Origin of the sequence: Actinobacillus lignieresii, assembly GCF_900444945.1 — a bacterium.
In the GTDB taxonomy this organism is placed as follows: Bacteria; Pseudomonadota; Gammaproteobacteria; order Enterobacterales; family Pasteurellaceae; genus Actinobacillus; species Actinobacillus lignieresii.
Map to the genome: position 1 here is coordinate 72,501 of NZ_UFRM01000001.1, position 57,671 is coordinate 130,171.

Sequence of the window (57,671 nt, forward strand, 5' to 3'; positions counted from 1 at the left end):
GCCAATCAAACCGGGAGATAGCTGGTTCTCCCCGAAATCTATTTAGGTAGAGCCTTGAGCGGACACCTTCGGGGGTAGAGCACTGTTTCGGCTAGGGGTCCATCCCGGATTACCAACCCGATGCAAACTGCGAATACCGAAGAGTGATACTCAGGAGACACACGGCGGGTGCTAACGTCCGTCGTGGAGAGGGAAACAACCCAGACCGCCAGCTAAGGTCCCAAAGTACTAGTTAAGTGGGAAACGAAGTGGGAAGGCTTAGACAGCTAGGATGTTGGCTTAGAAGCAGCCATCATTTAAAGAAAGCGTAATAGCTCACTAGTCGAGTCGGCCTGCGCGGAAGATGTAACGGGGCTAAAACTAGTCACCGAAGCTGCGGCATCAATGGAAACATTGTTGGGTAGGGGAGCGTTCTGTAAGCGGATGAAGGTGAATCGAGAGGTTTGCTGGACGTATCAGAAGTGCGAATGCTGACATAAGTAACGATAAAACGAGTGAAAAACTCGTTCGCCGGAAGACCAAGGGTTCCTGTCCAACGTTAATCGGGGCAGGGTGAGTCGGCCCCTAAGGCGAGGCTGAAAAGCGTAGTCGATGGGAAACGGGTTAATATTCCCGTACTTGGTATAACTGCGATGTGGGGACGGAGAAGGTTAGGTTATCGCACTGTTGGATGTGCGTTTAAGCCGGTAGGTGGGTGTTTTAGGCAAATCCGGAACACCATTCAACACCGAGAAGTGATGACGAGGTTCTACGGAACTGAAGTAACCGATACCACGCTTCCAGGAAAAGCCACTAAGCTTCAGGTTATACTAAACCGTACTATAAACCGACACAGGTGGTCAGGTAGAGAATACTCAGGCGCTTGAGAGAACTCGGGTGAAGGAACTAGGCAAAATAGCACCGTAACTTCGGGAGAAGGTGCGCCGGCGTAGATTGTAGTGATTTACTCACGAAGGTTGAACCGGTCGAAGATACCAGCTGGCTGCAACTGTTTATTAAAAACACAGCACTCTGCAAACACGAAAGTGGACGTATAGGGTGTGATGCCTGCCCGGTGCTGGAAGGTTAATTGATGGTGTTATCGCAAGAGAAGCTCCTGATCGAAGCCCCAGTAAACGGCGGCCGTAACTATAACGGTCCTAAGGTAGCGAAATTCCTTGTCGGGTAAGTTCCGACCTGCACGAATGGCATAATGATGGCCAGGCTGTCTCCACCCGAGACTCAGTGAAATTGAAATCGCCGTGAAGATGCGGTGTACCCGCGGCTAGACGGAAAGACCCCGTGAACCTTTACTATAGCTTGACACTGAACATTGAATTTTGATGTGTAGGATAGGTGGGAGCCTTTGAAGATGACACGCCAGTGTTGTTGGAGGCGTCCTTGAAATACCACCCTTTAACGTTTGATGTTCTAACGAAGTATCCGGAACGGGTACTCGGACAGTGTCTGGTGGGTAGTTTGACTGGGGCGGTCTCCTCCCAAAGCGTAACGGAGGAGCACGAAGGTTTGCTAATCACGGTCGGACATCGTGAGGTTAGTGCAATGGTATAAGCAAGCTTAACTGCGAGACGGACAAGTCGAGCAGGTGCGAAAGCAGGTCATAGTGATCCGGTGGTTCTGAATGGAAGGGCCATCGCTCAACGGATAAAAGGTACTCCGGGGATAACAGGCTGATACCGCCCAAGAGTTCATATCGACGGCGGTGTTTGGCACCTCGATGTCGGCTCATCACATCCTGGGGCTGAAGTAGGTCCCAAGGGTATGGCTGTTCGCCATTTAAAGTGGTACGCGAGCTGGGTTTAGAACGTCGTGAGACAGTTCGGTCCCTATCTGCCGTGGGCGTTGGAGAATTGAGAGGGGCTGCTCCTAGTACGAGAGGACCGGAGTGGACGCATCACTGGTGTGCCAGTTGTCTCGCCAGAGGCACTGCTGGGTAGCTACATGCGGAAGAGATAAGTGCTGAAAGCATCTAAGCACGAAACTTGCCTCAAGATGAGTTCTCCCAGTCTATAAGACTGTAAGGGTTGTTGGAGACTACGACGTAGATAGGTGTGGTGTGTAAGCGTAGTGATACGTTGAGCTAACACATACTAATTGCCCGAGAGGCTTAACTATACAACGCTCAAGTGTTTTTGAGCGCTACACTCAGTAGCAGCTTGTTTCGAATTTAAGAAGAAAGAACAAAGACAAAGAAGACAAAAGACATCAACAGAATATTCTGGCGACCAGAGTGCTGTGGCTCTACCTGAATCCATTCCGAACTCAGAAGTAAAACGCAGTAACGCCGATGGTAGTGTGGGGTTTCCCCATGTGAGAGTAGGGCATCGCCGGATTGAATTTAGCGCGAAAGCGAAAACGAAGCAAGAAACCCTGTGGTTGGCGATAACTACGGGGTTTTGGCTTTTTTACAACAGACAATAGTGTTGTTTTATCCTCAGCCTTATTCTCATCCTCAAGCTCAGTCTCAACCTCACTTTTATCTTTATTCAGCTTCTCCTTTCTTTTTTCCTTTTCGCTGATTCAAACAGCCCCAACTAGGGTATTTGTAAAACAACAAGGGAATTTGACCGCTTGTTCGGGAAATATTAAAAAATTTATCTCGGATAAGAATATAGAAGGTTTTAGCGTTTTTTATAATTACCTTACGATTGAACGTTGCAATATGAAATAGGGCTGATAATATGTAAATTATTCAAAAAATAATTTATAGCACAACATCAGGGTATTTCATGCAAAAATTTTTCTCTTTATCAGCGTTTACGTTGTTACTTTTCTCTAATTCGGCACTCGCTGCACCTAAAACATTTACTTATTGTATTGAATCTTCGCCTACTTTTTTAAATCCACAAATCGGTACAGACGGGGCGACTTTAGATCTGGCGCAAGCGTTATATAACCGTTTGGTTGACTTTGAACCAGGGACGACGAATCTGGTTCCTTCATTAGCTGAAAAATGGGATATTTCTGTGGATGGTAAAACCTATACCTTTTATTTACGTAAAGGGGTTAAGTTTCATAAGAATAAAGAATTTACTCCTTCTCGTCATTTCAATGCTGATGATGTGTTGTTTGTCTTTAATCGCCAATTAAATAAATATAATTATTTCCATAATGTTTCAGGTGGAAACTATGAGTTTTTCTTAGGTATGGATATGCCTAATATCATAGAAAAAGTCGAAAAAGTGGATACTTATGTAGTCAAATTCCACTTAAAAGTGCCGAATTCGCCGTTTTTAGCTAATCTTGCGATGGATTTTGCCTCGATTTCCTCTTCGGAATATGCCGACCAAATGTTAAAAGCCGGTACGCCGGAGAAAGTGGATACCGCACCGATTGGTACCGGGCCGTTTGAGTTTGCCGGTTTACAGAAAGATGCTTATGTGCGTTTTAAAGCATTTGATGATTATTGGCAGGGTAGAGCAAAATTAGACCGCTTAGTCTTTAGCGTTACGCCGGATGCTACGGTTCGTTATGCCAAATTGCAGAAAAATGAATGTCAGGCAATGCCTTATCCGAATCCAGCGGATATTGCTCAGATGAAAGCAGATACTAATTTACAGGTATTGGAAAAATCAGGGCTGAATATCGGCTATATTACCTTTAATTTAGATAAGAAGCCGTTGGATAATCAAAAAGTTCGTCAAGCTCTAAATTATGCGGTAAACAAACAGGCGATTTTAGAATCGGTGTACCAAGGTACTGGTTCTATTGCTAAAAATCCGATGCCACCGACAATTTGGGGCTATAACGATGAGGTTCAGGATTATGAATATAATCCGGAGAAAGCGAAAGCATTATTAAAAGAAGCTGGCTTGGAAAACGGTTTTGAAACGGAATTATGGGCAATGCCAGTTTCTCGCCCGTATAATCCGAATGCACGTCGTATGGCTGAAATGGTTCAAGAGGATTGGAAGCAAATCGGGGTGAATGCCAAAATTGTTAGTTTTGAATGGGGAGAATACCTCAAGCGAATGGAACAAGGCGAACATTCAACCGGTATGATGGGCTGGACTGGCGATAACGGTGATCCGGATAATTTCTTAAATACTTTATTAAGTTGTAATGCGGTCAAACAAGGCTCAAATTATGCACATTTCTGTGATAAATCTTACAATGATTTAGTTACGCAAGCAGCGCAAGAGCCAGATAAGGTAAAGCGAGAAGCACTTTATAAACAGGCTCAAGTAATTTTTAAACAGCAAGCGCCTTGGTTGCCGATTGCACATTCAACAACTTATTTCCCGATGCGTAAAGAAGTAACAGGCTATACGGTTAGTCCTTTCTTATCGCATAACTTCTATCGAGTGGAGTTAGGAAATAATTAATAGATTGTAGTAAATGTGATAAGCGGTCTAAATTTTGCGGAAATTTGCAAATTTTCGTTGAATTTAGACCGCTTTTTACTGAAAAAGTATTGAACTTCATCGAAAAACTTGTATATTCGATTAATTCATAAAAATAAAAAACAAACACAACATTGGAGCATTCGATGAAAAAACTCACCAAACTCTCTTTATTGCCATTGGCAATTGCCGCCTCGAGTTCGGCCTTTGCGGCACCTAAAACATTCGTTTATTGTTTAGAAGCCTCACCTACTTACTTAAATCCTCAATTCGCAACAGATGGTGGTACGCTTGATGCGACCAGCCAAACGATTTTTAACCGCTTAGTAGATTTCGCTAAGGGAGAAACTTCAGTTGTGCCTTCTTTAGCGGAAAAATGGGATGTGTCAGAAGACGGTAAAAGTTATACCTTTTATTTACGTAAAGGGGTGAAATTCCATTCAACTAAAGATTTTAAACCAAGCCGTGATTTTAATGCGGACGATGTAGTGTTCTCATTCAATCGTCAATTAGATCCGAATCACCCTTTCCATAAGGTATCCGGTGGTAACTATGAATATTTTATCGGTATGGATATGGGCAACATTATTCAAAATGTTGAGAAAGTGGATGATTATACGGTTAAAATTAATCTAAAAGTACCGAATGCACCATTCTTAGCGAATATTGCAATGGACTTTGCTTCGATTTTCTCTGCGGAATATGCGGATAAATTATTAAAAGCGGGTACGCCTGAAAAATTAGATCAAAATCCGGTCGGTACAGGCCCATTCCAATTTGTTGATTACCAAAAAGATTCTCAGATTCGTTACAAAGGCTTTGATCAATATTGGGAAGGTAAACCGGCGATTGACCGTTTAGTTTTTGCGATTACGCCGGATGCATCGGTGCGTATGGCGAAATTACAAAAAGGTGAATGTCATGCAGCACCTTACCCGAATCCGGCTGATCTGGAGGCATTGAAAAAAGATCCGAATATCAATTTAATGACCAAACCGGGTTTAAATATCGGCTATTTACATTTCAATACGCAGAAAAAACCGTTTGATGATGTGAAAGTGCGTCAAGCGTTAAACTATGCGATTAATAAAGATGCGATTATTCAGTCTGTTTATCAAGGTTCCGGCGAAAAAGCGAAAAATCCGATTCCACCGACAATGTGGAGTTATAACGATGAAGTGAAGGATTATGACTATGATCCGGAAAAAGCCAAAGCCTTGTTAAAAGAAGCCGGATTGGAAAAAGGTTTTGATACCGAAGTGTGGGCAATGCCGGTTTCTCGTCCGTATAACCCGAATGCACGCCGTATGGCGGAGCTTATCCAAGAAGATTGGAAAAAAGTGGGTGTGAATGCCAAAATTGTGAGTTACGAATGGGGTGAGTATCTCAATCGTATGCGTGATGGCGAACATACCACCGGTATGATGGGCTGGAACGGCGATAACGGTGATCCGGATAATTTCCTGAATACTTTATTAAGTTGTGCGGCAGTAAAACAAGGTTCTAACTATGCAAAATTCTGTCATAAAGATTTTGATAAGTTAATGACCGATGCGGTTCAAACAACTGATAAAGCAAAACGTACCGAGCTTTATAAACAAGCGCAAGTACTTTTCAAAGAACAAGCACCATGGGTAACCATTGCTCACTCAACCACTTATTTCCCGGTTCGTAAGGAAGTAAAAGGTTATGTGATCAGCCCATTTAGCTTACATAATTTCTACGGTGTTGATTTAGAGGCAAAATAAGTTCTCTTATTAACCATTGAAAAGCACGGCAGAGAGTTATCGGCTATTTGTAAAAAATTCGCTGAATTTTACCGCTTAATGCCGTGTTTTTCATATTTTCCGTGGTTCAAATAACGAGTATACCTAATGTTTTCATTTATTCTTAAACGTCTTTTGATGGTTATCCCAACCTTTTTGGCGATAACGTTAATTACTTTTGCCTTAGTGCATTTAATTCCGGGCGATCCGATTGAAATTCGGATGGGGGAACGAGGTCTAGATCCGGCAGTTCACGCTCAGATGATGGCTCAGCTCGGCTTAGATTTACCCTTACCTGAACAATATTTTAATTATATTAAGGGAATCTTTCAGGGCGATCTCGGCAATTCATTCCGTAATAATGAACCGGTGTTAAAAGAGTTTTTCACACTGTTTCCGGCAACGGTTGAATTAGCCTTCTTTGCGTTGTTATGGTCGCTGATATTTGGGATTTTCCTTGGTGTAATTGCTGCGGTGAAGAAAGATTCGTGGATTTCACATACAGTAACCACTTTATCTTTAACCGGTTATTCGATGCCGATTTTCTGGTGGGGCTTAATCTTAATTCTCTATTTTTCCACACCGTTAGGCTTACCGGCTTCCGGACGTTTACCTTCCGAATATTGGATTGAAGCGGAAACCGGCTTTATGTTGTATGACACTTGGGTTTCAGATGAGCCGGGAGCATTTATTGCCGCAATTAAATCGCTAATTTTACCTTCGATCGTGTTAGGTACTATTCCGTTGGCGGTGGTAACTCGTATGACTCGTTCTTCAATGCTGGAAGTGTTAGGCGAAGATTATATTCGTACCGCAAAAGCGAAAGGTTTGAATACCACTCGCATTGTGATTGTCCATGCGTTACGTAATGCCTTGATTCCGGTGGTTACTGTAGTGGGACTGATTGTGGGGCAGTTACTTTCTGGGGCGGTACTTACAGAAAATATTTTCTCGTGGCCGGGTATTGGTAAATGGATTATCGATGCGATTAATGCTCGTGACTATCCGGTTTTACAAGGTTCAGTACTAATTATTGCGACGATTATTATTTTAGTGAACTTAACCGTTGATTTAATTTATGGTGTTGTTAACCCAAGAATTCGCCATAACTAAGTTTATTTTCCGGCTTTTACAAGCGGTTAAATTTACGCAAAATTTTGCAAAATGATTTGAATGGAGTGAGATACATAATGTCTTCAACAACCCTTTCGGCACCGGCTCCGAAGACACCCTTACAAGAGTTTTGGTATTACTTTTGCCAAAATCGTGGTGCGGTTATCGGGCTTGCCTTTATTGCTTTTGTCTTTTTTGCTGCAGTATTTGCAGGTTGGGTCGCACCTTTTGACCCGATTGAGTAAAACCGTAGTGCCTTATTACTGCCTCCGGCGTGGATGGAGGGCGGTAATTCCGCTTATCTGCTAGGAACCGATGATATTGGGCGTGATATTCTTTCTCGTATTATTTACGGTGCACGCTTATCTGTGTTTATCGGTTTAGTGATTGTTGTCTTATCATGCGTATTCGGCGTGATTTTAGGCTTACTTGCCGGTTATTACGGCGGCGTGATTGATATCGTGATTATGCGTTTTGTCGATATTATGTTGGCAATTCCGAGCCTACTTCTCACCATTGGTGTGGTTACGATTTTAGGCCCTTCTTTGATTAATGCGGCGATTGCGATTGCGATTGTTTCGATTCCAAGCTATGTGCGTTTAACTCGTGCTTCGGTGATGAGCGAAAAAAATCGTGATTATGTAGTCGCGAGCCGGGTTGCCGGTGCCGGTGTATTACGTTTAATGTTTATTGTGATTTTACCGAACTGTCTGGCACCGTTAATCGTACAAATGACGATGGGGATTTCCAATGCGATTTTAGAACTTGCCGCACTTGGCTTCTTAGGAATAGGTGCGCAGCCGCCGACACCGGAATTAGGTACAATGTTGGCGGAATCTCGTGGCTTTATGCAATCGGCGAACTGGTTGGTAACCATTCCGGGGCTTGCGATTTTATCGCTTGTATTAGCGTTTAACTTAATGGGTGACGGCTTACGTGATGCGCTCGATCCGAAACTGAAACAATAAGGAGAGCAAGATGGCTTTATTAACGGTAGATCAGCTTTCTGTCCATTTCGGTGATGAGAAAGCGCCCTTCAAAGCGGTAGATCGTATTAGTTATACGATAAACGAAGGCGAAGTGTTAGGCATTGTCGGTGAATCCGGATCGGGTAAGTCGGTTAGCTCGTTAGCGATTATGGGCTTAATTGACTTCCCCGGTCGTGTGACGGCAAACTCGCTTGAGTTTAACGGCAATAATTTATTAGCGTTAAAACCGAAAGAAAAGCAAAAAATTGTCGGTGCGGACGTGTCGATGATTTTCCAAGATGCGATGACCAGTCTTAACCCAAGTTATACGGTCGGGTTCCAAATTATGGAAGCGTTGAAGGTGCATCAAGGCGGCTCAAAAGCGACTCGCCGTGAACGTGCGATTGAATTATTAACTATGGTGGGGATTCCAGATCCGCAATCTCGTTTAGAGGTGTATCCGCATCAGCTTTCGGGCGGTATGAGCCAGCGTGTGATGATCGCAATGGCGATTGCGTGTAATCCGAAATTATTAATTGCGGATGAACCGACTACCGCATTAGACGTAACGATTCAAGCTCAAATTATTGATTTATTGTTGGAATTACAACGTAAAGAAAATATGGCGTTGATTCTGATTACCCACGATTTAGCATTGGTTGCGGAATCGGCACATCGCATTATCGTGATGTATGCAGGGCAAGTGGTAGAAGAGGGCAAAGCGGAATTAATCTTTAAAGCACCGCTTCACCCCTATACGCAAGCCTTACTTAAAGCGTTGCCTGAATTTGCCGAAGGTAAATCTCGTTTGCAATCGCTGCCCGGTGTGGTTCCCGGCAAATATGACCGACCGCAAGGCTGTTTGCTGAATCCTCGTTGCCCGTATGCAACGGATAAATGTCGTGCCAGCGAGCCTGAATTACGAGTTTTAAACGGTCGCCAAGTAAAATGCCATTTTCCATTAAATGAAAATGGCGTGCCAACTACCCAACAATAACGGAGAAGCGAAATGACTGATTTGCAAAAAAATGAACAAAACGCACCGCTTCTTGATGCGAAAAATTTGAAAAAATATTATCCGGTTAAGCAAGGTTTGTTTGCTAAACCGAAAACGGTTAAAGCGGTAGACGGTGTGTCATTCCAATTGGAACGAGGCAAAACATTGGCAGTGGTTGGAGAGTCCGGTTGTGGTAAATCAACCTTGGGGCGAATGCTCACGATGATTGAAAATCCAACTGAAGGTGAGTTGTTTTATAAAGGGCAGAATTTCTTAATCAATGATAAAGAAACCGCCGCATTACGCCGTAAAAAAATTCAGATTGTGTTCCAAAACCCTTATAGTTCGCTGAATCCACGTAAAAAAGTGGGCAGCATTTTAGAAGAACCGTTATTAATTAATACTGATTTATTGGCAGCAGAGCGTAAAGCGAAAGTATTGGAAATGATGGGCAAAGTCGGTTTAAAACCTGAGTTTTATGACCGCTATCCGCATATGTTTTCTGGAGGACAACGCCAGCGTATTGCGATTGCTCGTGGCTTAATGCTCAACCCTGATGTGGTGGTGGCGGATGAGCCGGTTTCGGCATTGGACGTATCGGTGAGGGCACAGGTGCTTAATTTGATGATGGATCTGCAAGACGATATGGGGTTGTCTTATGTTTTCATTTCGCATGATTTATCGGTGGTTGAGCATATTGCCGATGAAGTGATGGTGATGTACTTAGGGCGAGTGGTAGAGCAAGGCGAAACTAAAGCGATTTTCGGCAATCCTCGTCACCCGTACACCCAAGCATTACTTTCGGCGACACCCCGTTTAAATCCGGAACAACGTCGTGAGCGGATTAAATTAACCGGCGAATTACCCAGCCCGTTAAATCCGCCGAAAGGTTGTGCGTTCCACGCTCGTTGTCGTTTGGCAACCGAAAAATGCAAAGCGGAACAGCCGCAACTAAAAAGCTACGAAAACGGCACAAAAATCGCTTGTTTTATGGTGGACTAGTTTAGCCAGAAAGATAAATATTAACCACGGAACACACGGATTACTCGGAAATTATCTTATGTGATCATTGTATTTCGTGGTTTTTTATTTATAAGCAATAGATTTTCTAGTTTAGTTGAAAGCGGTTAGATATTTCTGAGTTTATCCGAATAAAGCACTAAGCAGAGAGCGATAACCATCAGTAAGATTGCACCGGCGAATAGAATCGTATTCGTTGCACTTTCGTGATCGACAATAATCAGACGTAACATAGCGGTAATACCGGCGTAAATGAAGTAACGCAGCGGGAAGTGATAGCCGCTCTTAAAGTATTGAGAGATTAAGCCGAGAAAACCGAAATAGAGGAAGAACATCACAATTTGTTCGGCTAAAGCGTAGGGAACGGTTGTTCCGCTGGTTAGAATCATCACGCATAGCCCGTAAGTCACTTTAACCAGAGCAATAATTAATACGACGGCGAGAATGATAAGTAATACGCTTAAAATATTACGTAATAATTTAGTGATAGTATCGGGGAATTGTTCGGTAATTTTCATTTTTTGTCCTTATTATAGAATTTAATTTATATTCTAAAATAATTAACGGACAATGGTAAAGCAAGAATCGGTAACGGTTATAAAAGTTGTTTAATATTTTCGATGATATAGTCCACAATCGATTTTCCGGTATGCAATTTGTGTCTTAGCATACGTTGAGCGTCCGAATGGTGAATATATAACTTTTCGTTGATGTCAGGCTCATCGCTAAGGAGCCATTGCCGACCTATTTGCGCCACAATATCAGAGAGATCCAAATCGTCATTTTCCGCTTGAATATTTATCCAAAAATCGGCAAGCGGCTTCGGTTCCGGATTTTTAAAAATATTTGACCCCATCCAAACCAGCGTACCTTCCCCAACCGGATCAAGTGTTGCAAGAATACGAACTCGGTAGCCTTTATCTTTTAGAATTCGCGCTAAATGCGTGGCATTCCAGCCGCCTAAACTGTGTCCGATAATGTAAATCAGATCTTGCGGCTGGATTTTGACTAAGACGTTTAACTCGATATCGCTTAAATAATAAACACGATTATAACTTAGAGAATGGAAATGAATATTAGCATGATGTGCTAAGTATTTTTTGACTTGGCGGGCTAATTTTTTTTGTGCAATCGTAATATTGTGCAGTGGCCCGACAAAGTAATAGGATTCAAGGTCGGCGGCTCCGCCAATAAAGAAAATATGAGCGTGTCGATGAAATACTTTCATTTTTCCTCCTTTCAGACTAAGCACAGGGCGTAAGCAAATACTTACGCCTTATTATTAAATGGCTGCAGTAACGACAATTTCAACCTTCCAATTCGGATTTGCCAGTCTTGCTTCCACCGCAGCACGTGGCGGCGCATTATTTTCCGCTGCCCATTCGTCCCAAGCACGGTTCATTTCATCATAATAAGCCATATTCGCAAGATAGACGGTCGCTATTAAGATCTTACTTTTATCGGTATTGGCTTTAGCTAAGCATTTATCAATTTCCGCCAATACTTGTTTGGTTTGTTGATAAGCGTCTTGGCTATCGTCCGTCGGCACTTGGCCTGCAAGATAAGCCACGCCGTTATAAATCGCGACTTCAGAGAAACGTTTACTGACATCAATACGTTGAATCATAATATTCCTTATGTTTGAAAGAAAACAAGCGGTAGAAATTTGCAAAAAAATTGCAAAATTTTACCGCTTGCATAGCTTAAATCGGCTTATTCTACTTTAACAATCCAGCCTTCCGGCGCTTCGACATCACCGAATTGGATACCGGTAAGTTCCGCATATAGGCGTTTTGTTACCGGGCCGACTTCCGTTTCCGAATAGAATACGTGGAAGTTATCTTTATGTTGAATACCGCCGACCGGTGTAATTACCGCCGCTGTACCGCAAGCGCCGGCTTCAGCGAATTGATCTAATTGATCGATATATACGTCACCTTCAATTGTTTCCATACCTAAACGTTCTTTAGCAATATGTAATAACGAGTATTTGGTAATACTTGGTAAGATTGATTCTGACGCAGGGGTAATAAATTTATTATCTTTGGTAATACCAAAGAAGTTTGCCGCACCCACTTCTTCAATTTTGGTGTGTGTTTTCGGATCAAGGTAGATCGCATCGGCAAATTTACGGGTTGCCGTACCTTGTTGTACGGCTAATTCGTGCGGTAACAAACTTGCCGCATAGTTACCGCCGACTTTAACACCGCCGGTTCCAACCGGTGCGGCACGGTCATAGTCGGTTGTGATGAAGTTGGACGGAGCTAAACCGCCTTTGAAATACGCACCGACCGGACAGCAGAATACCGAGAAAATGTATTCCGGCGCCGCTTTCACACCGATGTTATCACCCACGCCGATTAAGAACGGACGTAAGTAAAGCGTTGCCCCCGAGCCGTACGGGCCTAACCAATCTTGGTTTGCTTTCACCACTTCTTTACAAGCACGCACAAATAATTCGGTTGGTACTTCCGCCATTAATAAACGGCGAGCAGTACCTTGCATACGTTTTGCATTCTCTTCAGGGCGGAATAAGTTAATAGAACCGTCTTTGCAGCGATAAGCTTTTAAGCCTTCGAAACATTGTTGACCGTAGTGAAGTGCGGTGGAACCTTCGTGAATATGGAGAGTGTTATCCGTGGTTAATTGACCTTCGTCCCATTTACCGTCTTTCCAGTGTGCGATGAAGCGATAATCCGTTTTGATATATGAGAAGCCTAAATTGGCCCAGTCTAAATCTTTTAAAGCCATGTTGTTGTGTCCTTATTGTTATGTATTACAAATGAATTTTTACATTGTAAGCCAAAAACGAATAAGAATGTAAGAGCAAAACGGCATTTTTTCGATAAAAAAAGCCCAAGCGAATTGCTTGGGCTAACTGTTTGTAAAAGAATTAAGCGTGTTTTGCAGCCACTTCTTTTAATAAGGTTTGTAATTCGCCTTTTTGGAACATTTCTAACACGATGTCGCAACCGCCGACTAATTCGCCTTCCACCCATAATTGTGGGAAAGTCGGCCAGTTTGCGAATTTCGGTAACTCGGCACGAATATCCGGATTAGTTAAAATATCTACATAACCGAACGGCACTTGGCAGTTGATTACCGCTTCTACCGCACGAGCGGAGAAACCGCATGAAGGGAATTTCGGCGAACCTTTCATATAAAGTAGAATTGGATTTTCGCCGATTTGTTTTTTGATTTTTTCAATAGTATCGATAGTTTCCATGATAACCTCTAGTGATTAATACCTGAGTAATTGTATCAGACTTTTATGGCTAGCCAAATAACCTTTTCGCCTTATAACGAAATATCTCGTCTGCCGGCAAAAGAGTGGGAAAGGGTCGTACCGTCCACCATTTCTAATGAACCGCCGACCGGAATCCCATGCGCAATCCGAGTCACTTTCACATTGTGAATACGGCACATTTCCGCAATGTAGTTGGCGGTTGCATCGCCTTCAATGGTCGGATTGGTGGCAAGAATAACTTCGTGAAAAGATTCGTTTTCTAAACGACTTTGTAACAAATCTAAGCCGATTTCTCTCGGGCCGATGCCGTCAAGCGGCGAAAGATGCCCCATCAATACAAAGTAGCGTCCCGAAAACTGTCCGGTTTGCTCAATTGCTTGAATATCTTCCGGCATTTCTACTACGCAAAGCTGACCGCTCATTTGGCGACGAGGATTTTTACAAATATTGCATTCGTCTTCTTCGGTAAAAGTACGGCAAGAACGGCAATGACCGATATGCGTCATCGCTTCATTTAAGGCTTTGGATAAATTGATACCGCCGGAACGATTGCGTTGCAATAAATGATACGCCATACGTTGTGCGGATTTCGGACCGACGCCGGGTAATGCACGTAGGGCTTCCATCAGATTTTCGAGTAAAGGGCTAATTTGCATAAATAGGAATGGATAGTTGAAAATTAATAATGGATAGCCGCAATAAAGCGAACTATCCATTATCGCTAAATTAGAATGGGAATTTCATACCCGGTGGTAATTGCATACCGGCGGTCACGCTTGCCATTTTTTCTTTTTGCATTTCTTCCGCACGGCGAACGGCATCATTGAATGCGGCGGCGACTAAATCTTCCACCATCTCTTTATCGTCTTCCATTAATGACGGATCGATTTCGATACGACGGCAATTATGTGCGCCATTGATCGTTACTTTAACTAAACCCGCAACGGATTCGCCGGTGACTTCAAGCTGTGCGATTTCTTCTTGCATTTTCTGCATACGCTCTTGCATTTGCTGAGCTTGTTTCATTAAACCGCCTAAGCCGCCTTTTCCAAACATTATATTTTCCTCAATTTGTATAATAAAAATAGAAACGGTTTATTTTACTTAAGCACTCCGCTTTAGGCAAGCGGTTATCTTTTGTCGATTTTTTGCAAAAAGTAAGCTAAAAACGACCGCTTGGCTTAAGTAAAAATAAGCTCCCTTACGGGAGCTTATTGACAAGATTTATTCAATTGAGAATTTCACCGGAACGGTCACATTACTCGGGAATCCCGCCGGCGGCGGTGAAACTTTCGTGCTTTGTGCCGCTTTGACCGCCGCATTATCAAGATTACCGTTACCGGAACTGTTTAACACTTTGACATTGATTAACTCGCCGGAAGAGGATATGGTAAAACCGATAGTAACCACGCCCGTTTTACGCATCATTTTTTCTCGAGTCGGATAAGCGTTATTGGCTCGGCGTTGTAATGCACGTTGTAATGCCGCTTTATACGCACCGATTTCACTTCCGGAAGCTCCGCTACCACTACCGCCTACCGCACCGTTTTGTGAACCGTTGGCGGAAAGACCGTTCGGATTACCTTCCGGTTTACCGTTTGGAATACCTGCACGTAATTGAGTGCCTTGTACCGCATTAGGAATCGCTTTGGCGACAATACCTTGTTTTGCTTCAGGACCTTTTTCTAACGCCTTAATCGGTTTATCTTTTACTTTCTCTTTTTTAGGTTTTTCTTTTTCTTTAGGCTTTGGCGGTTCTTTCGGTTTTGGTTTTTCCTTAGGTTTTTCCTTCGGTTTTTCTTTCGGCTTAGGCTGAGGTTTAGGTTCTGGAATAGCTTCCGCTTCAGGCTCCGGTTCCGGCTCGACTTCGACTTTTTCCGGCTCCGGCGGTACTGGCTCTTCTTGTGCGACGGCAACTTGAGGTTGTTCCAAAAGTGCGGCGACTAACTCCATAGACATCGTTTCTTCTTGGGGTAAATCATCGGAATGAGAATGGGTTACCATAGAGGCTAAACCGCCGAAAATAGCGGTATGAATAAGAATGGAGCCGGTTAAACCGATACGAGAATGTTTTTTCTTCATACTCGTATCCTATTTCTTCGAGGTATCTTTTTTGGTCACGATAGCGACATTCTTAATTTCATTCGCAGAGAGAACATCAGTCAGTTCGACAAATTTTTCAAAGGCTACCGCACCGTCCACTTTTAAGGTTACTTTTTGAGTTTTATCCCAAGTTGCAATCTCGCTCGTGAGTGCTTCTTTGGTAATCGGCTGATCGTTGAAATAAAACTCGTTGTTTTCGGTAATCGTCAGAAGTTTTGCCAATTCGTCCGCTTTCATCGCTTGAGTTGTGGTCGCTTTCGGAATATTAACCGGAATTTTTCCTTGAGAAATAAATGAAGCGGTTACCAACACGATAGCCAGCAATACCAACATAATGTCGATAAAGGGAATAATATTAATTTCGTCAAATTTTTTCATAAGAAACCTGATTGAGTTGCAAAAAATAAGTGAAATTTGACCGCTTATTGATTGGCTTTACGAGCTTGAATCGCTTGCCATTTAAGTTTGCTTTCATCCACTTTACGGTTAAAACCGCTATAGAACATCATTGCCGGAATAGCGACTAAGATACCGGCTGCGGTTGCTTTTAATGCAAGCGAAAGGTGAACCATAATAGATGCAGCGTCAATATCACCGCCGGAATGACCTAAATGGTAGAAGGTAAGTAAGATCCCTAATACGGTTCCTAATAAACCGATATAAGGGGCGTTGGCACCGATAGTGGAAATGGTGGTTAAATTGCGAGTGGTATCAATTTCCAAATCTTGTAGCGTGTCATATTTGGTCACATCCAATTGTTTGTAGAAAAGTACGCGTTCAATAATTTTCCATACCAACACAACACTCATTAATAGTAATAAGCCTAAAATAATATAATCAACATGGCCTTGTAAAAGTTCAAGCATTTGTTCCATAAAATCCTCGGAAACGGTCTAAAATAAGCAAAAAAAGTTCATTTATAATGAAAATAGTTTGCAATTATACTGAGTAGGTCAAAAAATTCAACTCGTAATAATAGGTATTCTCGTTTATTTTTGTAAATGCATTGTGGTATAGTCGTCCAATTTTTATGTATATCTATTTTTATTATTGAGTATGAATTATGAGTGAAACATTTACTGAAATTAGCCCGCAACAAGCATGGGAATTAATCGAAAACGAAGGCGCGACTTTAGTCGATATTCGTGATGGACGTCGTTACGCCTACAGTCATCCGCAAGATGCCTTTCATTTAACCAACGAAAGTTACGGACGTTTTTTAGATGAAGTGGATTATGAAGAACCGGTTATCGTCATGTGTTATCATGGTGTAAGTAGTCGCAATACCGCACAATTTTTAGTCGAGCAAGGTTTTGAACGTATCTATAGTGTGAAAGGCGGCTTTGACGGCTGGGAACGAAGCGGTTTACCGATTGAAACGGCGTACTGAAAATCAGTTATAATCTCGCCGACTTTTTAGATGAGAGGAATCGTATGAATTATTTTGTTAATGTCACCGAAAGTAATTTTAGTGAAGTGTGGAACGCAGCGGCACAAGTACCGGTCGTGTTTAATTTTATCTCTATGAGAGAAGTGGCTTCACTGGAAATGGATTCATTATTGCGCCGTTTAGCCGATGAAAATCCGGCGCAATTTTTATTAGCTACGGTAAATTGTGACGAACAGCAAGCATTGGCGGCCCAATTTAGAATTCAAACGATTCCGACCATGTATCTTTTTGCTGGCGGGCAACCGGTTGATATGATTCAAGGGGCGATTTCCGAGCAAGAAATGCGAGTGCGTTTAGCTAATATTTTGCCGAAAGAAGAAGAGCTTAAATTCAATCAAGCTTTAGAATTACTGCAAGATCAGCGTTATGAAGAGGCGTTACCGTTACTCAAATCGGCTTGGGAAATGACCGATAAGAAAAATAGTGATTTCGCTTTGCTGTATGCGGAAACCTTTATCGTGATGAAGAAAGTGGAAGAAGCTCGAGAAATCTTAAAGCAAATTCCGATTCAAGATCGTGATAGTCGCTGGAACGGTTTGCAAGCGCAGATTGAATTATTAGAACAAGCGAACGAATCGCCTGAACTACAGCAATTGCAAGCGGATTATGCAAATAGCAAAACGCCGGAAATTGCGATTCGTTTAGCAAATCAGTTACATCAAGCACATAAAAATGAAGAGGCGTTAGCACTACTATTTGATTGGTTAAAAGCTGATTTAAATAGTGCAAACGGCGAAGTGAAAAGTCAATTTTTAGCGATTCTTTCCGCTTTGGGTAATGATCCTGTTGTGCCGAAATTTAGACGTCAGCTTTATTCATTGCTCTATTAATCGTATTTGAAGCAAAAAATGAGGCGGAAGAGTTACTCCGCCTCATTTTTTATTGGGTAAATTTTTCAGAAAATTAGACCGCTTGTTGCTGCTTTAATGCAGCCGCTTCATTTGCTTCTTGTAATACCGAAGCTAAATCATCGCCTCCGGCGGCGGCGACTGCTGCGGCGAATGCGCCTTCAACCAACGGCGCATAGCTAATTACTACTTTTTCTGCCTTTTCAGGCTCAAGTAAGTCAATTGCGGTTTCCGCACTTAAAATCGCACTACCGAGATCGACAAAGATCACCACACCGTCTTCGCTGAATACGTCTTCAATTGCATTCATAATTTTTACTGCATCCGTACCAATCGGATTATCCGGATCATCGATACCGGCTGCGACTGCGATTTTGCACGAACCTTGTGCCATTTGGCGAGTGATTTCTGCTACGCCTTCTCCAAGCTGTTTACTATGCGAAACAATCACTAAATTAACCATCACTACTCCTATTTAACCGCTTCAGCTAAAGCTTTGATTAAATAATAGCTTGATATTGCACCGGGATCTGCATGACCAACGCTACGTTCACCTAAATAGCTGGCTCGCCCTTTTTTAGCTGTCATCGGCACGGTGGCTTTTGCAAAATTTTCGGCTTTTTCGACCGCTTGATTAAGTAGAACGCCTTCAGGCTGAGAGTGATCCGCTTGGGCTAATTCATCAAGCAACGGAAGCCAAACGTCACACAAAGTTTTATCACCCGGTTCTGCACGACCACGAGCAACAATGCCTTCCACGCCGGCTTTGAAGACGCTAACAAGTTCTTCAAAAGTTAGTTGTTCTTTACCGTTAGCAACTTGTGAACCTTTGATAAATAAAGTGCCGTATAAAGGTCCACTTGCACCGCCGACTTGAGAGAGTAACGTCATACCGACCGTTTTTAAGATCGTACCGATATCTTTATCGCTTACGGTAGCAACTTTTTCTAACGCCTTACTAAAACCTCGTTGCATATTTAAGCCGTGATCACCGTCACCGATTTCGGTATCCAGCTGTGTGAGGAAATCTCGTTGCTCAGTCATCACCTGATTACAATTTTCAAGCCATTGTAGGATTTGTTGTTTTGAAATCGCCATCTTATTCTCCCCAACGTAATGCCGGCGTATTAACCGGTGCATCCCAAAGTGCTAAGGTTTCATCATCGACTTTTAGTAAGGTAATGGAAACACCTTGCATATCGAGTGAGGTACAGAATGAACCGACCAAATTACGCTCAATCGTTAAACCGAATTGTTCACAACAATCGGCAAGCACATTGTAAACACCATATAATTCTGAAAGCGGTACCGCACCTAAGTTATTCACTAACGCAATCACACGATCGCCTTTTTGTAACGTTTGTTTTTTATCTAACACTTCGTTCCATTGTTGAGTGTCGTTATCCCAACGGCGTACAGTACGCTCATAATCGCCGTGTGCAATGAGTGTTTCAAACATTTGGCGTACGGTTTTATCCAGATTTTCAAATGGACGGCGTTCAATGCCCGGTTCGCCGTGAATCCCTACGCCAAATTCCATTTCGTTTTCGGCTAAAGTGAAAGACGGTTTACCGGCTGCCGGTACGGTACAAGCGCTAAGCGCAATGCCAATCGAATGTCCGGCATTATTCAACTTATAACCTAACTTGGCTAATTGCGATAAGTTGTAACCTTTATCTGCCGCTGCACCCAATAATTTTTCTAATAATACGGTATTGGCAACGCCACGGCGACCGGCAGTATATAAACTGTCTTTGACTGCAACATCATCATCAATTAATACGGTTGCAACTTTTACCCCACTATCGGCAAGAAGTTCGGTTGCGGTTTCAAAATTTAAAACGTCACCGGTATAATTTTTAATAAGTAATAACACGCCTTCGCCGCTATCGACATTTAAACCGCATTCAAACATTTGATCCGGTGTCGGAGAGGTAAAAATAGCACCCGGACAAGCACCGTCTAACATTCCCTTACCAACAAAACCGGCGTGCATCGGTTCGTGTCCGCTCCCGCCGCCGGAAATCAATGCCACTTTACCGGCAACCGGTGCGTCAGCTCGGCGTACATAAGTCGGTTCGGTATTAAGAACAAGGGTAGGATGAGCTTTGGCAAAACCGGCTAACTGTTCCTGTAAGACAGTTTCGATTGAATTGATAAGTTTTTTCATAGGTATTTATCCTTTTAAAAGAAGAATTTGTCCCAATTTAACCAAAATTCGAGGCGAATTTCTGTTAGTTACTTCACAAAATCGAAAAAAAGATGAGTGAAAACGAAAATAGAGTTACAGCTAAATTTACGCTAAAATAACAACGATATTTATTGATAAGGATTACACAATGACAGTTAAACACGCAAAACTTTTAATTTTAGGCTCAGGCCCGGCGGGCTATACCGCAGCCGTTTACGCCGCTCGTGCGAATTTAAATCCGGTATTAGTGACCGGTATGCAACAAGGCGGTCAATTAACCACCACCGATGAAATTGAAAACTGGCCGGGCGAGTATGAGCATACTACCGGTACCGGTTTAATGGATAAAATGCTGAAACACGCTGAAAAATTTAATACGGAAATCGTTTTCGACCACATCAATAGTGTAGATTTATCAAAGCGTCCGTTTACTTTAAAAGGCGATATTAATACCTTCACCTGTGATGCGTTAATTATCGCAACCGGTGCATCGGCAAAATATTTAGGTTTACCTTCTGAAGAAGCTTTTAAAGGCAAAGGCGTATCGGCTTGTGCGACTTGTGACGGTTTCTTCTATCGTAACAAACCGGTTGCGGTTGTTGGCGGCGGTAATACTGCGGTTGAAGAAGCGTTATATTTAGCCAATATCGCTAGTGAAGTACATTTAGTACACCGCCGTGACAGCTTCCGTGCCGAGAAAATTTTATTAGGTCGCTTACAGAAACGTGTGGAAGAAGGCAAAATTATTCTTCACACTGACAGAACGGTCGAAGAAGTGTTAGGCGATAATATGGGCGTAACCGGTGTGCGTTTAGCTTCAACCAAAGACGAGAGCAAAGAAGAAATTAAAGCGGATGGTTTCTTTGTCGCAATCGGTCACGCACCGAATACTGCCATTTTTGACGGTCAGCTTGAATTGGATAACGGTTACATTAAAGTGAAATCGGGCTTAGAAGGAAATGCGACCGCAACTAGCGTAGCAGGCGTATTTGCTGCCGGTGACGTTATGGATCATAACTATCGCCAAGCAATCACTTCAGCAGGTACAGGCTGTATGGCAGCGTTAGACGCAGAACGCTTCCTAGATGCGTTAGAAGCCTAAATATTTTTACGGAACATTAGCTTCATTCAAACAAGCGGTTAAATTTCACAAGAATTTTGCCATGTTGATTTAAGCGGATGTTCCGTGTTTTTTATAAAGGAAATGTTATGAATTTTACTGTGATTATTCCAGCTCGTTACGCTTCAAGCCGCTTACCTCGTAAACCGTTGTTAGATATTGCCGGTAAACCGATGATTCAACACGTGTGGGAAAAGGCGCAACAAGCCGGTGCAACACGTGTGATTATTGCGACTGATCATCCGGAGATTGAAGCAACCGCCAAAGCGTTTGGCGCGGAAGTGTGTATGACTTCGGATCAACATAATTCAGGCACGGAACGTTTAGCGGAAGTGATTGAAAAGATGCAGATTGCCGATAATGAAATTATCGTGAATGTACAAGGTGATGAGCCGCTGATCCCGCCGGTGATCGTCTCGCAAGTGGCGGAAAATTTAGATCGTTGCCAAGTGAATATGGCGACATTAGCGGTAAAATTAACCACCAAAGAAGAACTTTTCAATCCGAATGCCGTCAAAGCGCTGGCGGATAAAAACGGTATGGCACTCTATTTCTCTCGTGCGCCGATTCCGTTTGCCCGTGATCATTTCGCAGACTGTGATGACGCTTTTGTCGAAAGCCAAAATTACTTGCGCCATATTGGTATCTACGCATATCGTGCCGGCTTTGTAAAACAATACGTCGCTTGGCAACCGACGCAATTAGAGCAGTTGGAATCGTTAGAACAATTACGTGCATTATGGTACGGAGAAAAAATTCATATCGAACTTGCCAAACAAGCACCTCAAGTAGGAGTGGATACGCAAGAAGATTTGGAACGTGTTCGCCGAATTCTGGCTTAGAATCGGCGGAAACAAGCGGTCAAAATTGCAAAAACTTTGCAAATCGGACCGCTTAATTATCTAGGCTGAGTAGCAACTCAGTAAATAAAAACGTGCTTAGGCACATTTCTCGGAGTAAACCTATGTTAGGAAACATTTTAGGCTCAATCGCATCATCTGCTTTAAGTGGCGGTAACGGCAATCAATCAACAGCACTTCAATTAATTCAAGCATTACTACAATCTCAAGGTGGTGTTGAAGGCGTAATCGCTAAATTACAACAAGGCGGTTTGGACGACCTATTAAAAACTTGGATCAGTGCGGATAAAGAAAACGCACCGGTATCAGGTGAGCAAATCGCAAATGTATTCGGTCAAGAAAACTTGCAAGCGGCGGCACAAGAAGCTGGCGTAGAAGAAAAAGATGCGGGTGATTTATTAGCGGAGTTTTTACCGAAAATCGTTGATACATTAACACTGGACGGTCAATTACCGGATCTACAAAACTTAAATACTAACGACCTACTAGCACAAGCTGCGAAAGGTGTGTTAGGTAAATTATTTAGCTAATCTTAAAAAACAGGGAGAATTAAATTCTCCCTGTTTTTGTTTTGGCTTAATTAGCCCGTTATAAAATTATTGTTATCCTTCCTCTTGACAAATCCGCAATGTTTCTTTGATTAGCTCTAATGCAATCGTGCCTTCCGGTGGTAGTTCCGGAAGCGGTTGATCGCAGTCGAACCATTTGGCATCGAAGATTTCTTCCTCTTGTAGCGTGATTTCACCGCTTTCGTAATCAGCCAAAAAACCTAACATCAGTGAATTTGGGAATGCCCACGGTTGGCTGCCGAAATAGCGGATATTTTTGATTTTTAAGCCGCTTTCTTCCCATACTTCACGTTGAACGGTGGTTTCGATCGCTTCACCGGCTTCAACAAAACCGGCTAATGTGGTGTAAATCGTGCCTTTATGACGTAAGTGGTTGGCGAGTAAAATTTGTCGGCCACGGCGTACCGCCACGATAATAGACGGGCTGATGGTCGGGTAGCTACGATGTTGGCAATTTGGACAATGAATCGCTATTTCATTATCGGCAAGTTCGGTGTGCGATCCGCATTTACCGCAGAATTTATGCGTATTGAGGAAATGATTAAGTGAAACGGCTCGGTGTAATAGGTGAGCTAATTCCGCCGGACGAGCAATCTGTGAGCGTAGATTTACCATGGTAAAATTTTGCAGATTTTCGACCGCTTGTTCATCCAGTTGCACCAGAAAAACCGGTGAGTTTTGATATGTTCCAACCTGTAATTTAGCAAAGCCGGCTAAACCTAATTGTTCGGTGGTGCCGAAAGGAATCTCATCATCTTTTAAAGCAATCTCAAATTGATGTACTAATACCCAATAACTTTTCATATTTGCTCCCGAAATTATTAAATTTTTAAGTCAATTTGTTGAAATAATTGGCGTTTTTCTTTTTCATCTAAAACTCGGTATTCACCGCTATTTAACTCGCCTAGCTGAAATTGCCCTAAACCGATACGGATTAAGCGTAGGGTTGGAAAGCCGATGTGTGCGGTCATTCGGCGTACTTGGCGATTTTTTCCTTCGTGAATTTTTAGCTCGATCCAACTAGTTGGAATGTTTTTTCGCTCTCGAATTTTTGGGGCGGTTTGCCATTCATAATTCGGGGCGGAAGTTGCTTTGGCTTTTGCCGGTTTAGTTAAGCCGTCTTTCAGTTCAACACCTTTCTCTAACTTAGCTAAATCCGTCGCTTGCGGAATACCTTCCACCTGTGCGAGATAAGTTTTCTGCTTTTCAAATTTGGGATTTGCCAAGCGATGCTGAATTTCACCGTTCCATTGGAGCAAGGAAAATACGGTTTTTTATCTCATATTGTCCTATTTGCATTTGTAACCTTTTATTAACAAATTTGAAGTAATTTTAACCAGAATAATATCCAAATAAAAAGTACGGTATTTTAAGCATTTTGGAAGTCTATAAATTAGACAATTTGCAAAAAGAATGAAAATATTTTTATTGACATAAGAAAAAACAGCGTTAGGCGTGCTGAATTTGTACGACCTCAGCCTGATTTTTCGCCCAATTGATTTCGACAATAGTAGCGGTTGGGAAGGCTACATTGGCTTGATGATGCGTTAAAATTTGAGCTAAATCATACACAACCGGCAAATGTGAAACGATGAGAATGTATTTTGCTCCTTCGCTCTTCAGAAAATCCAAGTAATTTTCGATAGTCTGAGGATTGCCGTTCGGAGTAATTTCTTCCCATTCTTCGGTAATAGTTGCAAAATTTTGGGAAAAATTGACCGCTTGCATACCTGTAATGAGATGTTCAAGGGTTTGTTTCGCACGCAGATAAGGGCTAACTAGAATTTTGTCGAGCATGATTTGGTGCTTGTTTAAATAATCGCCAAGCCATTTGCCTTGCTCAGTAGCACTTTGTTTGCCGTGTTCGGTTAAAGTTCGAGCAGCATCACTAGCGGCATTGAAGCCGGCTTCACCGTGTCTCATAATCCAAATATTCATTATATTCTCCTTTAGTTGTATTTAAACTCGTGTGATTTAGGCGTATAATGACCCCCGTTTAATGCATAATCAAGATGCTTAGAAAGATTTAACTTAATTTTTAAATTTATTATGGAGTCAAATAATGTCTAGAAAACTCAGAAGAACCAAGATCGTTTGTACAATGGGACCTGCAACAGATCGTGGCAATACGTTGGAAAAAATCATTGCTGTCGGTGCAAATATGGTTCGTATGAACTTCTCTCACGGTATTCCTGAAGATCACATCGAACGTGCGAATAAAGTGCGTGAAATTGCTGCAAGATTAGGTCGCCACGTGGCGATTGATTTTAGGCGATTTTAGGCGATTTGCAAGGTCCTAAAATTCGTGTTTCGACTTTTAAAGACGGCAAAATTTTCTTAAACATTGGCGACAAATTTACCTTAGATGCCGATTTACCTCGTGGCGAAGGACATCAATATGCGGTAGGTTTAGACTATAAAAATCTACCTAACGATGTAGTGCCGGGCGATATTCTGTTATTAGATGATGGTAACGTACAACTTAAAGTATTAGAAGTTGAAGGTGTTAAAGTTCATACTGAAGTGACCGTTGGCGGTCCGTTATCAAACAATAAAGGGATTAACAAATTAGGCGGTGGTTTATCAGCCCCTGCATTAACCGAGAAAGATAAAGAAGACATTAAATTAGCGGCGAAAATCGGTGTGGATTACTTAGCGGTATCTTTCCCGCAATCAGGTGCAGATTTAGAGTACGCCCGTCAATTAGCCAAAGAAGCCGGTTTAGAGGCGAAAATCGTGGCAAAAGTTGAACGTGCCGAAACCGTTGCAACCGAAGAAGCAATGGACGACATCATTTTAGGTGCGGACGTTGTGATGGTTGCTCGTGGTGACTTAGGGGTTGAAATTGGTGATGCGGCTTTAGTGGGTGTGCAAAAACGTTTAATCCGCCGTGGTTAGTTTAGATAAAGTGATTGAGACGATGTATGAAACTGGTAAAGATATGAATGCGAAATATCGAGAAACTTCAAAAGGTGGATTAGCAATTAAGATTCTGCCTTGTGATTAAAGTAAAAATCCACCTTTTGGTGGATTTTTGCACCGCTAATTATGCCTTCCTTCATCTCCCCTAATTAAAAACATTAACTTACCGTAAAAACGTTTAGCATAATCCTGAAATAATAAAGTTCAAATCTTTACATTAGTTTATATAATTAATAAAATGAGAATTATTACTATTTGTTTTATAAAAGGAGACACCATGTTTAAACTTAAAAGTAGTTTTGTGTTGCTTAATGCAGCACTACTGGCTGCTTGTTCATCAAATGGAGGAAGTTTTGATGTTCAATCCGCCAAAGTTGAATCTCAAACGCAAACTACCCCCAAAAAGCCAAGTTTACAAGATGATAATAGCAATGCAAGACGTACAGTAAATAGTACTGAAGCGGAAGCCCTATTGAAACCGGGATTTGGTTTTTCAGCCAAAATTCCGCGTCGTAATTTACAACCTTTTGCGAAAGGGGGGGAAGAAGTCGCTCCTATTGGTGATATAACGGAGATTACTGGAGATATAACCAAAATTCCGTATGAAGAAGAGGTAAAAGCGTACGGTAGGAGTGATGACGGATTTAGTCATACTCATGATGGTAAGCACAAACTACATACAAGAGATTTTAATTTTGTCCGTTCCGGCTATGTTCTGCATTCTGGTGCAAAACCTGAAATAAAGCCTAAAGAAATTTTGCGAACAGGTGCACATGGGTATGTTTACTATTTAGGCACTGAACCAGCAAAAGCAATGCCTACTCAAAAAGCTACTTATAAAGGATATTGGGATTTTACTACCGATGCAAGAAAAGGGAGAGATAGTAAATATTTTTCTGATTCCGCAGGCATAAATATTGGTGCGACACCGGAAAATAGTCACGATGTTAATGTGGATGACCCTACAAAACCAATGGGACATACAGGAGAATTTACGGCTGATTTTGCTAATAAAACTTTAACTGGAACATTGGTGCGTAATGGATATGTTAGTCGTAGCAAAGATCAAGAAATTACGCCAATTTACGATATTGATGCAAAAATTAAAGGTAATCGCTTTTCAGGTAAAGCAAACGCAAAAAATCCAGATGATCCTTATTTTGGGAAAAGCTCTACGACACTAGAAGGCGGATTTTTTGGTGGGGAGGCTCAAGAACTTGCCGGTAAATTCTTAGCTGATGATAAGTCGGTATTTGTTGTTTTTGCTGGCAAACGAGATGCTAAAAAAAATGACAGTGAACGTACCTTTGATGCTTTCAAAATTAAACTTAAAGATTTAAATAAATCTGAGATGGATACTTTCGGGAATGCGACACATTTGATTATTAACAATAAGCAGATTCCACTTATTGCAGAAGGTAAAAAAAGCTTTGCCGAGATGAAATTTGATGATGTGGTTACTCGTATTATTGATGGGAAAACGTACCGAATTTCAGTTTGCTGCAATAATTTGGATTATGTCAAATTTGGGACTTATAACGAAGAAAACAATAGTGATAGTGCTCATCAATATTTAGTAGGTGAACGGACAGCTGTGTCTGATTTACCAACAGGGACAGTACAATATCGTGGTACTTGGAATGGAGTAATGCATAGCAAATCCGGTTCGGTAGGGGCTGAATCGCCAAGTAACAGCGAAAGTGGTACTCGTTCACTCTTTGATGTTGATTTTGCCAATAAAAAAATCAATGGCAAACTGATTGCTAATGATGGTGTTGAAGAACGCCCAATGCTGACACTTGAAGGCGAGCTGAAAGGGAATGGTTTTGCAGGCACAGCCAAAACGGGCGATTCTGGTTTTAATCTTGATCCGAAAAGTACGAATGGTGGTACGGTAGTGCATATGAATGCTCAATTTGAAGGGGGATTCTACGGTCCTAAGGCAACTGAATTAGGTGGCGTTGTACATAGTGCAGAAACGGATAAAGATAAAGTCAGTATTATGTTTGGCGGTAAACGTCAAATAGAAAAATAATCATAATTTCTTCGCTCGTTTCACTTAAGCAAGCGGATTATTTTTTATAAAAATTTGCAAAATTAAATAAAGGAGATCCTACTTAATGATAATGAAATATCATCATTTTCGCTATTCAACCATTGCGTCAGCGGTGTTGTTTGCACTTTCCCATTCATATAGTGCGGCGACTGAAAATGAAAAAATGACAGAAAATAGTGATGTGGCTGTTTTAGACGAAGTTATTGTAACAGAAAGTCGTTACGCTCACGAACGTCAAAACGAGGTAACCGGCTTAGGAAAAGTTGTTAAAAATTATAGTGAGATGAGTAAAAATCAAATTCTTGGGATTCGTGATTTAACTCGCTATGATCCCGGGATTTCGGTTGTTGAACAAGGTAGAGGGGCTAGTAGTGGTTATGCTATTCGAGGAGTAGATAAAAACCGAGTTGCTATGTTAGTTGATGGTCTACCACAAGCACAGCATTATAATACTCTCGGCTCAAGTGCTAATGGTGGGGCGATAAATGAAATCGAATATGAGAATATTCGCTCAATTGAATTAAGCAAAGGGGCAAGCTCTGCTGAATATGGCTCTGGTGCTCTCGGTGGAGCAATTAGTTTCCGCAGTAAAGATGCTCAGGATGTAATTAAAGATGGGCAACAGTGGGGATTAGATACTAAGACCGCTTATACCAGCAAAAATAGCCATTTTTTACAATCTATTGCCGCTGCGGGAGAAGCCAACGGATTTGAAGCCCTTGTGATTGCGACCCATCGTCACGGTAAGGAGACAAAAATCCACTCTGCAGCTAATAAAGTACATCATAATATTCAACGTATAACTGGTTTCGAAAATCGCTATGATCTTTACCCCGGGTCTGCACAAAATGCTCCAGGAGGGCTATTTTTTATCGTAGAAGATGTTTGCCCAACACTAGATTGTACTCCCCGTGCCGATGTAAAACTGAATCGTGATAATTTTCCGCTTAGAAAAGCACCTGAGTATACTCTTGAAGAGCGTAAACAGCTTGAGCAAATTCCTTATCGTACTAAGCAACTATCTGCTAAAGAATATACAGGTAAAGAGCGTATTGCACCAAATCCTTTGGATTATAAGAGCAATTCTGTTTTTGTGAAATTAGGTTATCATTTTAACTCCTCTCATTATCTTGGTGCGGTTTTAGAAGATACGAAGCAGCGTTATGATATGCGTGATATGCAAGTACCTGCTTACTATACAAAAGAAGATATTAATATTAGGGTAGATAATTTATGGAAATTAAATTCGGTCTATGAAGGTAATAATATTTTAGATGGTTTAGTATTAGATAGAACAATTCCTTATGGGCTTCGCTATAGCCATGTAAAATTTTTTGATGAACATCATCATAAACGTCGTTTAGGTTTCAATTATCAATATAAGCCGGAAAATAATCGTTGGCTGGATAGTTTTAAACTTATTGCTGATAAACAAAATATTGAGTTATATAGCCGTATGCACCGCTTGCATTGTAGCGATTATCCGAACGTTGATAAAAATTGCCGCCCTAGCTTGGATAAAGCTTGGTCTATGTATCAAACTGAACGCAATAATTATCAAGAAAAACACCGCTTGATCCGCTTAGAATTTGATAAAGCATTTACTGCTGGGCAAGGGATATTTAAACAGACTCATAAGATGAATTTTAGCCTTGGCTTTGATCGTTTTAATTCTCTAATGAACCACGGTGATATGTATGCCCAATACACCAAAGGCGGCTATATCAATATTCGCGGCAGAGGACGATTAGATGATCCTTATATCTATCGACGCCTTCCACGTAGTATTGAAACTGTATCATTATGTGATAATAAACAGGGTGGTATTTTAAACTGCGAACCTCGTAAAATTAAAGGGGATAGCCGTTTTGTCAGCTTCCGTGATTTAATAACTAGCGAGTATGTTGATCTTGGCTTAGGGGTACGTTTTGATCAACATCGATTTAAATCTGATGATCTATGGACACTTAGTCGAACTTATCGAAATTGGTCTTGGAATGGTGGTATCACGCTCAAACCAAGCGACTTTATTGCACTTTCATACCGTATTTCCAATGGATTTAGAGTACCGGCTTTCTACGAACTTTATGGTAAACGAACTCATATTGGCTTGATTGATAATGAATATGTGCAAAATGAGCAACGCAACCACCGCTTAGAGCCGGAAAAATCAATGAATCATGAAATGGGGGTAAGTTTTAAAGGGCAATTTGGTTATATTGATGTGAGCTATTTCCGAAATAATTATCGGAATATGATCGCAACGGCTTGTAAAAAACTCACACATAAGAAATCCGAATGTTTCTATAACTACCATAATATTCAAGATGTGGTTTTAAATGGAGTGAATTTAATCGCTAAATTCGATCTACACGGTATTCTCTCACTAATTCCTGATGGATTTTATTCTTCGGTAGCGTACAACCGTGTCAAAGTAAAAGATCGGAAACTCACCGACCAAAGATTGACCAGTGTAAATGATCCGATATTAGATGCGATTCAACCTGCTCGTTATGTGTTTGGATTTGGCTATGATCATCCCGAAGAAAAATGGGGAATTGGAATTACAACTACTTACTCTAGAGCTAAAAAAGCAGAGGAGGTTTCCGGAACACGACACCACGGTATACATCGTGTTGATTTAGGCGGTAAGCTCACCAATTCTTGGTATACGCATGATATTACGGGCTATCTCAACTATAAAAATTATACTTTACGTGGCGGTATTTATAACGTAACTAATCGTAAATATTCCACTTGGGAGTCTGTACGCCAATCTAGTGTGAATGCAGTCAATCAAGACCGGGGTAGCAATTACACTCGATTTGCCGCACCGGGGCGAAATTTCAGTTTAGCATTTGAAATGAAGTTTTAGACGGTAAAATAAAATAGAAAAACGCTGAATAGTATATTCAGCGTTTTTTGTTGGCTCTAATTACATACGAATTAAAATCGTGTTTTAACGGTCGGTTAGATTAACCCATACCGTATTTTTTTAATTTTTTGCGTAATGTGCCACGGTTAATGCCTAGCATTGTAGCTGCACGGGTTTGGTTGCCACGGGTGTATTGCATTACCATATCTAGCATTGGGTGTTCGATTTCAGATAATACTAACTCGTATAATTCTGTCGGATCTTCACCGTTTAATTGTGATAAATAGTTTTTTAATGCAGCTTTTACATTATCACGTAGCGGTTTATTCACCTGCTGGGCTTGTGCATTTAACATTGTTACTGTTAATGGGTTTTGTGTAGGTTGTTGTTCTAACATTTTTTTCTATCCAACTTTATTATTAAGATTCTAACGAATCGATTTAACAAAATCTTCTAATGCGTTTAATTGCTCTTTGGTTGAGCTTAACGTATTAAAAGTGCGTTTAAAATTTGATTCCGGCTGCAAGTTTTCTACATACCAGCCAACGTGTTTGCGGGCAATTCGATAACCTTTTTCTTCACCGTAAAATTGGTGCAGGTCTTCAATATGCTTAAACATCAATTGATACTTTTCAGTATCGGCTAAGCCGGAATATTGTCCAGTTTCAAAAAAATCATTGATTTCCTGAAATAACCAAGGGTTACCGAAACTGCCACGCCCAATCATTACCGCATCGGCATTGGTGTAATCCAACACATATTTGGCTTTTTCCGGTGAGGTAATATCGCCATTGGCTATGATGGGGATCGAAACAGCCTGTTTGACTGCTTTGATACTTTCATATTCAGCCTCTCCGTTGAATAAGCAACTGCGGGTACGCCCGTGAATAGACAGGGCTTTAATTCCCGCCTGTTCTGCAATTTGAGAGATTGTCAGGCAATTTCTGTTTTCAGGATCCCAACCTGTTCTGATTTTTAAGGTAACAGGCACATTAACAGCATTTACAACTGCATTTAATATGTCAGCCACCAATTCAGGTTCACGCAGCAGGGCGGAGCCTGCCATTTTTTTGTTTACCTTTTTAGCGGGGCAGCCCATATTAATATCAATAATATCGGCTCCATATTCCACATTCACTTTTGCGGCTTGTGCCATCTCAAGCGGATCAGAACCTGCAATTTGTACGGCATTGATTCCAATTTCTTGGTGGTGTGCTAAACGCAACCTTGATTTTTCGGTATGCCATACCTCAGGATTAGTGGACATCATTATTAGTCAGTAACAATAAGCCTTCGCTGTCACGATCTAAACGACCGACCGGATAAATCTGTGGAATCGGAGTAAAATCTTTCAGTGTTTGTCGCCCTTGTTCATCCGTGAATTGAGTCAGTACGTCGAACGGCTTGTTAAACAACACGACTACAGTATCTTCAAACGAAAGCAGTGGTTTAAGCGGTCGTTTTTTTGCTCTATTTTGCAAGTGCGGTTTGTTTGTTGCAGAACGAGGAGTGTTTTTTTGATTAAATTTAGCTTTAAACATCATTTATTTCTTTAAGTTAGCCCAAGCGACCGAGAGTAGAATAATCGCACCGCCAATCAACATTTTTAATGTCGGCACTTCGTTAAAACATAGCCACGCAATTGCAATCGCATATACCGGCTCAAGCGAGATAATCATCGAAGCGGTACGGGCGTTGATCGTATCGAGGCTGGAAACAAACAGCGTGTATGCCAATGTGGTACAGAAAAAGCCGATACAGAAAATCCAAAACCAATCGAGGGCAGGAGCATTGAGCAAACTTGTCGTCGAAAAAGGTAAAAGGATCAACATCGCTACTAAATATTGCCACCAGCTCGTTTGTGTACCGGATAATTTGCTCATAGTTTTCCGATTTACAACCGCCAACACGCCATAGACCAAAGCGGATAAAACACCCCATAAAAGCCCTAATGTCGCATGATTGTCAAAGGTAAATTCCGGTGTGACCAAAATTAAGCCGATAGTGATCGCCACAAGTAAAAAGCCTTCACGATAACTGAGTTTTTCTCTAAAAAAGAGCATTTCAAATAATGCGACAAAAGCAGGAAAGCTGGCGAAGCCTAAGGTTGCTAAGGCGATACCGCCTACTTGCACGGCAGTGAAAAATGTCACCCAATGGGCGGTAAGTAAGACGCCGGAAAGCACTTGGTTAAAGAATGCTTGGCGAGTGAGTTTTACAAGCGGTTGTTTTTTCCATATAAAATACAAAGAGATACAAACAAGCGCAATCATCACTCGCCCAAGCACAAGTGTATCCGGGCGGCTTTCAATTAATGCACCGAAAATACCGGATGTACCAAAAAGGATTGCGGTAAAATGCACTTTCAAGAGTGCGAGCGTATGTTTATCCACTATTTAATCCATTTATCTTGATCTTGTTTACGTTCAAATTCGGCATCGAAGGTATTGTTATCTTGCTGTGAAAATTGACCGCTTGAAAAATGGCTAAAGCGTACTCTTGCTTTAAAGAAACGCATCAAATAGCGTTCGGCAATATGACGAGTTACCGGCAACATTAATAAAATCGCAATAATATCGCTTAAAAAACCAGGAATAATTAAAAAAATGCCTGCTAAAATAAACAGGAGTGAGCCGATAACCGCTTGGGTCGGGATTTTGCCTTGGCTTAATTCACTACGAATTGAATAAATGGTATATAACCCACGTAATTTCACAAACCATAAGCCTAATACCGAAATACCGATCAGTAACAAAATCAGCGGTAGTACCCCGATTTGGGAGCCGATTGAGACCAGTAGTGAGATCTCGAGGTAGATATACAGAAAAATGCCGAATAAGATAAAAAGAAATGGCATAACAGTTCCTTATTTGAATGCTTTAATGATCAGAAAGTTGAAGTTCAATTTCCGCTTTTTGGGTTAAATTCTCCGCTCCTTGTGAACGCATCACAATATTGTCTTCGGTACGGATGCCGCCGAATTGTTTAAATTCAGCGATCTTTTGCCAATTAATATGACGTGCAAGCGGGCTATTTTGCAACGGATTCAGCAACATATCAATGAAATAGAACCCCGGTTCGATCGTCAGCACCATATTTTCCGCCAAATCACGAGTACAGCGCAGACTTGGATAAACCTCCGGCGGTGATTTGCGAGTACCACGATGATTTTGTTGGAAACCGGCGACATCGTGTACTTGTAGTCCAAGCAAATGTCCTAAACCGTGTGGCCAAAAGGCTCTGGAAATCCCTTCTTCAAAAATTTGTTCCGGTGTAAGGCGAACAAAATCATATTCGTGCAGCATTTCAGCAATCCATTGCTGCATTTGCGTATGATAACTCAGATAGTTTACCCCAACAGTGAGTTGCTCAATAATGCGAGATTTGTATTGTTCCATTTGCTTAATCATTGCTGCAAATTCGCTATTAGGATCAGCCGCATAAGTACGAGTAATATCGGAGGCATAACCGTGTACGGTTGCACCGGCGTCAATCAGAAAACTTTGTTGTTGCGGATTAGGAACACAATCAAGCTGGGTATAGTGTAAAATAGCCGAATGTTTATTTATGGCAATAATATTGCCATAAGGCACATTTAAATCGGATTGCTGACTGGCTTTTAGATAAGCGAGGTTAATTTCAAACTCGCTTTTCCCTTCAAAAAAGGCTTGTTTTGCCGCCTGATGACCTTTTAGTGCTGCAAATTGTGCTTGGTAAATGGCTTTGATTTCAAATTCACTTTTAATCGAACGTTCGAAATGGAGCTGATTCAGCACTTTTTGCGGATTGATTTGGTTAAAACCAAGCGATTTTGCCAAGTTTTCATCTTCACCGATAAAGGCGCAAGCGGTCGGATTTTGGATAAATTTTGCAATTTCTTGGCTATCTTGCAAAATCATCCATTGAAATTCATCTGCAAAAAAAGCATCTGTCGGGGCAGTCGGTGGCGTATGCCAATAATCGTTCGGCGCATAGAAATAGACGGTCGGTTTATTTTTGCCGTCTAAAAATAACCAGCAATTTTCTGCTGTCGGAAAAGGGAAGAAGTAGTTAAAATGTGGGTTTATTTTAAAGGGGGCGGTTTGATCATCTAAAAAATGATAGCGAGCCGTACCGGAGTGAATCCATAAACCGCTGAGAAAGTTAGTTTCTAAAATCATTTGAACGACTTGCTGTAGTCGCTTGATATGTTGTGTAAATAATAGTTTCATAAGATAAAAACATAAGAGAAAAATATGACGGATATAAAAATTGATCAAACATTAGATACGCTTGGGCTACGTTGCCCGGAGCCGGTAATGCTCACTCGCAAAACCATTCGTAATATGGCGGAAGGCGAGGTATTATTAATTGTGGCGGATGATCCTGCCACTACGCGAGATATTCCAAGCTTCTGCGAATTTATGGATCATCAATTGCTAAATAGCGAAACGGAAAACACCCCGTATCGTTATTGGGTCAAAAAAGGGCTTTAAGCACAATAAAATAATCCCCCACACGAGCGTATGGGGGATTTTTTAGCTATTAGTGACGTGTAATTTCTTCTTCGTCAAAATCAAAATCCTCATCTTGATCATCGAAGAATTCGCCGTCTTCACCATATTCATCATCTTCCGCATTCGGATCTTCAAAATAAGTACCCCAACCTTCATATTCCGCACCGACTTTTTCAATCAGCGGCAGTAATTCTTTTTGTTGGGCGGTAATGATGTCGGCATTTAAATTGACTTCGCTCACGATATCGCATACGAAGATCACTTTGCCATTCTCTTCTTCAACTTCTTCCGCTTCTGAGATTTCATAGCCGAGTTTATAAGCATCCACTACTAATTTTTCCAGTTTATCAAAATCACGGTGTGCCACGTGGTGTTCGATAATATAAAGAGCTTCCGGATCCGAACCGTCGTTTAATAGGTTTTCGATGATCTCGTCCGTTTCTTGGCGTAATTCGTTTAAATCGTACATATTATGCTCCTTGATTGAGGAATTGCTCGGCAAACCAGCTATCCAATTTACCGGAAAGTTTATCGATACCGACTTTGTTTAAAGCGGAATAGGCTTCGACTTGAATATCGCCTTGGAACGGTAAAATCGCTTCTCGCACCATTTTTACCGTTTTACTTCTTGCGCTTTGGCTGAGTTTATCCGCTTTGGTTAATAGCAATAACACCGGTAATTGTGCGGATACTGCCCATTCTATCATCTGTTGGTCGAGATCTTTTAACGGGTGACGAATGTCCATTAGGATTACCACACCGCGTAAGCATTCACGTTTTTGTAGGTATTCGCCTAACGCTTTTTGCCATTGGAGCTTCATTTGCTCAGGTACCGCGGCATAACCGTATCCCGGTAAATCGACTAACTTACAATTCGGTTCGACTTCAAATAAGTTAATTAACTGGGTGCGCCCCGGTGTTTTTGAGGTTCTTGCTAAGTTTTTTTGGTTGGTTAATGCATTGAGAGCTGTAGATTTACCTGCATTTGAACGACCGGCGAAGGCAATTTCCACACCATTGTCTTCCGGTAAATGACGGATATCCGGTGCGGAAGTTAAAAAATGAGTTTTGTGATAGTTTAGTTTGAGCATTATTAATAGTTTCTTTTTTTAATCTTATATAGATAAATATTGAGTGATGTTTAATTTTTTCCTACTTTCTTTGCGTTGCCAAAGAAAGTAGGCAAAGAAAGGCAACCCTACTTTACCGCTTTTCTTCGCTTAGTTGAAATTTGCTTAACGAAACATTTTAGATTCGCCCTCGGCTCAAGAAAAATGTTTCTACAAATTGCAACACACTCAGGCGGTTCAGAAGGGAATAAAAGTTCAAGCAGATTATAGCGTTTTTGTTATTAGTTACATATCGGCAGCCTCAAAGAGGCATTATATTTAACCTAGTACGATTCTAGCGCGCTAGGAATTTAACACTTAGTCCCTTTTCCCCATACTGGTTCGCTTGCGGATTACCTTTAAATACACCCCATTCCAGCAACAACATCGTACCGATAAACATCGGCATCATTATCCCCAATAGCCATTGCATCGTGTCTTGCGCGGAAAGCGATACACCATAGCACACAAGCGGTACAAATGCCATAATAACCGCTTTTCCCGAACGGTTTCGGTCGTGTAGGCGTTTAATAATCACCGCAGATAAACTGTATAGCGATAATGCAAGCGGAAGCAAACTGATCAGATTGAAAGCGGTCGAATTTAACCAAAAATTTGCAACGATAAATAAGAAAATAAAGTTAATCGCAAAGCCGATCCAAAAGCCTTGGCGGTTAAGCCGCCCTTGAAACGAAAACAGTGCCTTATACCAAATCATATCAATCCTTTTTAGATGAAGCGTTATGTTCGGTAGCTTAGCCTAAAGCCACGTCCAATACCATCATAATTACAAATCCCACCATTAAGCCCAAGGTAGCGATATCGGTATTGCCGCCGCTTTGCGATTCGGGAATTAGCTCTTCCACCACTACGAAAATCATCGCACCGGCGGCAAAAGCGAGCGCATAAGGTAGAATTGCCGTCATAGAAAGTACGAATGCGGCGCCGATAACGGCGGCAATAGGTTCGACAACGGCGGACATCGCACCCCATAAAAACGCTTGTTTACGGCTTTTGCCTTCGCCTCGAATCGGTAAAGAAAGCGATGATCCTTCCGGAATATTTTGTAAACCGATCCCGACGGCTAAGCCGAGTGCGGCGGTAAGCATCGCCTGATGATCGGCAACATCCGAAGCTAAAGCGCCGAACGTGACACCTAAAGCAAGCCCCTTCGGAATATTATGAATGGTGATAGCCAAAAACAATAGCATACTTTTAGACAGATGTTTTTTGAACTTCGGCATCCCTTCCGCATCGGTAAGCGGTTTGCTTAAATGTAAATGCGGAACGATTTTATCGATCATCCGTAAGAAAAAACCGCCGGCAAGGAAACCGACCGCAGCCGGTAGCCACGCAAGCGAACCGTAACTCGGTTCGGCATATTCCAGCGCAGGGGCGAGTAACGACCAAAACGAAGCGGCAATCATCACACCGGCGGCAAAGCCCATCATCACGTCCAGTAATTTGCGGTTTACCGTTTTAAAAAAATAGACAAAAGCCGCACCGAAAATAGTACAGCCCCAAGTAAACAAACCGGCGATAAAGGCTTGTAAAATCGGGTTCAGCGATAAAAACAAATCAAACATTTGCATTCCTAATAAAGAGATCTCAAACGGAGATCAAAAAGCGGTCGAATTTGCTCGAATTTTTGCAAATTATTTTGCAATTTTCTAGCGAGATTTGACCGCTTTTATAAGTTTTAATCAATAGATTTTATAAGTCTTGATGAATAACCTTTACAATTTGGTTTTATCACGCACCGCACCTTTGTCCGCAGAGGTTGCGAAGTGACCGAACATTTTTAACGCCATCGAAACTTCACGTTGGCGATTTGCCGGTTTCCAGCCTTTCGCATCTTGTTCCGCACGGCGTACCGCTAATTCTTCATCCGAAACTAAAAGTTGGATTGAACGGTTTGGAATATCGATCGCAATTTTATCGCCGTCACGTACTAAACCGATTGTACCGCCGGAAGCCGCTTCCGGTGAACAGTGTCCGATAGATAAGCCGGATGTACCGCCGGAGAAGCGACCGTCAGTTAATAGCGCACATTCTTTACCTAAACCGATGGATTTTAAGTAAGTGGTCGGATACAACATTTCTTGCATACCCGGGCCGCCTTTCGGGCCTTCGTAACGAATGATCACCACATGGCCGGAACGTACTTTACCGCCTAAAATACCTTCCACCGCTTCTTCTTGGCTTTCAAACACAATCGCATCACCGGTGAATTTTAAGATGGATTCATCTACACCGGCAGTTTTTACGATACAGCCGTCCAGAGCGATATTACCGGTTAGCATTGCTAAACCGCCGTCTTGGCTATAAGCAAATTCTTTTGAACGGATACAACCGTTTTGACGGTCGTCATCTACCGTATCCCAACGGCAATCTTGTGAGAATGCTTTAGTGGTACGAATACCCGCCGGGCCGGCACGGAAGAATTTATGTACTGCTTCATCTTTCGTGAGGGTAATGTCGTATTTAGCAATCTGTTCGCCGATCGTCATACCTAATACAGTACGTGTATCCGAATGTAATAAATCGGCACGTTCAAGTTCGCCTAAAATTGCCATAATACCGCCGGCACGGTGTACGTCTTCCATATGGTATTTATTGGTATTCGGTGCAACTTTCGATAAACACGGCACTTTACGTGATAAGCGGTCGATATCCGCCATGGTGAAATCGACTTCCGCTTCTTGTGCTGCGGCTAATAAGTGTAAAACCGTATTGGTTGAACCGCCCATCGCGATATCTAAGCTCATTGCATTTTCAAATGCCGCTTTGGTTGCGATTGAACGCGGTAATACGCTCGCATCGTCTTGTTCGTAATAACGTTTGCAAAGCTCAACGATTTGACGACCGGCAGTTAAGAATAATTCTTTACGGTCGGCGTGAGTGGCTAACATTGAACCGTTGCCCGGTAAAGATAAACCTAATGCTTCGGTTAAGCAGTTCATTGAGTTGGCGGTAAACATACCTGAGCATGAACCGCAAGTTGGGCAAGCGGATTTTTCAATCGCATCTACGTCATCGTCACACACGGTTTTGTCGGCACTTTTCATCATTGCATCAACTAAGTCTAATTTGATAAGTTGATCGGATAATTTGGTTTTACCCGCTTCCATCGGACCGCCTGACACAAATACCGCCGGAATATTTAAACGCATTGCTGCCATTAACATTCCCGGGGTGATTTTGTCACAGTTTGAAATACACACCATCGCATCGGCACAGTGCGCATTGACCATATATTCTACCGAGTCGGCGATTAAATCACGGCTTGGTAAGGAGTAAAGCATACCGCCGTGCCCCATTGCGATACCGTCATCCACCGCAATCGTATTAAATTCTTTTGCGACACCGCCGGCCGCTTCAATTTGCTCGGCAACCAGTTTACCCATATCACGTAAGTGGACGTGACCCGGTACAAATTGGGTAAAGGAGTTTACTACGGCAATAATCGGTTTGCCGAAGTCGTTTTCTTTCATTCCTGTTGCACGCCATAATGCACGTGCGCCTGCCATATTGCGACCTTGCGTTGAGGTTGCGGAACGTAAAATAGGCATATCTTTCTCCAAATAGGGTATGTTGTGTTGGTTCGTTATTCGGTAAGCGGTTCGATTTTTCGATAAATTTGCAAAAAATTGCGAAAATTCAACCGCTTGTCCGATGTTTGTTATAAATTATTCGATGATGGTAACATCAATTAATTTGCTTAATTGATGTGTTAATAATTCAATAGCGCGCTCGCTTTGTACGCTTAGTGCGATTTCGAATTGGTTTCCGTTATTCCGTGCGTTCAGTGTTAAAACTTCAAAGCCTCGATGACGCACGACGCGTAAAATGCGCTCAAGTGTTTCGGGACGTTTTTCCGCTTTAAGCGTTAAATCATAACGTTGCATTTTTATTCTCCTCGATCTTAGACTTCATCATCCAGCATATCCGCATTACACGCACCCGGCGGCACAAGCGGCCATACGTTATCTTCTTCCGGAATACAAACGTGTAGCAGATAAGCGCCTTGCGCATTAAGCAAACGATCTAATGCGCCCGAAACTTCGCTCGCTTTTTCAATACGTTCGCCTTTAATGCCGAAAGCGGAAGCCAACACTACAAAATCAGGATTGTCGTCTAAAATGGTATTACTGTGGCGACCGTGGAAGAACAGCGATTGCCATTGACGCACCATACCTAAACGTTGGTTATCCAATAACACGATCTTAACCGGTAAATTACCGCGCTTAATCGTACCGAATTCTTGGATATTCATCATAATCGAGCCGTCGCCGGTGATTAAAATAACCGGATCTTGCGGGCGCGCTTTAACCGCACCGATTGCCGCCGGTAAACCGAAGCCCATTGAGCCGAAACCCGCCGAAGTGATAAAGTTTTCCGGTGCGAAATGTTGTAAGTGCTGTGCCGACCACATTTGATGCTGACCGACATCAGTGGTAATAATCGCATTTTTCGGTTTGCGTTGAGAAAGAGTATTCAGTAACGCTTTCGGATTAATATCGCCGTCGCCCGCATTATCAACATATTGGAAATCCAAATCCGCTTTTAAGCGTTTTACGTCTTCACGCCAAGGGTCAATATCCAACGGTTGCGCTAACGCATTAACCGCTTCAATCAAATCGCCGCGTAACGCGACTTGCGCTTTACGTAATTTATTGATTTCCGCAATATCAATATCGATATGGATCACTTTGGCGTGTGGCGCAAAGGTGTCTAATTTACCGGTTACACGGTCGTCAAAACGCGCACCGCATGCGATTAAAAGATCACATTCTTGTACTGCGTAGTTTGCCGCTTTAGTGCCGTGCATACCAATCATACCCATATAAAGCGGATCATCGATGGTAATTGTGCCTAATCCTTTTAATGTTGATACGGACGGAATATTTGTGACTTTTAGGAAATTTCTGACCGCTTGCACACCGCCGGCCATACCGACACCACCGCCGACGTAAAGTACCGGACGTTTAGCATTTACAAGTAACGTTTTCGCTTCGTTTAATAAGGTTTGATTTTGAGGTTCAACCGACTGTTTTTGATAAACAATAGGTTTTGCCGAAGTCGGCGCAAGTTGAATATCACGCGGAATATCCACTAATACCGGGCCGGGGCGACCGCTTTGCGCGATTTGGAAGGTACGTGCGATGATTTCCGGTAATTCTTCGATATTTTGCACGATAAAGCTGTGTTTGGTACAAGCGAGAGATAAGCCTAATACGTCCGATTCTTGGAACGCATCGGTACCGATTAAATGACTTGCCACTTGTCCGGTAATTGCGACGACCGGAATCGAATCTAACGCCGCATCGCCCAAGCCGGTAATTAAATTGGTTGCGCCGGGGCCGGATGTTGCGATACAAACGCCGACTTTACCGGTCGCACGAGCGTAACCGATAGCCGCCATCGCCGCACCTTGTTCGTTGCGTACTAATAAGTGATCTAATCCCGAGTCGTAAATCGCATCGTAGGTAGGCATGATTGCACCGCCCGGATAACCGAAAAGGGTAGTCACTCCGTGCGCTTTGAGGCTTTCTATGACCAAATTTGCACCATTCATGATGTTGTGTCCTTCTTTAATATTGTTATGTAGTTGAATCTATAGCGTGAAAGGGTTTATTGATAACATAGATTTTCGCTTTTTTAAACCTTAATCAAAAAAATAATTTTATTTAATGAAGAAAATCCTAATAAAAAGTTATGTGACGGATAAAAATCGGCAGGGATTTAATTTATATATGGCGATTAATAAAAATAGTTACTATTTGAGTAAGAAAGACTGTAACACTAAAGAGGTATTTGTAGGAATTTTGTTGATTTATTTCAATAAAAGTTAAGATTCGTCTGGCTAACCCCCTTTATTTTATTTTATGCTCATGCGTGAAACTTAAATGTTTATCTTATTGTTTTTAATAAGAAAAATTCTCATTTCTATCAGGCATTTTGTGGGGGACACAACGTGAAACGTTTAACTAAAAACCTAGCAATGGCAACCATTGCAATGTTGGGATGTTTATCATCAGCAGCATGGGCGGAAGAAAAACCGGCTCAAACACCATCTTTAACCGATAAAGCTTTAAAACATGAAAAACTAGGAGTGGTAGTAGAATCAGCAAACCATAAATTTGCTGAAAAATATCCGCTTCAATATAACTCATGGAAAGCAACTTCAGAATCAACCGACCGTGGTAGTGCTTTAGCGGCGGATCCTCGCTACGTTGTGTTATGGGCGGGTTATGCATTTGCAAAAGACTATAACAAACCTCGTGGTCACTATTATGCTATAACAGATGTACGTGAAATTTTACGTACTGGTGCGCCGAAAGATGAGAATGATGGTCCACAGCCAATGGCTTGTTGGACATGTAAAGGTCCTGATGTTGCACGTTTAATCGAAGAAAAAGGTGAACGTGGTTATTTTGATCCTAAATGGGCGAAATACGGTGCGGAAATCGTAAACTCAATCGGTTGTGCAGACTGTCATGACACAACATCGAAAGAGTTTGAAGAAGGCAAACCTGCATTACGTGTTGCTCGTCCACATGTATTACGTGCGTTAGAAACTGTAGGTTGGAAATTTGAAGATTTAGATAAACATGGCAAACGTACCGCAGTATGTGCAAACTGCCACGTAGAGTACTACTTCAAAGGCAAAACAGACGTAACTTTCCCATGGGATAAAGGTGTAGATGTAGATAGCATTGAGAAATACTACGATGAAATTCAATTTGCTGACTGGACTCACGCATTATCTAAAGCACCAATGTTAAAAACTCAGCACCCGGATTTTGAAATCTGGTCGCAAGGTGTTCATGGTAAAAACGGCGTAACTTGTATTGACTGCCATATGCCGAAAGTGAAAGATAAAGACGGTAAAGTTTATACGGATCATAAAATCGGTAACCCGTTCGATCAATTTGACGCAACGTGTAAAACTTGTCACGAACAAAGCAAAGAAACACTTGAGAAACGTGTGAAAGAACATAAACACCAAGTGAAAGAAGCAATGATTCGTTTAGAAGATCAATTAGTGAAAGCGCACTTTGAAGCGAAAGCAGCTTGGGAAGCAGGTGCAACTCAAGAAGAGATGAAAGATATCTTAACTGCAATTCGTCACGCTCAATGGCGTTGGGATTACTCAGCAGCAGGTCACGGTAGCCATATGCATGCACCTGACGTAATGCTTCACGTAATCGCATCAGGTATCGACCGTGCAGCGGATGCGCGTGCGCAATTAGGTGTGGTATTAGCGAAACACGGCGTGACAACACCGGTAGCAATTCCTGATATCTCTACTAAAGAAAAAGCACAAAAAGCGATTGGTTTAGATATTCCTAAAGATCAAGCTGCGAAAGACGAATTCTTACGTACAGTTGTTCCACAATGGGATGCGGAAGCACGTAAAAAAGGCTTATTACCTGCAGAAGAACCAAAAGCAGTTGTAGCACCAAAAGCAGAAGCGAAATAATAGAAGCTTGAGGTGAAATTATGAAAAACATTATCTCAAAAGCAGGGCGAGCAATCGCCCTCCAAGCGGTCGCTTTTGCAAGTTTTCTTGCAATTTCAACCGCTAGCCAAGCGGATATGCCGCAGCAACCTAAACCACTTTGGACGCAACAGGCCAGTGATGCGCAAATTGCGGAAGACACACGTCGCGACCCGAACAAATACTGTGTGCAATGTCACGAATCGGCAAATGCAACCGGCAAACCTTTCCATCATGCGGGTAAACACTTCCAAAAAGACGTGAAAAGCCCGAATACCGGCGAACAAGTAACTTGTGTAAGTTGTCACGGTAATATTTCCGAAAATCACCGTAAAGGCGTGAAAGATGTAATGCGTTTTAATCCGCACGGTAAAGCAAGTAACCCTTCACTTGAACGTTCGGTTCACGAACAAAATCAAGTTTGTGCGGCTTGCCATACCGCAGACAAATTACGTGAAAAATTCTGGGCGCACGATACGCACGCTGCGAAAATTTCATGTACGAACTGCCATGAATTACATCCGGAAAAAGAACCGATGAAAGGTATTGAAGAAAAACAACGTATTAAACTTTGCGTTGATTGTCATACCAAAGTTCAAAAAGGCGAGTTTAACACTCCGGCAAAAACAGAAGTGAAGGAAACCAAATAATGACTTGCACCCGTAGAGACTTCGTCTCAGGGGCAGGTGCTATCGCTGTCGTAGCAAGCACTGGGCTTGCTACCTCAGTAACTCTTGCTACTGAGAAAGAAGAGAAAAAAATTCGCTATGCGATGGTGCACGATGAAACCTCTTGTATCGGTTGTACCGCTTGTATGGACGCATGTCGTACGACAAACAAAGTACCGGAAGGCGTTTCACGTTTAGAAATTATCCGTAGCGAGCCTTATGGCGAATTCCCTAATGTCGAGTATGAATTTTTCCGTCAATCTTGCCAACACTGTACGAATGCTCCGTGCGTAGCGGTATGTCCGACAGGTGCTTCATTCGTAGATCCGGAAACCGGCATTGTTGATGTACATTCAGACTTATGTGTCGGTTGCCAATACTGTATCGCAGTTTGCCCGTACCGTGTACGTTTTATCCATCCGGAGAAAAAATCCGCAGATAAATGTAACTTCTGTCGTGATACTAACCTTGCGGAAGGTAAACAACCGGCTTGTGTAGAAGCATGTCCGACTAAAGCATTAACCTTTGGCGATATGAACGATCACAACAGCGAAGTGTACAAAAAAGTGCGTGAAAATCCTGTGTATCGTACTAAAGTTGCGTTAGGTACCGAGCCTAACTTATACCACATTCCATTTGGCAAGGGGGAGCATAGATAATGAACAGCTATATTCCGTTCCAAACCCCGAATTTAGTGTGGGACAGCACGATTGCGATTTACCTTTTCTTATTAGGTATTTCATCAGGTGCGGTGCAGTTGGCGATTGCTTATCGTAATAGCGGTGCAAAAATTGCAAAAAACAGCGATAACTGGGTTATCCGTAGTGCGGCGATTTTAGGTACGTTACCGACGCTTATCGGTTTAACATTATTAATTTTCCACTTGACCAAACCGTGGACATTCTGGAAATTAATGTTTAACTATAACGGTACTTCCGTAATGTCGATGGGGGTAATGCTATTCCAAGTTTACATGGCTGTGTTGGTTGTTTGGATAGCGATTATGTTCAAAGACTGGTTAGCAATGTTAGTTAATCGCTATTTGCCGATGTTTAAGTTCGTATTACCTTGGGTCGATTTTGCCGAAACTCGCTTACTCAAAGCGGTAGAATTCGTACTCTTTGTGTTAGCGGCTGTGTTAGGGGCTTATACCGGTTTCCTACTTTCTGCATTAATCAGTTATCCGATGTTGAATAACCCTGTATTACCGGCGTTATTCTTAGCATCAGGTACGTCCTCAGGTATTGCGGCGACATTCTTAGTGATTCTGCTTGCCGGTAAATTATCCGGCGAAAGCAACGAAGTACACTTTATGCATAAATTCGAAGTACCGATTATGGTTACCGAATTAGGTTTATTAGTTGCATTCTTTGTCGGTTTACACTTCGGCGGCGCAGATAAACAGTTGGCATTACAAAACGCCTTGTCAGGCTTCTGGGGAACGATATTCTGGGTTGGGGTATTCTTTATCGGTATCTTAATCCCGTTAGTAGCGAATATCTTCGGCAGCCATAGCTTGAAACATAATGTTAAGTTTATCATTTTAGTTTCAATCTTCGACCTAATCGGTGTACTCTGCTTACGTTACTTTATCCTCTATGCAGGACAATTAACCGTAGCGAGTTAATTTAATCGTATTTCTAACAAAAGCTCTGTTTCCTGAAATCAAGTCTTGCTTTGGTTTTAGGGAACAGAGTTTTTTTGTTTTTATTCGCAATAATAGCGGTTTTTTTACAATAAAGGTTTCAACTTTTAAATTGATAGGTGGTAATAGAACTAATAAAGCGTGGTTGAATGTAAATTCATTATAAATTATAAGCAATATATCTTATTATATACCATAATAAATTGTATATATTTTGACCTACTATTTTTGGAGCATAAAGTGAATAAAATTTTTAAAGTAATTTGGAGTCATGCAACACAAACTTTTGTGGTGGTATCTGAATTAACAAAAGCAAAGAGTAAATCTTCTCAGACTTCTTCTGTTAATAAAACTAAGGATTCTGATATAAAGTTAAATATTAGTTTTAATAAGTTATATTTAGTATTAGTAGGAATACTGGCAGTTAATTCAGTTCAAGCAGCTGTATCTATAGGTAGTACTACTAAAAACGAGTGGAGCAATACTTTATCATTTTCTGCTTCTGGAGCTAGTATTACTGGTGAAGCAATAGCTATTGGTAAAGTGATGGCAGCGAATGATTCTGTTGCAATTGGAGGTGCATATAATGGTAGTCAAAGTAATCGGGCAGCTTCAAGGGGGATTGCAATTGGTTATGGGGCTCAAGCAACTGGTAATAATGAAGCTATTGCTATAGGTGCTGCTACAAGAGCGGAAGGTGATCAATCTATTGCTATAGGTGCAAATGTTATTGTAACAGGAAGTTCTTCTATTGGTATTGGTGGTGATGATTTAAATGAAGCATCTCAAAGAAATATAGATGGAAGCCAAAACCCTACTATTAATTCTGGAGAAATCAACAATATCTTTAGAAATATTTCTGGTAGAGATTTGGTTGATCTTACTAATAGATACCCAAAAACTCAAGCAACAGGGGCTGCTTCTGTTGCTGTTGGGGTACAGGCAATAGCTGATCATTTATCAACAGCTTTTGGTACGGGTACATTAGCAACCGGAATCGCTTCTACGGCATTAGGTGTGACGGCTAATGCTTCAGGTATTGGCTCTTTTGCAGGGGGGCCAAATGCAGCGGCTTCTGGTCGAGGGGCTATTGCTATAGGTGCATATTCTAAGTCTATAGCAAATGAGTCTGTTGCATTAGGAACTAATAGTGTTGCCGATAGAGAGGTCTCCACAGACTATTTTACACTCCCTCAGGCTACAGATGCGCAAAAACAAGCTATTGTAGCAACTAAAGCAACTAAAGCAGCAGTTAGTGTTGGTTCAGATACTATTAAAAGACAAATTATCAATGTGGCAGCAGGTTCGCAAGATAGCGATGCGGTAAATGTGGCTCAATTAAAAGCTGCAAGTACTACTATTAAGGCAGGAAGTAATGTCAATGTTGCAAAAACAACAGATGCAAATGGTGCTGTTTATACGATTAATGCCTATAACACTACTGTAGCTAAGGGATCAGATGACGTTGTTGTTACTTCATCACAACAAGCAACAAATACCACGCTTTATACCGTAGATATAGCTGATACAACTAAACAAAATATCCAAAAAGGTGTTGATGCGAAAGTAGCAACGGATAAAGGTATTCGTTTTGGTAATAGTACAACTAGCAATAAGTTTGAACTAGGTAGCACAATTAAAGTAAATGCGGGTGACGATATTGTTGTAAACACAACTCCAGATGGTGTGCAAGTAGCATTAGCGGACAATGTGGATGTAAATAATATCACGGTAGGTAATACGTTAAGAGTAGGGGATGTTTCGGTCAATCAAGCTGGTATTAGCGCAGGTAATAAGAAAATTACGAATGTAGAGAACGGTACACAAACAAAGGATGCGGTAAATTTTGGTCAATTAGAGCAAGTGAAGAACTTGGCGAATGCTGGTTGGAACTTACAAGCGAATGGTCAGAACGGCTCGACCGTGAGACCGACTGAAACGGTCTCGTTAAACAATACGGATAACAATATCATGATTAGCAAAGATGCGAATAATGATAATGTGACGTTTGGTTTAAATAGCACTTTAACTGTGGGTCAGACGAAGCCAATTACAATGAATGGTACAACAGGTACTATCAGTGGATTGTCTTCGACCTTACCTGTGGGGACAGGCTCTACAGTAACTTCACAAACTAAACCAGCGACGACAGCCTCAGTGTTAAGTTCTGCGGCGACTGTCGGCGATGTATTAAATAGTGGTTGGAATCTGCAAGGCAATAGCCAAGCGGTGGATTTTGTGTCGGCGTATGATACGGTGAACTTTGTAAGCGGTAGCGGTACGACGGCAGAAGTTACGGTGGATGCAGGTAAAGCGTCTTCAACGGTGAAATACTCGGTAAATAAATCAGATTTATCGGTAACGGGTGGAACAGTAACTGCAGGAAAAGCGGGCGATAACTTTGCAACGGCAGAACAAGTGGCTAAAGCGATCAACGATTCCGAGAAAACTTCTAGTGTAGTCAGCTCGACTAAGACAATTAAAGTTACATCTAAAGTTGATGGTAAAAATACCGAATACGACTTAGATTTATCTGAAGCAACCAAAACCTCATTACAAAATGCAGATAATGCATTGCAGTCTTGGACAGCACAAGCAAACGGTCAAGCGGTTAAAACCGTTAGCAAAGATAATGCGACATTAAACTTCGTGGATGGTACGAATATCCAAGTCACGAATGATAAGGGTCAAGTTAAGATTGCTACGGTAGATACACCGACATTTACTACAGTAAATGCGGAGAACTTTACTACCGGTACGGTTTCTATCACGGATAACGGTATTAATGCGGGCAATCAAAAAATCACGAATTTAGCGAATGGTACGGCAAATTCAGATGCGGTAACCTTAGCGCAATTAAATGCAAGTAAATCGGTAGTAAAAGCAGGCAACAATACCAATGTGCGTACTGAAACGGCAACGGACGGTTCGACCGTTTATACCGTGGATGCGAACGCAACGACGGTAAGTGGTAGCGATGCATTAAATATCACGAAGTCGGATGCCGGTAATAATGTGACCAATTATGCGCTAGATCTGTCTAAAGTGACGAAAGATAATATCCAAAAAGGTGTGGATGCTCATAATACTGTTACGACAGAAGGTCTAACTTTCACAGCAGATTCAGGTACGGACACTTTACGTAAATTAGGTGAAACATTAGCGATCAATGGTGATGCAACGCTAATTAATACGAAAGTTGAAGCTGGTAAAGTATCTGTTGTGGCAACTAAGACCTTAACAGATGCGGTTTCGAATGCAACAAGTGCATTACAAAGCATTGTAACGACTGCTGATAGTAAGGATGCGCAAACGGTTAATAAAGATAGTAATAAAGCAAACTTTATTAGCGGTACGAATATTCAATTAACGCCATCTAAAGATGGTATTATAGTAGCAACTAAAGAAAGTGTTGATTTTACAACCGTAAATGCAACCACTGTGAATGCGACGACGGTAAACGGCGATACGATTAAATCAGGCAATGTAGTGATTAACCAAGATGGTATTAATGCCGGCGGTCAAACTATCTCTAATGTCAAAGCCGGTGATAAAGGTACGGATGCGGTAAATGTTAATCAGTTAAATGAAGTGAAGAACACGGTGAATGCGGGCTGGATGATTCAGGCAAATGGTCAAAACGGATCGAACGTGAAGCCGAATGAAACGGTCTCGTTAAACAATACGGATAACAATATCGTGATTAGCAAGACTGCGGATAACGATAATGTAACATTTGCTTTAAATAATACGTTAAACATTGGTAATACAAAACCAATTAAGATTGACGGTACAACAGGTACTATTAGTGGATTAGTCTCAACTTTACCGACTAGTTCGACACTAACGGCTCAAACTAAACCGACGACTACAGATACAATCTTAAGTTCTGCAGCGACGGTGGGTGATGTATTAAATAGTGGCTGGAATCTGCAAGGCAATAGCCAAGAGGTGGATTTTGTGTCGGCGTATGATACGGTGAACTTTGTAAGCGGTAGCGGTGCGACGGCAGAAGTTACGGTGGATGCAGGTAAAGCGGCTTCAACGGTAAAATACTCGGTGAATAAATCAGAACTATCGGTAACGGGCGGTACAGTAACTGCAGGAAAAGCGGGCGATAACTTTGCAACGGCAGAGCAAGTGGCTAAAGCGATCAACGATTCCGAGAAAACTTCTAGTGTCGTCAGTACAACTCAAGCGATTAAAGTCACGCCTAAAGTGAGTGGTAATAATACCGAATACGACTTAGATTTATCTGAAGCAACCAAAACTTCCTTGCAAAAGGCGGATAGTGCGTTGCAGTCTTGGACGGCGCAAGCAAACGGTCAAGATGTTAAAACCGTTAGCAAAGATAATGCGACATTAAACTTCGTGAATGGTACGAATATCCAAGTCACGAATGATAATGGTCAAGTTAAGATTGCTACGGTAGATGCACCGACATTTACGACGGTAACGGCGGGAACGGTAAATGCAGAGAATTTTACTACCGGTACGGTTTCTATCACAGATAACGGTATTAATGCGGGTAATCAAAAAATCACGAATTTAGCGAATGGTACGGCAAATTCAGATGCGGTAACCTTAGCGCAATTAAATGCAAGTAAATCGGTGGTACAAGCAGGTAACAATACCCATGTGCGTAGCGAAACGGTAACGGACGGCTCGACCGTTTATACCGTGGATGCGAACGCAACAACAGTAAGTGGTAGCGATGCATTAAATATCACGAAATCGGATGCCGGTAATAATGTGACTAATTATGCGCTAGATCTTTCTGATAAGACTAAAGGTGAGATTAAACAAGGCGTTGATGCAAATACGACCGTGAATACCAAAGGTTTGACTTTCACAGCAGATTCAGGTACGGACACTTTACGTAAATTAGGTGAAACATTAGCGATCAATGGTGATGCAACGCTAATTAATACGAAAGTTGAAGCTGGTAAAGTATCTGTTGTGGCAACTAAGACCTTAACAGATGCGGTCACGAATGCAACAAGTGCATTACAAAGCATTGTAACGACTGCTGATAGTAAGGATGCGCAAACGGTTAATAAAGATAGTAATAAAGCAAACTTTATTAGCGGTACGAATATTCAATTAACGCCATCTAAAGATGGTATTACAGTAGCAACTAAAGAAAGTGTTGATTTTACAACCGTAAATGCAACCACAGTAAATGCGACGACAGTAAACGGCGATACGATTAAATCCGGTGATGTAGTGATTACAAAAAACGGTATTAATGCCGGCGATAAGAAAATTACGCATGTAGCTGATGGTAATGTTACTAATGATAGTAAAGAAGCGGTCAATGGTAGCCAACTTTATGCAACTAACCAAAATGTAACTAATAATACCAACAATATTGCGAAAAATACGGCGGATATTGCTAAAGGTACTGTTTATGCTGGTGATGTAGGTAATAGTTTCACTCGCCCATTAGGTGAAACAACCAATGTAAAAGGTGGTGCTAAAGATAACCTGTCTGATAATAATATTGGTGTTGTATCAGATGGCACAGATACATTAACTGTTAAATTGGCTAAAACTTTAACGGATTTAACCAGTGCCGAGTTTGGTGAAAAAGATTCATCGGATAAGACAGTTATCAATAAAGATGGCGTATCAAGCGAATTGATCGGTAAAGACGGTAATGTGATTAGTTCTACGGATTTAACTTCCGATGGCGTAACAAGTGAAAGTGTTATTCCTGAAACACAAACAAGTTCAACCGAAACGGCTGATGATGGTACGACAACTCAAACAGATACAACGACTGATGGTCTAGATTCTAATGCAGTTTCTAGCCAAGGTATGACTGTTTCGACGAGTACTACGGAAACTAAAACTAAGACTGTTACACCAAAAGACGGAACTCCGGAAACGACCGTAGTTGAAACGGATACGGTAAAAACAACCGGTGTTGATAATGACGGAATTCGTATTAATACCCACGAAACTGTTACTACAACTAACCCGGACGGTACAACAAACGTAGTAGAAAATGGTGGAGAAGTCAGTTTAACTTCAAGTGGTCTAAATAACGGTGGTAACCGTGCAATCAATGTCGCCGCCGGTGTCAATGCTACTGATGCGGTAAACGTAAGCCAATTAGAAGCGGCTAAGACCCACTATTACAGCGTTAAAACAACTACGGAACAAGCTAACTTTAATAACGATACTGCAACAGGCGAAAATTCAATTGCTGCCGGTCCGAATGTATGGGCTCAAGGTGTTCAATCTGCAGTATTTGGCAGTATGGCTGGAGCTTTAGGCGATAAATCAACAGCAATGGGTAATGATGCATGGGCATTAGGTACTCAGGCTACTGCAATCGGTTCAGGTGTTGAAGCGCATGGTCAAGGTTCGGTTGCGATTGGTAATGCGGATAACAATGGCAAGGATAAAACTATTGCAACAAATGAAGCGATTAATAGTGTTGCAATTGGTACGCATGCAGTAGTAACCAAAGCAGATACGGTTGCTATTGGACATAACGCTGGAGCTGTAAATATTCAAGCAACGGCTTTAGGTGCTAATGCGAATGCCGCTGGTGAGCAATCAAATGCTTTAGGTTATAAATCTTCGGCAAGCGGACATCAATCAACAGCAGTCGGTACCGAAGCAAATGCGGCGGGGCAAGAAGCTACGGCATTAGGCTATAAAGCGAATTCGAACGGCTACCGTACAACGGCAATTGGTCATTCATCAAGTGCAACGGGGTCTATGGCAGTTGCTTTAGGTAATCAGGCAAATGCGAGAGGTACTTTATCTCAAGCATTTGGTGATCATGCAATTGCGTCAGCGGAGAATGCAACAGCGATCGGTACCAATGCAAATGCAAATGCTGAGAAAGGAATTGCTTTTGGTACTCAGGCTGGCGTTAGCGGTGTAAGTGGTATTGCTTTTGGTGATGGGGCTATGAGTAATGCTAAACAAGCCATTTCTATCGGTAAATCTGCGAGAACAACCACTGAAAATGCTGTTGCTTTAGGTTCATCGGCTATTGCGACTTCCAATAATGCTATTGCAGTAGGTAACTCGTCTAATGCGATTGGTGCTAATAGCCTTGCAATGGGTGTAAATAGTAAAGCATTAAAAGATAATACGATTGCTTTAGGTAACAATGTGTCAGTTACTGCGGCTAATGCTGTGGCATTAGGTCTAAATAGTACCGCTTACGGCGAAAACTCAATTGTAATGGGGACTAGTGCGAAAAATACCGGTAATCATGCGGTAGCAATTGGTACTGGAGCATCTGCTTATCGCCAAAATTCTATTGCGATGGGTAAAGATTCCTCTACAGGTGGAGATTTTGCTGTTGCTTTAGGCGATAGTGCTAATGCTGCAGCTGAAAATACGCTTGCATTAGGTAAAAATGCTGTAGCGGATAAAAAAGACTCTGTTGCATTGGGTAATAACGCTTATACGGGCGATGTTATTGCAACAGAAAGTGCTACATTGGCCGGTCAAGTATATGAATTTGCCGGTAAGGCACCAATTGGTACGGTAAGTGTTGGTAATCAAGGTAATGAGCGTACGATTACTAATGTTGCAGCAGGAAGAATTTCTTCAACAAGTACCGACGCAATTAATGGTAGCCAGCTTTATGCTGTAAGTGAAGTTGCAAGCCGAGGCTGGAATATCCAAGCAAATGGCGATAAAGAAAGCCAAGTAGCACCGGGAGCAACCGTTCAGTTTATTGACGGAACGAATATTGATATTACCCATGACGGTAATAACATTACGATTGCTACTGCAGAGAATGTGGTAACCACTGATACGGATAAATATGTAACAGGCGGTTCGGTAACCTATGATGATAAAGGTAATGCGACAACGACTTTAACCGGTAACAATGGCGCAGGTGGTACAGTTACAGGCGTGAAAAATAACTTTGTAACCGAAGCTGAAACTGCTAAAGATGGTAAAACAGCAACCTTAACGCGTAATGATGGCGGTAAAGTTAATATTGATTTAACTAATACGGTCAATCAAGCGGTAACTGAAGCAACCGAGAAAGGTACCCACTATGAAGGTGATAAACCAGATACTGGTGCTACAGCAAATAACTTTAAACGTAAGTTAGGAGAAACGACTAAAGTTTTAGGCGGTGCGCAAGGTGAACTGTCCGATAATAATATTGGTGTAGTTTCAAATGGTAGCGATACTTTAACTGTGAAGTTAGCCAAATCTTTAACAGATTTAACTAATGCAATTTTTGGTAGCAACGATGATAAAACTGTTATCAATAAAGACGGCGTAACTATCACAAACGGTGCAGATGCAAATAAAACTGTGAGTTTAACTGACGGTGGCTTGAATAACGGCGGTAATAAAATTACCAATGTAGCTAAAGGTGATGCAGATACCGATGCGGTAAATGTAAGCCAGTTAAACCAAGCGATTAAAGATAGTTCATATAACTGGAATATCTCTGATGGCAAGACAGAACAAACTGTACCAGATAATGGTAAAGTATCTGTTAAAGGTTCAGCAAATGATGATTCAAAAGCTACTTCTGGCATTGTTACTACATTAACCGGTACGGATATTACTGTTGATTTAAGCGATAAATCAAAACAAGATATTGCTGACGGTAAAAAACATAGTTCTGTTGAAGGTGATGCAAATGTAGTAGTTACTCAGACAGCAACAAATAAAGATGGTGGAAAACAGTACGACGTTAAATTAGCGGATAAAGTATCTATTGGTAGTGATAAAGCGACAACAGTCACCATTGACGGTACTAAGGGTACGGTAAGCGGTTTAACGAATACGACTTGGGATCCAAATAAAGAATATACCGGCGGTCAAGCTGCGACACAAGAACAGTTAAAATCTGTTTCGGATGTGGCGAATTCAGGCTGGAATATTTCGGCGAACGGTCAAAACGAAAGTAATGTTGGTCCTAAAGGTAAAGTAAGCTTTAACAATACGGACGGAAACGTACTTATCAGTAAAGAAACTACGGATAACAATGTCACCTTTAACCTAAATAACGACTTAACTGTTGGTGGTGCAGGTAAAGATGGCAAGGATGGTAAAGACGGTACTCTTAGTGTTAAAGGTGCGGATGGTAAGACAGGCGTAACTTTAAACGGCAAAGACGGTTCAATCGGCTTAACCGGTGCACCGGGCAAAGACGGCCAAGATGCACAAGCGACGATTAAAGTGGTCGATGGCACGAAAGGTCTGGACGGTAATAACGGTAAAGACGGCGAATCTAAGACGCGTATCGTTTACGAAAAACCGAACGGTGGCGGTGAGGAAGAAATCGCAACGCTTAACGACGGCTTAAACTTTGTCGGTGATAAAGGTCAAGTTATTCAGAAAAAACTGAACGAAACGTTAGCGATTAAAGGTAACTTAGATGCGGCGGCAGTTGTTACTGATAAGAACTTACGTGTAGATAACGATAAAGGCAAAAATGGTGAGTTAATCATCAAGATGGCGAAATCGTTAACGGATTTGACCAATGCGACATTCGGTTCGGATGACAGCAGCACGGTTATTGGCGGTAACGGCTTAACGATTACACCTAAAGCTGGTGACAAAGTGAGCTTAACCGATAAAGGTTTAGATAACGGCAATAACACCATTACCAATGTGAAAGCCGGTGAAAATGATACGGATGCGGTAAACGTTAGCCAGTTAAAAGAAGTAAAAAACACGGCTAATGCCGGTTGGAATATTTCGGCGAACGGTCAAAATGAAACGAATGTGGCACCGAAAGGTAGTGTGAGTTTCAATAATACGGACGGCAACGTTGTCATTACTAAAGCGGCGGACAATAACAATGTCACCTTCAACCTAAACAACGATTTAACGGTCGGTGGTCCTGCGGGTAAAGACGGCAAGGACGGTAAAGACGGTACAATCGGTGTGAAAGGTAAAGACGGCACAACCGGCGTAACCTTAAACGGCAAAGACGGTTCAATCGGCTTAACCGGTGCAAAAGGTGCTGACGGCAAAGACGGTGCGAATGCGACTATCACGGTTGCAAACGGTCCGGTTGGCGTAGATGGTACGGACGGTAAAGATGGCAAAGACGGCATGACCCGAATTGTTTATACTGACCCGAAAGGTACGACACACAATGTCTCTACCTTGAACGACGGCTTAAACTTTGTCGGTAACCAAGGCGATACGATTGCTAAGAAACTGAATGAAACCTTAACTGTGAAAGGCGACTTGGCAAATAATGCGGCGGCAAGTTCAGAGAACTTACGCGTAGATAGCCAAGACGGCGCATTAGTGGTGAAATTAGCCCAAAACTTAGCGAACTTAACGACCGCGACATTCGGTAATACGGATACGGATAATACGGTGGTAAGCAAAGACGGTGTGACGATTTCATCAGATAAGCCTGAGAAAGAAGTCAGCTTAACGGATAAAGGCTTAAACAACGGTAATAACCAAATTACCAATGTGACAAGCGGTTTAACCGACAGTACAGGCCAAAAATCCGATTTAGCGAATGCAACGACGACAAATGCAGTGAATGTGGGTGACTTAAAAGACACCGTAAACAACCTCACTAACGCAACCACCGGCGGCTTTGGCTTGAAAGACGATAATAATACCGAAGTGAAACAAGACTTAGGTAAGACTATCCAAATTAAAGGTAAAGACGGCGTTACGGTCACATCAGATGTTGCTAATAAGTCATTAGAAGTCGCTTTACAAGGTGATGTCACGGTAAACGGTAAGGACGGTAAAGACGGTTCAATCGGCGTGAAAGGCGCAGATGGTAAGGACGGCACTAAAATTACTAAAGATGCGGTGGTGTTTAACGGTGTAGATGGCAAAGACGGTAAAGACGGTCAAGTGTCAATCAAAGTTGAACAAGGCGAAAAAGGCATTGCCGGCAACGATGGTGCAAATGGTACAACCAAAACCCGTATCGTTTACGAAAAACCGAACGGTGATAAAGAGCAAGTGGCAACGCTTAACGACGGCTTAAAATTCGTGGGTGATACGGGTGAAGTGATTGCGAAGAAACTGAACGAAACGTTAGCGATTAAAGGTAACTTAACTGCGACGGCAGCTGTTACCGATAAGAACTTACGCGTGGATAACGAAAACGGTCAGCTTATCGTTAAGATGGCGAAATCGTTAACGGATTTAACCAATGCGACATTCGGTTCGGATAACAGCAATACAACTATCGGCGGTAACGGTGTGACGATTACCCCTAACGGTGGTGATGCAGGCAATACCGTCAGCTTAACCGATAAAGGCTTAAATAACGGTAACAACCAAGTGACGAATGTCAGCACCGGCTTGAAAGACCGTGACGGCAATAACGTAACCTTGGCGAATGCAAGCGGTGACGTACTCAATAACGCAGTAAATGTCGGCGACTTAAAAGATTCGGTGAACAACTTAACCAACGCAACTACCGGTGGTTTCGGTTTAACGGATGAAAAAGGTAATGATGTTAAAGCGGATTTAGGCAAAACTGTGACGGTTCAAGGTGACGGTAGCGTGAAGACGGAAGTTGTTGAGAAAGACGGTAAGAAAGCACTTCAAATCGGCTTAACCAATAACGTCACTGTGGGTAACGATAAAGAACCGGGTACGATTACCGTTAAAGGTGAAAATGGCAAAGACGGCGTTTCTATCAGCGGTAAAGACGGTATCGGCATTAAAGGTGAAAATGGTCAAGATGCAGTATCTATCAACGGTAAAGACGGTGACGGTACGGTTGCGGTGAAAGGCAAAGACGGTAAAACCGGCGTAGCTTTAAACGGTAAAGACGGCACAATCGGCATCAACGGTAAAGACGGCTC

At 41.9% G+C, this 57,671-nt stretch carries 44 protein-coding genes, 2 rRNA genes and 7 pseudogenes (2 of these 53 cut by a window edge); 24 read left to right on the forward strand and 29 right to left on the reverse strand.

Annotation, left to right across the window (positions count from 1 at the left end; translation table 11 throughout):
* The 8 genes and pseudogenes from DY200_RS00330 to DY200_RS00365 form a co-directional block, all read left to right on the forward strand.
* Positions 1–2,115 (forward strand): 23S ribosomal RNA (locus DY200_RS00330); it begins 787 nt to the left of the window's first position.
* Between the two features lie 102 nt (positions 2,116–2,217).
* Positions 2,218–2,333: ribosomal RNA gene (gene rrf, locus DY200_RS00335) — 5S ribosomal RNA — on the forward strand.
* A gap of 396 nt (positions 2,334–2,729) precedes the next feature.
* The gene (locus tag DY200_RS00340; protein WP_115586481.1) at positions 2,730–4,325 is read left to right on the forward strand and encodes an ABC transporter substrate-binding protein; all 1,596 of its coding nucleotides are present in this window, start codon (positions 2,730–2,732) and stop codon (positions 4,323–4,325) included.
* 164 nt (positions 4,326–4,489) lie between these two features.
* On the forward strand, positions 4,490–6,091 hold the full coding sequence (locus tag DY200_RS00345; RefSeq protein ID WP_115586482.1) for an ABC transporter substrate-binding protein: 1,602 nt from the start codon (positions 4,490–4,492) through the stop codon (positions 6,089–6,091).
* A gap of 126 nt (positions 6,092–6,217) precedes the next feature.
* A complete protein-coding gene (locus DY200_RS00350; RefSeq protein WP_115586483.1) occupies positions 6,218–7,222 on the forward strand; it encodes an ABC transporter permease subunit in 1,005 nt (334 codons plus the stop codon).
* 77 nt (positions 7,223–7,299) lie between these two features.
* Positions 7,300–8,190 (forward strand): annotated as a pseudogene (locus DY200_RS00355) (ABC transporter permease subunit).
* 10 nt (positions 8,191–8,200) lie between these two features.
* Positions 8,201–9,187: a dipeptide ABC transporter ATP-binding protein gene (dppD, locus tag DY200_RS00360; RefSeq protein ID WP_014992070.1), complete on the forward strand. Its 987-nt coding sequence runs from the start codon at positions 8,201–8,203 to the stop codon at positions 9,185–9,187.
* Positions 9,188–9,199: 12 nt separating this feature from the next.
* Positions 9,200–10,189 (forward strand): peptide ABC transporter ATP-binding protein, encoded by a 990-nt coding sequence (locus tag DY200_RS00365; protein WP_115586484.1) that lies wholly within the window; start codon positions 9,200–9,202, stop codon positions 10,187–10,189.
* A 125-nt stretch (positions 10,190–10,314) separates the two neighbouring features.
* Here the strand turns inward: DY200_RS00365 and psiE are convergent, their stop codons facing one another.
* From psiE to exbB, 10 genes are all read right to left on the reverse strand, one after another.
* The gene (gene psiE, locus DY200_RS00370; RefSeq protein ID WP_005600040.1) at positions 10,315–10,725 is read right to left on the reverse strand and encodes a phosphate-starvation-inducible protein PsiE; all 411 of its coding nucleotides are present in this window, start codon (positions 10,723–10,725) and stop codon (positions 10,315–10,317) included.
* A 77-nt stretch (positions 10,726–10,802) separates the two neighbouring features.
* Entirely contained in the window at positions 10,803–11,435 is a 633-nt protein-coding gene (locus DY200_RS00375) for a hydrolase (RefSeq protein ID WP_115586485.1), read from the reverse strand.
* 54 nt (positions 11,436–11,489) lie between these two features.
* Positions 11,490–11,834 carry a RidA family protein gene (locus tag DY200_RS00380; protein WP_005595710.1) on the reverse strand — a complete coding sequence of 115 codons (345 nt, stop codon included), beginning with the start codon at positions 11,832–11,834 and terminating at the stop codon, positions 11,490–11,492.
* A gap of 86 nt (positions 11,835–11,920) precedes the next feature.
* On the reverse strand, positions 11,921–12,958 hold the full coding sequence (locus tag DY200_RS00385; RefSeq protein ID WP_005603248.1) for a branched-chain amino acid aminotransferase: 1,038 nt from the start codon (positions 12,956–12,958) through the stop codon (positions 11,921–11,923).
* A gap of 142 nt (positions 12,959–13,100) precedes the next feature.
* A complete protein-coding gene (grxD, locus tag DY200_RS00390; RefSeq protein WP_005600046.1) occupies positions 13,101–13,433 on the reverse strand; it encodes a Grx4 family monothiol glutaredoxin in 333 nt (110 codons plus the stop codon).
* Between the two features lie 71 nt (positions 13,434–13,504).
* A complete protein-coding gene (gene recR / locus DY200_RS00395) occupies positions 13,505–14,110 on the reverse strand; it encodes a recombination mediator RecR (RefSeq protein WP_005618700.1) in 606 nt (201 codons plus the stop codon).
* Positions 14,111–14,180: 70 nt separating this feature from the next.
* Positions 14,181–14,510, reverse strand: coding sequence for a YbaB/EbfC family nucleoid-associated protein (locus DY200_RS00400; RefSeq protein ID WP_115586486.1), 330 nt, complete (start codon positions 14,508–14,510; stop codon positions 14,181–14,183).
* A gap of 168 nt (positions 14,511–14,678) precedes the next feature.
* Positions 14,679–15,536 carry an energy transducer TonB family protein gene (locus DY200_RS00405; RefSeq protein ID WP_115586487.1) on the reverse strand — a complete coding sequence of 286 codons (858 nt, stop codon included), beginning with the start codon at positions 15,534–15,536 and terminating at the stop codon, positions 14,679–14,681.
* Between the two features lie 9 nt (positions 15,537–15,545).
* Positions 15,546–15,935 carry a TonB system transport protein ExbD gene (exbD, locus tag DY200_RS00410; protein WP_005595717.1) on the reverse strand — a complete coding sequence of 130 codons (390 nt, stop codon included), beginning with the start codon at positions 15,933–15,935 and terminating at the stop codon, positions 15,546–15,548.
* Between the two features lie 44 nt (positions 15,936–15,979).
* Positions 15,980–16,432, reverse strand: coding sequence for a TonB-system energizer ExbB (gene exbB / locus DY200_RS00415; RefSeq protein ID WP_005595719.1), 453 nt, complete (start codon positions 16,430–16,432; stop codon positions 15,980–15,982).
* 188 nt (positions 16,433–16,620) lie between these two features.
* Here exbB and glpE point away from each other — a divergent pair, with 188 nt between their 5' ends.
* Both glpE and DY200_RS00425 read left to right on the forward strand, forming a co-directional pair.
* A complete protein-coding gene (gene glpE / locus DY200_RS00420; protein WP_115586488.1) occupies positions 16,621–16,947 on the forward strand; it encodes a thiosulfate sulfurtransferase GlpE in 327 nt (108 codons plus the stop codon).
* Positions 16,948–16,991: 44 nt separating this feature from the next.
* Positions 16,992–17,837: a co-chaperone YbbN gene (locus DY200_RS00425; protein WP_115586489.1), complete on the forward strand. Its 846-nt coding sequence runs from the start codon at positions 16,992–16,994 to the stop codon at positions 17,835–17,837.
* A gap of 73 nt (positions 17,838–17,910) precedes the next feature.
* Here DY200_RS00425 and dhaM read toward each other — a convergent pair whose 3' ends face one another.
* Genes dhaM through dhaK form a run of 3 tightly spaced genes read right to left on the reverse strand, consistent with a single transcriptional unit; the run spans position 17,911 to position 20,025 of the window.
* Entirely contained in the window at positions 17,911–18,318 is a 408-nt protein-coding gene (gene dhaM, locus DY200_RS00430) for a dihydroxyacetone kinase phosphoryl donor subunit DhaM (protein ID WP_115586490.1), read from the reverse strand.
* Between the two features lie 8 nt (positions 18,319–18,326).
* Positions 18,327–18,953, reverse strand: coding sequence for a dihydroxyacetone kinase subunit DhaL (dhaL, locus tag DY200_RS00435; protein ID WP_115586491.1), 627 nt, complete (start codon positions 18,951–18,953; stop codon positions 18,327–18,329).
* Position 18,954: 1 nt separating this feature from the next.
* On the reverse strand, positions 18,955–20,025 hold the full coding sequence (dhaK, locus tag DY200_RS00440) for a dihydroxyacetone kinase subunit DhaK (protein WP_115586492.1): 1,071 nt from the start codon (positions 20,023–20,025) through the stop codon (positions 18,955–18,957).
* A gap of 169 nt (positions 20,026–20,194) precedes the next feature.
* Between dhaK and trxB the strand changes: the two genes are divergently transcribed.
* The 3 genes from trxB (at position 20,195) to DY200_RS00455 (ending at position 22,556) form a co-directional block, all read left to right on the forward strand.
* A complete protein-coding gene (gene trxB, locus DY200_RS00445; RefSeq protein WP_115586493.1) occupies positions 20,195–21,148 on the forward strand; it encodes a thioredoxin-disulfide reductase in 954 nt (317 codons plus the stop codon).
* Between the two features lie 107 nt (positions 21,149–21,255).
* Complete coding sequence (kdsB, locus tag DY200_RS00450) at positions 21,256–22,008, forward strand: 3-deoxy-manno-octulosonate cytidylyltransferase (RefSeq protein ID WP_115586494.1); 753 nt, start codon at positions 21,256–21,258, stop codon at positions 22,006–22,008.
* Positions 22,009–22,130: 122 nt separating this feature from the next.
* Positions 22,131–22,556, forward strand: coding sequence for a YidB family protein (locus tag DY200_RS00455; RefSeq protein WP_115586495.1), 426 nt, complete (start codon positions 22,131–22,133; stop codon positions 22,554–22,556).
* A 72-nt stretch (positions 22,557–22,628) separates the two neighbouring features.
* Here the strand turns inward: DY200_RS00455 and nudC are convergent, their stop codons facing one another.
* From nudC to sixA, 3 genes and pseudogenes are all read right to left on the reverse strand, one after another.
* Entirely contained in the window at positions 22,629–23,399 is a 771-nt protein-coding gene (gene nudC, locus DY200_RS00460; protein WP_115586496.1) for an NAD(+) diphosphatase, read from the reverse strand.
* Between the two features lie 17 nt (positions 23,400–23,416).
* Positions 23,417–23,854: pseudogene (locus tag DY200_RS00465) on the reverse strand (pseudouridine synthase); the annotation flags it as partial.
* A gap of 190 nt (positions 23,855–24,044) precedes the next feature.
* The gene (gene sixA / locus DY200_RS00470) at positions 24,045–24,533 is read right to left on the reverse strand and encodes a phosphohistidine phosphatase SixA (protein WP_115586497.1); all 489 of its coding nucleotides are present in this window, start codon (positions 24,531–24,533) and stop codon (positions 24,045–24,047) included.
* Positions 24,534–24,657: 124 nt separating this feature from the next.
* Between sixA and DY200_RS00475 the strand changes: the two are divergent.
* The 4 genes and pseudogenes from DY200_RS00475 to DY200_RS00490 form a co-directional block, all read left to right on the forward strand.
* Positions 24,658–25,487: pseudogene (locus tag DY200_RS00475) on the forward strand (pyruvate kinase); the annotation flags it as partial.
* A gap of 1 nt (position 25,488) precedes the next feature.
* A pseudogene (locus DY200_RS10740) lies at positions 25,489–25,602 on the forward strand (L-serine ammonia-lyase, iron-sulfur-dependent, subunit alpha); the annotation flags it as partial.
* Between the two features lie 192 nt (positions 25,603–25,794).
* On the forward strand, positions 25,795–27,552 hold the full coding sequence (locus DY200_RS00485; protein ID WP_115586498.1) for a transferrin-binding protein-like solute binding protein: 1,758 nt from the start codon (positions 25,795–25,797) through the stop codon (positions 27,550–27,552).
* Between the two features lie 91 nt (positions 27,553–27,643).
* Complete coding sequence (locus DY200_RS00490) at positions 27,644–30,448, forward strand: lactoferrin/transferrin family TonB-dependent receptor (protein WP_115586499.1); 2,805 nt, start codon at positions 27,644–27,646, stop codon at positions 30,446–30,448.
* 100 nt (positions 30,449–30,548) lie between these two features.
* Here the strand turns inward: DY200_RS00490 and fis are convergent, their stop codons facing one another.
* The 6 genes and pseudogenes from fis to pepQ form a co-directional block, all read right to left on the reverse strand.
* A complete protein-coding gene (fis, locus tag DY200_RS00495; protein ID WP_006247967.1) occupies positions 30,549–30,845 on the reverse strand; it encodes a DNA-binding transcriptional regulator Fis in 297 nt (98 codons plus the stop codon).
* 30 nt (positions 30,846–30,875) lie between these two features.
* Positions 30,876–31,718: pseudogene (gene dusB, locus DY200_RS00500) on the reverse strand (tRNA dihydrouridine synthase DusB); the annotation flags it as partial.
* Positions 31,717–31,992 (reverse strand): annotated as a pseudogene (locus DY200_RS00505) (pseudouridine synthase); the annotation flags it as partial. The pseudogenes DY200_RS00505 and dusB, both read right to left, overlap by 2 nt.
* Positions 31,993–32,841: a DMT family transporter gene (locus DY200_RS00510; protein WP_115586501.1), complete on the reverse strand. Its 849-nt coding sequence runs from the start codon at positions 32,839–32,841 to the stop codon at positions 31,993–31,995.
* On the reverse strand, positions 32,841–33,305 hold the full coding sequence (locus DY200_RS00515) for an FxsA family protein (protein WP_115586502.1): 465 nt from the start codon (positions 33,303–33,305) through the stop codon (positions 32,841–32,843). The genes DY200_RS00510 and DY200_RS00515 overlap by 1 nt, the downstream gene beginning before the upstream one ends.
* 22 nt (positions 33,306–33,327) lie before the next feature.
* Entirely contained in the window at positions 33,328–34,659 is a 1,332-nt protein-coding gene (gene pepQ / locus DY200_RS00520) for a Xaa-Pro dipeptidase (RefSeq protein ID WP_115586503.1), read from the reverse strand.
* Positions 34,660–34,683: 24 nt separating this feature from the next.
* On the opposite strand from pepQ, the gene tusA reads away from it, so the two are divergent.
* On the forward strand, positions 34,684–34,923 hold the full coding sequence (gene tusA / locus DY200_RS00525; RefSeq protein ID WP_005603270.1) for a sulfurtransferase TusA: 240 nt from the start codon (positions 34,684–34,686) through the stop codon (positions 34,921–34,923).
* Positions 34,924–34,972: 49 nt separating this feature from the next.
* On the opposite strand, the gene rraB is transcribed toward tusA, so the two are convergent.
* The 7 genes from rraB to ilvG all read right to left on the reverse strand — a co-directional run bounded on the left by rraB (position 34,973) and on the right by ilvG (position 41,631).
* Entirely contained in the window at positions 34,973–35,413 is a 441-nt protein-coding gene (rraB, locus tag DY200_RS00530; RefSeq protein WP_115586504.1) for a ribonuclease E inhibitor RraB, read from the reverse strand.
* A gap of 1 nt (position 35,414) precedes the next feature.
* Positions 35,415–36,035, reverse strand: coding sequence for a ribosome biogenesis GTP-binding protein YihA/YsxC (gene yihA / locus DY200_RS00535; RefSeq protein WP_005595740.1), 621 nt, complete (start codon positions 36,033–36,035; stop codon positions 35,415–35,417).
* A 313-nt stretch (positions 36,036–36,348) separates the two neighbouring features.
* On the reverse strand, positions 36,349–36,771 hold the full coding sequence (locus tag DY200_RS00540; protein WP_115586505.1) for a DUF805 domain-containing protein: 423 nt from the start codon (positions 36,769–36,771) through the stop codon (positions 36,349–36,351).
* Positions 36,772–36,808: 37 nt separating this feature from the next.
* Positions 36,809–37,639 carry a ZIP family metal transporter gene (locus tag DY200_RS00545; protein ID WP_115586506.1) on the reverse strand — a complete coding sequence of 277 codons (831 nt, stop codon included), beginning with the start codon at positions 37,637–37,639 and terminating at the stop codon, positions 36,809–36,811.
* A gap of 150 nt (positions 37,640–37,789) precedes the next feature.
* On the reverse strand, positions 37,790–39,625 hold the full coding sequence (gene ilvD, locus DY200_RS00550; protein WP_115586507.1) for a dihydroxy-acid dehydratase: 1,836 nt from the start codon (positions 39,623–39,625) through the stop codon (positions 37,790–37,792).
* A 117-nt stretch (positions 39,626–39,742) separates the two neighbouring features.
* Positions 39,743–39,961: an acetolactate synthase 2 small subunit gene (gene ilvM / locus DY200_RS00555; RefSeq protein ID WP_005603275.1), complete on the reverse strand. Its 219-nt coding sequence runs from the start codon at positions 39,959–39,961 to the stop codon at positions 39,743–39,745.
* A 17-nt stretch (positions 39,962–39,978) separates the two neighbouring features.
* On the reverse strand, positions 39,979–41,631 hold the full coding sequence (gene ilvG, locus DY200_RS00560) for an acetolactate synthase 2 catalytic subunit (RefSeq protein WP_115586508.1): 1,653 nt from the start codon (positions 41,629–41,631) through the stop codon (positions 39,979–39,981).
* Between the two features lie 399 nt (positions 41,632–42,030).
* Here ilvG and nrfA point away from each other — a divergent pair, with 399 nt between their 5' ends.
* From nrfA to DY200_RS00585, 6 genes and pseudogenes are all read left to right on the forward strand, one after another.
* Positions 42,031–43,539 (forward strand): ammonia-forming nitrite reductase cytochrome c552 subunit, encoded by a 1,509-nt coding sequence (nrfA, locus tag DY200_RS00565; RefSeq protein ID WP_005614311.1) that lies wholly within the window; start codon positions 42,031–42,033, stop codon positions 43,537–43,539.
* Positions 43,540–43,559: 20 nt separating this feature from the next.
* Entirely contained in the window at positions 43,560–44,207 is a 648-nt protein-coding gene (gene nrfB, locus DY200_RS00570; protein ID WP_115586509.1) for a cytochrome c nitrite reductase pentaheme subunit, read from the forward strand.
* The gene (gene nrfC, locus DY200_RS00575) at positions 44,207–44,884 is read left to right on the forward strand and encodes a cytochrome c nitrite reductase Fe-S protein (protein ID WP_005618707.1); all 678 of its coding nucleotides are present in this window, start codon (positions 44,207–44,209) and stop codon (positions 44,882–44,884) included. The genes nrfB and nrfC overlap by 1 nt, the downstream gene beginning before the upstream one ends.
* Positions 44,884–45,852: a cytochrome c nitrite reductase subunit NrfD gene (gene nrfD / locus DY200_RS00580; RefSeq protein WP_115586510.1), complete on the forward strand. Its 969-nt coding sequence runs from the start codon at positions 44,884–44,886 to the stop codon at positions 45,850–45,852. The genes nrfC and nrfD overlap by 1 nt, the downstream gene beginning before the upstream one ends.
* Before the next feature lie 258 nt (positions 45,853–46,110).
* Positions 46,111–46,593 (forward strand): annotated as a pseudogene (locus tag DY200_RS10880) (ESPR domain-containing protein); the annotation flags it as partial.
* Positions 46,594–46,740: 147 nt separating this feature from the next.
* Positions 46,741–57,671: the 5' portion of a YadA-like family protein gene (locus DY200_RS00585; RefSeq protein ID WP_425320816.1), read on the forward strand. The gene runs 1,972 nt beyond the window's last position; the window shows 10,931 of its 12,903 coding nt (coding positions 1–10,931); it begins with the start codon at positions 46,741–46,743; its stop codon lies off the right edge, out of view.

Bases quoted from the DNA above. Each gene is read 5' to 3' on its own strand.
- DY200_RS00400 (WP_115586486.1), bottom strand. From the start codon at position 14,510: ATGTTTGGAAAAGGCGGCTTAGGCGGTTTAATGAAACAAGCTCAGCAA.
- nudC (WP_115586496.1), bottom strand. From the start codon at position 23,399: ATGAAAAGTTATTGGGTATTAGTACATCAATTTGAGATTGCTTTAAAA.
- ilvD (WP_115586507.1), bottom strand. From the start codon at position 39,625: ATGCCTATTTTACGTTCCGCAACCTCAACGCAAGGTCGCAATATGGCA.
- glpE (WP_115586488.1), top strand. From the start codon at position 16,621: ATGAGTGAAACATTTACTGAAATTAGCCCGCAACAAGCATGGGAATTA.
- exbB (WP_005595719.1), bottom strand. From the start codon at position 16,432: ATGGAACAAATGCTTGAACTTTTACAAGGCCATGTTGATTATATTATT.
- DY200_RS00545 (WP_115586506.1), bottom strand. From the start codon at position 37,639: ATGTTTGATTTGTTTTTATCGCTGAACCCGATTTTACAAGCCTTTATC.
- recR (WP_005618700.1), bottom strand. From the start codon at position 14,110: ATGCAAATTAGCCCTTTACTCGAAAATCTGATGGAAGCCCTACGTGCA.
- DY200_RS00540 (WP_115586505.1), bottom strand. From the start codon at position 36,771: ATGATTTGGTATAAGGCACTGTTTTCGTTTCAAGGGCGGCTTAACCGC.
- trxB (WP_115586493.1), top strand. From the start codon at position 20,195: ATGACAGTTAAACACGCAAAACTTTTAATTTTAGGCTCAGGCCCGGCG.
- DY200_RS00425 (WP_115586489.1), top strand. From the start codon at position 16,992: ATGAATTATTTTGTTAATGTCACCGAAAGTAATTTTAGTGAAGTGTGG.
- dppD (WP_014992070.1), top strand. From the start codon at position 8,201: ATGGCTTTATTAACGGTAGATCAGCTTTCTGTCCATTTCGGTGATGAG.
- nrfD (WP_115586510.1), top strand. From the start codon at position 44,884: ATGAACAGCTATATTCCGTTCCAAACCCCGAATTTAGTGTGGGACAGC.
- nrfB (WP_115586509.1), top strand. From the start codon at position 43,560: ATGAAAAACATTATCTCAAAAGCAGGGCGAGCAATCGCCCTCCAAGCG.
- exbD (WP_005595717.1), bottom strand. From the start codon at position 15,935: ATGAAAAAATTTGACGAAATTAATATTATTCCCTTTATCGACATTATG.
- dhaK (WP_115586492.1), bottom strand. From the start codon at position 20,025: ATGAAAAAACTTATCAATTCAATCGAAACTGTCTTACAGGAACAGTTA.
- ilvM (WP_005603275.1), bottom strand. From the start codon at position 39,961: ATGCAACGTTATGATTTAACGCTTAAAGCGGAAAAACGTCCCGAAACA.
- DY200_RS00490 (WP_115586499.1), top strand. From the start codon at position 27,644: ATGAAATATCATCATTTTCGCTATTCAACCATTGCGTCAGCGGTGTTG.
- psiE (WP_005600040.1), bottom strand. From the start codon at position 10,725: ATGAAAATTACCGAACAATTCCCCGATACTATCACTAAATTATTACGT.
- DY200_RS00385 (WP_005603248.1), bottom strand. From the start codon at position 12,958: ATGGCTTTAAAAGATTTAGACTGGGCCAATTTAGGCTTCTCATATATC.
- pepQ (WP_115586503.1), bottom strand. From the start codon at position 34,659: ATGAAACTATTATTTACACAACATATCAAGCGACTACAGCAAGTCGTT.
- DY200_RS00340 (WP_115586481.1), top strand. From the start codon at position 2,730: ATGCAAAAATTTTTCTCTTTATCAGCGTTTACGTTGTTACTTTTCTCT.
- rraB (WP_115586504.1), bottom strand. From the start codon at position 35,413: ATGTACGATTTAAACGAATTACGCCAAGAAACGGACGAGATCATCGAA.
- kdsB (WP_115586494.1), top strand. From the start codon at position 21,256: ATGAATTTTACTGTGATTATTCCAGCTCGTTACGCTTCAAGCCGCTTA.
- ilvG (WP_115586508.1), bottom strand. From the start codon at position 41,631: ATGAATGGTGCAAATTTGGTCATAGAAAGCCTCAAAGCGCACGGAGTG.
- DY200_RS00375 (WP_115586485.1), bottom strand. From the start codon at position 11,435: ATGAAAGTATTTCATCGACACGCTCATATTTTCTTTATTGGCGGAGCC.
- DY200_RS00515 (WP_115586502.1), bottom strand. From the start codon at position 33,305: ATGCCATTTCTTTTTATCTTATTCGGCATTTTTCTGTATATCTACCTC.
- dhaM (WP_115586490.1), bottom strand. From the start codon at position 18,318: ATGGTTAATTTAGTGATTGTTTCGCATAGTAAACAGCTTGGAGAAGGC.
- grxD (WP_005600046.1), bottom strand. From the start codon at position 13,433: ATGGAAACTATCGATACTATTGAAAAAATCAAAAAACAAATCGGCGAA.
- tusA (WP_005603270.1), top strand. From the start codon at position 34,684: ATGACGGATATAAAAATTGATCAAACATTAGATACGCTTGGGCTACGT.
- DY200_RS00455 (WP_115586495.1), top strand. From the start codon at position 22,131: ATGTTAGGAAACATTTTAGGCTCAATCGCATCATCTGCTTTAAGTGGC.
- dhaL (WP_115586491.1), bottom strand. From the start codon at position 18,953: ATGGCGATTTCAAAACAACAAATCCTACAATGGCTTGAAAATTGTAAT.
- DY200_RS00380 (WP_005595710.1), bottom strand. From the start codon at position 11,834: ATGATTCAACGTATTGATGTCAGTAAACGTTTCTCTGAAGTCGCGATT.
- sixA (WP_115586497.1), bottom strand. From the start codon at position 24,533: ATGAATATTTGGATTATGAGACACGGTGAAGCCGGCTTCAATGCCGCT.
- DY200_RS00405 (WP_115586487.1), bottom strand. From the start codon at position 15,536: ATGAAGAAAAAACATTCTCGTATCGGTTTAACCGGCTCCATTCTTATT.
- DY200_RS00485 (WP_115586498.1), top strand. From the start codon at position 25,795: ATGTTTAAACTTAAAAGTAGTTTTGTGTTGCTTAATGCAGCACTACTG.
- DY200_RS00365 (WP_115586484.1), top strand. From the start codon at position 9,200: ATGACTGATTTGCAAAAAAATGAACAAAACGCACCGCTTCTTGATGCG.
- DY200_RS00345 (WP_115586482.1), top strand. From the start codon at position 4,490: ATGAAAAAACTCACCAAACTCTCTTTATTGCCATTGGCAATTGCCGCC.
- DY200_RS00350 (WP_115586483.1), top strand. From the start codon at position 6,218: ATGTTTTCATTTATTCTTAAACGTCTTTTGATGGTTATCCCAACCTTT.
- yihA (WP_005595740.1), bottom strand. From the start codon at position 36,035: ATGCTCAAACTAAACTATCACAAAACTCATTTTTTAACTTCCGCACCG.
- nrfC (WP_005618707.1), top strand. From the start codon at position 44,207: ATGACTTGCACCCGTAGAGACTTCGTCTCAGGGGCAGGTGCTATCGCT.
- fis (WP_006247967.1), bottom strand. From the start codon at position 30,845: ATGTTAGAACAACAACCTACACAAAACCCATTAACAGTAACAATGTTA.